This window comes from Nonomuraea sp. NPDC050536 (genome assembly GCF_044457685.1).
Lineage (GTDB): Bacteria > Actinomycetota > Actinomycetes > Streptosporangiales > Streptosporangiaceae > Nonomuraea.
In genome coordinates, this window is record NZ_JBITHD010000002.1 from 502,646 (window position 1) to 560,087 (window position 57,442).

Annotated in this window: 48 protein-coding genes (2 of these 48 cut by a window edge); 21 read left to right on the forward strand and 27 right to left on the reverse strand. The window is 70.0% G+C overall.

The annotated features are described in order from the left end of the window. Positions 1-455, forward strand: partial view of a PIG-L deacetylase family protein gene (locus ACIBHX_RS09300; protein WP_397065803.1) — the 3' portion only. Its footprint begins 265 nt before the window's first position; 455 of the gene's 720 nt are visible here — the last part of the coding sequence; its start codon lies off the left edge, out of view; the stop codon is at positions 453-455. 158 nt (positions 456-613) lie between these two features. Here ACIBHX_RS09300 and ACIBHX_RS09305 read toward each other — a convergent pair whose 3' ends face one another. From ACIBHX_RS09305 to ACIBHX_RS09325, 5 genes are all read right to left on the reverse strand, one after another. Next, positions 614-1,042, reverse strand: a complete 429-nt coding sequence (locus ACIBHX_RS09305; protein ID WP_397065805.1) for a PIN domain nuclease — start codon at positions 1,040-1,042, stop codon at positions 614-616. Then, complete coding sequence (locus tag ACIBHX_RS09310; RefSeq protein WP_397065807.1) at positions 1,036-1,236, reverse strand: type II toxin-antitoxin system VapB family antitoxin; 201 nt, start codon at positions 1,234-1,236, stop codon at positions 1,036-1,038. The genes ACIBHX_RS09305 and ACIBHX_RS09310 overlap by 7 nt, the downstream gene beginning before the upstream one ends. A 202-nt stretch (positions 1,237-1,438) precedes the next feature. Then, positions 1,439-2,125 carry a CPBP family intramembrane glutamic endopeptidase gene (locus tag ACIBHX_RS09315; RefSeq protein WP_397065809.1) on the reverse strand — a complete coding sequence of 229 codons (687 nt, stop codon included), beginning with the start codon at positions 2,123-2,125 and terminating at the stop codon, positions 1,439-1,441. 9 nt (positions 2,126-2,134) lie between these two features. Next, positions 2,135-2,392, reverse strand: coding sequence for a WhiB family transcriptional regulator (locus ACIBHX_RS09320; RefSeq protein ID WP_397065811.1), 258 nt, complete (start codon positions 2,390-2,392; stop codon positions 2,135-2,137). A gap of 56 nt (positions 2,393-2,448) precedes the next feature. Then, on the reverse strand, positions 2,449-3,912 hold the full coding sequence (locus ACIBHX_RS09325) for a glutamate--cysteine ligase (protein ID WP_397065813.1): 1,464 nt from the start codon (positions 3,910-3,912) through the stop codon (positions 2,449-2,451). Between the two features lie 114 nt (positions 3,913-4,026). Between ACIBHX_RS09325 and ACIBHX_RS09330 the strand changes: the two genes are divergently transcribed. Beyond that, positions 4,027-6,036: an alpha/beta fold hydrolase gene (locus ACIBHX_RS09330; RefSeq protein WP_397065815.1), complete on the forward strand. Its 2,010-nt coding sequence runs from the start codon at positions 4,027-4,029 to the stop codon at positions 6,034-6,036. On the opposite strand, the gene ACIBHX_RS09335 is transcribed toward ACIBHX_RS09330, so the two are convergent. Beyond that, entirely contained in the window at positions 6,037-6,669 is a 633-nt protein-coding gene (locus ACIBHX_RS09335; RefSeq protein WP_397065817.1) for a response regulator, read from the reverse strand. After that, positions 6,666-7,877, reverse strand: coding sequence for a PspC domain-containing protein (locus tag ACIBHX_RS09340; protein WP_397065819.1), 1,212 nt, complete (start codon positions 7,875-7,877; stop codon positions 6,666-6,668). Before ACIBHX_RS09340 ends, ACIBHX_RS09335 begins: the two co-directional genes overlap by 4 nt. Before the next feature lie 112 nt (positions 7,878-7,989). Between ACIBHX_RS09340 and ACIBHX_RS09345 the strand changes: the two genes are divergently transcribed. The 8 genes from ACIBHX_RS09345 to ACIBHX_RS09380 all read left to right on the forward strand — a co-directional run bounded on the left by ACIBHX_RS09345 (position 7,990) and on the right by ACIBHX_RS09380 (position 18,228). Continuing rightward, complete coding sequence (locus ACIBHX_RS09345) at positions 7,990-9,687, forward strand: PspC domain-containing protein (RefSeq protein WP_397065821.1); 1,698 nt, start codon at positions 7,990-7,992, stop codon at positions 9,685-9,687. Beyond that, positions 9,677-9,880 carry a hypothetical protein gene (locus ACIBHX_RS09350; RefSeq protein ID WP_397065822.1) on the forward strand — a complete coding sequence of 68 codons (204 nt, stop codon included), beginning with the start codon at positions 9,677-9,679 and terminating at the stop codon, positions 9,878-9,880. Before ACIBHX_RS09345 ends, ACIBHX_RS09350 begins: the two co-directional genes overlap by 11 nt. A gap of 71 nt (positions 9,881-9,951) precedes the next feature. Next, a complete protein-coding gene (locus ACIBHX_RS09355; RefSeq protein ID WP_397065824.1) occupies positions 9,952-10,434 on the forward strand; it encodes a (2Fe-2S)-binding protein in 483 nt (160 codons plus the stop codon). Further along, entirely contained in the window at positions 10,431-12,761 is a 2,331-nt protein-coding gene (locus tag ACIBHX_RS09360; protein WP_397065826.1) for a xanthine dehydrogenase family protein molybdopterin-binding subunit, read from the forward strand. Before ACIBHX_RS09355 ends, ACIBHX_RS09360 begins: the two co-directional genes overlap by 4 nt. Then, a complete protein-coding gene (locus tag ACIBHX_RS09365; protein ID WP_397065828.1) occupies positions 12,758-13,612 on the forward strand; it encodes an FAD binding domain-containing protein in 855 nt (284 codons plus the stop codon). Before ACIBHX_RS09360 ends, ACIBHX_RS09365 begins: the two co-directional genes overlap by 4 nt. Positions 13,613-13,690: 78 nt before the next feature. Further along, on the forward strand, positions 13,691-14,389 hold the full coding sequence (locus tag ACIBHX_RS09370; protein WP_397065830.1) for an SRPBCC family protein: 699 nt from the start codon (positions 13,691-13,693) through the stop codon (positions 14,387-14,389). 93 nt (positions 14,390-14,482) lie between these two features. Then, positions 14,483-17,155, forward strand: coding sequence for a CDP-glycerol glycerophosphotransferase family protein (locus tag ACIBHX_RS09375; RefSeq protein ID WP_397065832.1), 2,673 nt, complete (start codon positions 14,483-14,485; stop codon positions 17,153-17,155). Then, complete coding sequence (locus tag ACIBHX_RS09380) at positions 17,152-18,228, forward strand: glycosyltransferase (RefSeq protein WP_397065833.1); 1,077 nt, start codon at positions 17,152-17,154, stop codon at positions 18,226-18,228. The genes ACIBHX_RS09375 and ACIBHX_RS09380 overlap by 4 nt, the downstream gene beginning before the upstream one ends. A 33-nt stretch (positions 18,229-18,261) precedes the next feature. Here ACIBHX_RS09380 and ACIBHX_RS09385 read toward each other — a convergent pair whose 3' ends face one another. The 7 genes from ACIBHX_RS09385 to ACIBHX_RS09415 form a co-directional block, all read right to left on the reverse strand. Next, complete coding sequence (locus tag ACIBHX_RS09385; RefSeq protein WP_397065835.1) at positions 18,262-19,305, reverse strand: sulfotransferase family protein; 1,044 nt, start codon at positions 19,303-19,305, stop codon at positions 18,262-18,264. Between the two features lie 13 nt (positions 19,306-19,318). After that, complete coding sequence (locus tag ACIBHX_RS09390; protein WP_397065837.1) at positions 19,319-20,104, reverse strand: CDP-alcohol phosphatidyltransferase family protein; 786 nt, start codon at positions 20,102-20,104, stop codon at positions 19,319-19,321. A gap of 16 nt (positions 20,105-20,120) precedes the next feature. Then, positions 20,121-21,164: a sulfotransferase family protein gene (locus ACIBHX_RS09395; protein WP_397065839.1), complete on the reverse strand. Its 1,044-nt coding sequence runs from the start codon at positions 21,162-21,164 to the stop codon at positions 20,121-20,123. A 121-nt stretch (positions 21,165-21,285) separates the two neighbouring features. After that, the gene (locus ACIBHX_RS09400; RefSeq protein ID WP_397065841.1) at positions 21,286-22,428 is read right to left on the reverse strand and encodes a phosphonoacetaldehyde reductase; all 1,143 of its coding nucleotides are present in this window, start codon (positions 22,426-22,428) and stop codon (positions 21,286-21,288) included. Then, the gene (aepY, locus tag ACIBHX_RS09405; RefSeq protein ID WP_397065843.1) at positions 22,425-23,546 is read right to left on the reverse strand and encodes a phosphonopyruvate decarboxylase; all 1,122 of its coding nucleotides are present in this window, start codon (positions 23,544-23,546) and stop codon (positions 22,425-22,427) included. The genes ACIBHX_RS09400 and aepY overlap by 4 nt, the downstream gene beginning before the upstream one ends. 2 nt (positions 23,547-23,548) lie before the next feature. Beyond that, positions 23,549-24,823, reverse strand: a complete 1,275-nt coding sequence (gene aepX / locus ACIBHX_RS09410) for a phosphoenolpyruvate mutase (RefSeq protein ID WP_397065845.1) — start codon at positions 24,821-24,823, stop codon at positions 23,549-23,551. A 50-nt stretch (positions 24,824-24,873) separates the two neighbouring features. Continuing rightward, positions 24,874-26,892 carry a tetratricopeptide repeat protein gene (locus ACIBHX_RS09415; RefSeq protein ID WP_397065847.1) on the reverse strand — a complete coding sequence of 673 codons (2,019 nt, stop codon included), beginning with the start codon at positions 26,890-26,892 and terminating at the stop codon, positions 24,874-24,876. Between the two features lie 339 nt (positions 26,893-27,231). Here ACIBHX_RS09415 and ACIBHX_RS09420 point away from each other — a divergent pair, with 339 nt between their 5' ends. Beyond that, positions 27,232-29,175 (forward strand): tetratricopeptide repeat protein, encoded by a 1,944-nt coding sequence (locus ACIBHX_RS09420; RefSeq protein WP_397065849.1) that lies wholly within the window; start codon positions 27,232-27,234, stop codon positions 29,173-29,175. A 47-nt stretch (positions 29,176-29,222) separates the two neighbouring features. On the opposite strand, the gene ACIBHX_RS09425 is transcribed toward ACIBHX_RS09420, so the two are convergent. Beyond that, complete coding sequence (locus ACIBHX_RS09425) at positions 29,223-32,465, reverse strand: CDP-glycerol glycerophosphotransferase family protein (RefSeq protein WP_397065851.1); 3,243 nt, start codon at positions 32,463-32,465, stop codon at positions 29,223-29,225. A 221-nt stretch (positions 32,466-32,686) separates the two neighbouring features. Here ACIBHX_RS09425 and ACIBHX_RS09430 point away from each other — a divergent pair, with 221 nt between their 5' ends. Both ACIBHX_RS09430 and ACIBHX_RS09435 read left to right on the forward strand, forming a co-directional pair. Continuing rightward, entirely contained in the window at positions 32,687-33,343 is a 657-nt protein-coding gene (locus tag ACIBHX_RS09430) for a polysaccharide deacetylase family protein (protein WP_397065853.1), read from the forward strand. 99 nt (positions 33,344-33,442) lie between these two features. Further along, positions 33,443-34,810: a hypothetical protein gene (locus ACIBHX_RS09435; RefSeq protein WP_397065855.1), complete on the forward strand. Its 1,368-nt coding sequence runs from the start codon at positions 33,443-33,445 to the stop codon at positions 34,808-34,810. On the opposite strand, the gene ACIBHX_RS09440 is transcribed toward ACIBHX_RS09435, so the two are convergent. Continuing rightward, positions 34,807-35,154, reverse strand: coding sequence for a winged helix-turn-helix transcriptional regulator (locus ACIBHX_RS09440; RefSeq protein ID WP_397065857.1), 348 nt, complete (start codon positions 35,152-35,154; stop codon positions 34,807-34,809). The two genes, ACIBHX_RS09435 and ACIBHX_RS09440, sit on opposite strands and share 4 nt — an antisense overlap. On the opposite strand from ACIBHX_RS09440, the gene ACIBHX_RS09445 reads away from it, so the two are divergent. After that, on the forward strand, positions 35,141-35,434 hold the full coding sequence (locus ACIBHX_RS09445) for a hypothetical protein (protein ID WP_397065858.1): 294 nt from the start codon (positions 35,141-35,143) through the stop codon (positions 35,432-35,434). The two genes, ACIBHX_RS09440 and ACIBHX_RS09445, sit on opposite strands and share 14 nt — an antisense overlap. Before the next feature lie 49 nt (positions 35,435-35,483). Here the strand turns inward: ACIBHX_RS09445 and guaA are convergent, their stop codons facing one another. The 5 genes from guaA to ACIBHX_RS09470 form a co-directional block, all read right to left on the reverse strand. Next, complete coding sequence (gene guaA, locus ACIBHX_RS09450) at positions 35,484-37,031, reverse strand: glutamine-hydrolyzing GMP synthase (RefSeq protein WP_397065860.1); 1,548 nt, start codon at positions 37,029-37,031, stop codon at positions 35,484-35,486. 52 nt (positions 37,032-37,083) lie between these two features. Next, a complete protein-coding gene (locus tag ACIBHX_RS09455; protein WP_397065862.1) occupies positions 37,084-37,911 on the reverse strand; it encodes an SDR family NAD(P)-dependent oxidoreductase in 828 nt (275 codons plus the stop codon). Between the two features lie 46 nt (positions 37,912-37,957). Then, positions 37,958-39,451 carry a DUF885 family protein gene (locus ACIBHX_RS09460; protein WP_397065864.1) on the reverse strand — a complete coding sequence of 498 codons (1,494 nt, stop codon included), beginning with the start codon at positions 39,449-39,451 and terminating at the stop codon, positions 37,958-37,960. Between the two features lie 10 nt (positions 39,452-39,461). After that, entirely contained in the window at positions 39,462-40,694 is a 1,233-nt protein-coding gene (locus tag ACIBHX_RS09465) for an MFS transporter (protein ID WP_397065866.1), read from the reverse strand. A gap of 99 nt (positions 40,695-40,793) precedes the next feature. After that, a complete protein-coding gene (locus ACIBHX_RS09470) occupies positions 40,794-41,789 on the reverse strand; it encodes a LacI family DNA-binding transcriptional regulator (RefSeq protein ID WP_397065867.1) in 996 nt (331 codons plus the stop codon). 43 nt (positions 41,790-41,832) lie between these two features. Between ACIBHX_RS09470 and ACIBHX_RS09475 the strand changes: the two genes are divergently transcribed. Beyond that, entirely contained in the window at positions 41,833-42,531 is a 699-nt protein-coding gene (locus ACIBHX_RS09475) for an alpha/beta fold hydrolase (protein ID WP_397065869.1), read from the forward strand. 93 nt (positions 42,532-42,624) lie between these two features. On the opposite strand, the gene ACIBHX_RS09480 is transcribed toward ACIBHX_RS09475, so the two are convergent. Next, complete coding sequence (locus tag ACIBHX_RS09480; protein ID WP_397065871.1) at positions 42,625-44,013, reverse strand: pyridoxal phosphate-dependent decarboxylase family protein; 1,389 nt, start codon at positions 44,011-44,013, stop codon at positions 42,625-42,627. A 58-nt stretch (positions 44,014-44,071) separates the two neighbouring features. Between ACIBHX_RS09480 and ACIBHX_RS09485 the strand changes: the two genes are divergently transcribed. After that, on the forward strand, positions 44,072-44,551 hold the full coding sequence (locus ACIBHX_RS09485) for an Lrp/AsnC family transcriptional regulator (protein WP_397065873.1): 480 nt from the start codon (positions 44,072-44,074) through the stop codon (positions 44,549-44,551). Between the two features lie 11 nt (positions 44,552-44,562). Beyond that, positions 44,563-45,303, forward strand: a complete 741-nt coding sequence (locus ACIBHX_RS09490; protein ID WP_397065875.1) for an N-acetyltransferase — start codon at positions 44,563-44,565, stop codon at positions 45,301-45,303. Between the two features lie 137 nt (positions 45,304-45,440). Here ACIBHX_RS09490 and ACIBHX_RS09495 read toward each other — a convergent pair whose 3' ends face one another. The 4 genes from ACIBHX_RS09495 to ACIBHX_RS09510 all read right to left on the reverse strand — a co-directional run bounded on the left by ACIBHX_RS09495 (position 45,441) and on the right by ACIBHX_RS09510 (position 49,398). Beyond that, positions 45,441-46,172 (reverse strand): dienelactone hydrolase family protein, encoded by a 732-nt coding sequence (locus tag ACIBHX_RS09495; protein WP_397065877.1) that lies wholly within the window; start codon positions 46,170-46,172, stop codon positions 45,441-45,443. A gap of 263 nt (positions 46,173-46,435) precedes the next feature. Beyond that, a complete protein-coding gene (locus tag ACIBHX_RS09500) occupies positions 46,436-47,038 on the reverse strand; it encodes a class I SAM-dependent methyltransferase (protein WP_397065879.1) in 603 nt (200 codons plus the stop codon). Between the two features lie 84 nt (positions 47,039-47,122). Next, the gene (locus ACIBHX_RS09505) at positions 47,123-47,866 is read right to left on the reverse strand and encodes an MBL fold metallo-hydrolase (RefSeq protein ID WP_397065881.1); all 744 of its coding nucleotides are present in this window, start codon (positions 47,864-47,866) and stop codon (positions 47,123-47,125) included. Positions 47,867-47,904: 38 nt separating this feature from the next. Continuing rightward, a complete protein-coding gene (locus ACIBHX_RS09510; protein WP_397065883.1) occupies positions 47,905-49,398 on the reverse strand; it encodes a succinic semialdehyde dehydrogenase in 1,494 nt (497 codons plus the stop codon). Between the two features lie 75 nt (positions 49,399-49,473). Here ACIBHX_RS09510 and ACIBHX_RS09515 point away from each other — a divergent pair, with 75 nt between their 5' ends. From ACIBHX_RS09515 to ACIBHX_RS09530, 4 genes are all read left to right on the forward strand, one after another. Next, positions 49,474-51,549 carry a protein kinase gene (locus tag ACIBHX_RS09515; protein WP_397065885.1) on the forward strand — a complete coding sequence of 692 codons (2,076 nt, stop codon included), beginning with the start codon at positions 49,474-49,476 and terminating at the stop codon, positions 51,547-51,549. Between the two features lie 18 nt (positions 51,550-51,567). After that, complete coding sequence (locus tag ACIBHX_RS09520; protein WP_397065887.1) at positions 51,568-53,562, forward strand: beta-propeller domain-containing protein; 1,995 nt, start codon at positions 51,568-51,570, stop codon at positions 53,560-53,562. Between the two features lie 135 nt (positions 53,563-53,697). Further along, positions 53,698-54,882: an AAA family ATPase gene (locus tag ACIBHX_RS09525; RefSeq protein WP_397065888.1), complete on the forward strand. Its 1,185-nt coding sequence runs from the start codon at positions 53,698-53,700 to the stop codon at positions 54,880-54,882. A gap of 95 nt (positions 54,883-54,977) precedes the next feature. Next, complete coding sequence (locus tag ACIBHX_RS09530; RefSeq protein WP_397065889.1) at positions 54,978-56,765, forward strand: S8 family serine peptidase; 1,788 nt, start codon at positions 54,978-54,980, stop codon at positions 56,763-56,765. Positions 56,766-56,773: 8 nt separating this feature from the next. Here ACIBHX_RS09530 and ACIBHX_RS09535 read toward each other — a convergent pair whose 3' ends face one another. Next, positions 56,774-57,442, reverse strand: the 3' portion of a protein-coding gene (locus tag ACIBHX_RS09535; protein ID WP_397065890.1) for a glycerol-3-phosphate dehydrogenase/oxidase. 1,068 nt of this gene lie beyond the right edge of the window; 669 of the gene's 1,737 nt are visible here — the last part of the coding sequence; its start codon lies beyond the right edge, outside the window; it ends in the stop codon at positions 56,774-56,776.

Genomic DNA, 57,442 nt, shown 5'->3' on the forward strand with positions numbered 1-57,442 from the left:
GCGTGGAGACCACGCTGGACCTGCGGCGCGACATCGCCCGCGTGATCCGCCAGGTACGCCCCGACCTGGTCATCACCCACCACCCCGACCGCAACTACCAGTTCGTCGCCCCCAGCCACCCCGACCACCGCGCGGTCGGCGGCGCGGCCCTGGACGCCGTCTACCCCGACGCCAGGAACCCCTACGCCTTCCCCGAACTCCTCAAGGACGAGGGTCTGGAGGCCTGGACCGTGCGCGAGGTCTGGCTGACGGGCGGCATGTCACCCAACCACTGGGTCGACGTCACCGACGTCATCGAGCGCAAGCTCGCCGCCCTGCAGTCGCACGTCAGCCAGGTGGCCCACGTGGAGGGCTTCACCGAGTTCGTCAAAAGCCGCTTCGCCTCCTGGGCCGAGCGCGCCGGCTTCCCCGAGGGCCACTACGCCGAGGGCTTCCAGGTCGTCCCCACGGCGTAACCCTTCTTGATCCTGTACGGCGGGCCGCCGCCACCGGCCGCCCGCCGTACTTCGGCTGAGGACCCGCGCCCGGCGCTTCCGGCGAGTCGATGACGCTCACCCACCGCCACGGCGCTTCGTCATCCAGGCACCACGGTCCCCCTGGCCCGCCGGACGACCTAGGGCACGGATCCCGGAGGGACCACCCACAGCGATGGCTGCCCCGTGACCTCGGAGATGACGTCGAAGTCCCGGTCGTAGTGCAGCACCGTGGCCCCGTGCACCTCGGCACACGCCGCGATCATCAGATCCGCCGCACAGACGCCCCGATGATGCGACTTACGGACAAGCATCGCCTGAACGTCCAAGGCCCGAGCCTCCACCTCCGGGTCGAGGGGTAGATAGCGGAAGTCCTCGCGCAAGTGGTACGCATCGCGCTCGTAGCCCTTCAGGTCGCGCGCGCTATAGAGGACCTCCAGATTCGTGACGACGCAGGTGGCGAGAACCTTGTCGAGCATGAGCGGCTCCAGCGCACGACCCACCGCGGGATGCGGCATCCGCGCCAGAGCGCTCTTGTCGATCAGGTAGATGACCCCCGTTGCTACCACGCTCGCTTCATGAGCTCCGGATCCAGCAGGTCCGTATTGTCCCGCGAGGTCCAGTACTCGAACGCTTCTCGACGCTTCGCCCTTTCGGCTACCTCCTGCAGGGCCTGGTTGACGGTCTCCTTCATCGTCGAGGTCCCCAACTCCTGCTGGGCCGTATCCAACAGCCCCTTGTCGATGTCGATCACTGTGCGCATGGCACACCACCTCCGTACCTCCAGAGTATATCAACTTTTGTGATCTTGATATACGCCTATAGAAGCGCAGACGAGAACGTAGAACCGACGTCAAGGGCGCCGCATGGCACGTTCACGGCCGAGGTGGAGGATCGTCACTCCGGGTTGGAGGATCTTCACGACAAGAAGTACTCACGGGGTTCGCCCCGCGACGGCGTCGGCCCTAATCCTTGGGCGGGGCGGCCAGGCGGGCGTAGAGGTAGCCGAGGGAGTTGGTCGAGATGTGGAGGAGGGTGGGGGCGAGCAGCCCGGCCCGGCGGCGGAGCTCGCAGAACAGGACGCCGGCGGCGGCCGTGGAGACGACGCTGCCCGCCACGACGCGGGCCGTGTCGAGGTGGCTGGGGGATTCACCGGCCGTGAGGGCGCCGAGGGCGGGGTTGGCCCGGGCCATGTCGATGGCGGGCAGGATGTGCCAGAGCCCGAAGAGGGCCGAGGAGACGGCGGTGGCGGCGGCCGTGCCACGGGTGCGGCGGAGCATGCCGTACAGCGCTCCGCGGAAGCCCACCTCCTCCAGCAGGACCGTGCCGACGGGCACCTGCAACAGGGCCTCCTCCAGGGCGCGGGCGCGTGACAGGGACAGCGCGCGCTCGTCGTGGAAGAGCGGGCGGGTGCGCGGGATGGCGATGCCCGCGGTGTAGCCGGCGGCCACGGCGGCGGCCAGCGCTCCCCCGGCGGCGGCGCCGCGGCGGCCGTGCTCGAAGCCCAGCTCCTGCCACGACACTCCGGTACGGCGTGCCATCGCCACCAGCGCGGCCGTCGCCACGGCGGAGGTCAGCGGCGCCAGCCGAGGGGCGACCCGGTTGTTCATGACGTTGGCCGCGACCAGCACGGCGAGCGAGCGCAGGAACACCCCTGCAGGCTATGCGGTCGCCTGGGTGCGCCACCCTGTGGGGAAGCGGGTGCGGCGGCGTTCCTCGGGGGTGAGGCCGCCCCAGATGCCTTCCGACTCCCCCGCCCGCAGCGCGTAGGAGCGGCATTCCTCGAGCACCTGGCAGGAGGCGCAGATCGCCTTGGCCCGCTCCTCCTGCGCCGGAGTGGGCGCGAGCGGGAAGAACAGTTCGGGATCGCTGGACCTGCAGGCGCCCTGCCGCAACCAGCGGATCTCTCCCAGTGGCATGAACCACACGCTAGACGCGGGACGGCAGGCCGCGCATCATCCTCTCGGCTGACATGTCAGTTGTCCCAGGTATGTACGGGCTCGTTGGAGTGCATCCGCTCGATGTAGTCCAGCGTCATCGCGCGCAGCGCCTCGTGCCGGTCTCCACCATGCGCGTGCACGCGGTCCGCCTGCCAGGTCGCCCCGGTTCGTCCGGTGAGGCAGCGGCCCTCGATGACGCCGAGCAGCCGGTCGGCGACGGCTCTGTCAACGCCCCACGAGCTGAGTCCCTCGGCGGCGAGGGGCAGCAGGCGGCGCAGTACGAGCTCGGCCGCGGGCACCTCGCCCACGCCCGGCCAGTAGAGGCGGGCGTCGAGGCCGTGCCTGGCGGCGTTGTTGAGGTTCTCCTCGGCGGCCGCGAACGACATCCGGCTCCAGAGGGGCCGCTCGGCGTTGGGCAGCACGCGCATCAGCCCGTAGTAGAAGGCGGCGTTGGCCGAGATATCGAGCACGGACGGCCCGGCGGGCAGCACCCGGTTCTCCACGCGCAGGTGCGGCTTGCCGTCCACGACCGCGTACACGGGCCGGTTCCAGCGGTAGACGGTGCCGTTGTGCAGGGTCAGCTCGTGCAGTTCGGGGATGCGGCCCCCGTCCAGTACGGCGCGCGGGTCCTCGTCCTCGGTGAGCGGCAGCAGCGCGGGGAAGTAGCGGACGTTCTCCTCGAAGAGGTCGAAGACGCTGGTGATCCAGCGTTCACCGAACCATACGCGCGGCCGGACGCCCTGTTCCTTGAGCTCCTGCGGCCGCGTGTCGGTGGCCTGCTCGAAGAGCGAGATCCTGGTCTCGCGGTGCAGTTCCTTGCCGAACAGGTACGGCGAGTTGGCCGCCAGCGCCACCTGCGGCCCCGCGATGGCCTGGGCGGCGTTCCAGTGCGAGGCGAACGCCTCGGGGCTGATCTGCAGGTGCAGTTGGACGCTGGTGCAGGCGGCCTCGGGGGTGATGCTGTCGGCGTGCGTGTCGAGGCGTTCGACGCCCTCGATGCACAGGTGCAGGTCCTCTCCCCTGGCGGCGAAGATCTGCTCGTTGAGCAGGCGGTAGCGCGGGTTGGCCGAGAGCGTGCCCTCGCCGATGTCGTCCTCGCGCAGCGTCGGCAGGATGCCGATGAGCACCAGGTGGCCGCCCTGGGAGCGGGCGCGCGACTCGGCGTGGTTGAGCCGGGCGCGCACGTCGTTCTCCAGCCTGAGGGCGCCGTCACCGCGCAGGTCCTGGGGCTGGACGTTGATCTCGATGTTGAACTGGCCCAGCTCGGTCGCCCAGTCGGGCTGCGCGATCGCGGCGAGCACCTCGGCGTTGCGCATGGCGGCCTCGCCGCGCTCGTCGACGATGTTGAGCTCGATCTCCAGCCCGGCGCGCGGCGTGTCGAACTCGAAGCGGGACTCGCGAAGCATCTGGGCGAAGACGTCCAGACATCGCCGCACCTTCTCGCGGTACTTGCGGCGATCTTCCCTGCTGAACACGACGGCTGGCACGTCCCTGCCCATACCTCGAAATGTCGCACGACATGGCGACCAAGGACAGCCCTTGACGCAGGCGTATACCTGATCCCAAAATCGGCGCGATGTTCGTATTACTGTAAACGTTTACGGGAGTGCCATATGCGGTCATGGACAGGCGTGCTCGCCGTACTCTTCCTGCTGCTCCTCGCCCTGCCCGGCCAGGCGACGGTCACCAGGAAGGGCACGCTCAGCACCGCACAGGCCCCCTCGCAGGCGCTCGGCGAGCCGATCCGCTACAACCTCTACCTCCCGTACGGCTACGCCGACGGCGACGCCCGTTACCCGGTCCTCTACCTGCTCCACGGCCGTGGCGACTCGATGGAGGCGTGGACCAGGATCAAGGACTCGCTGGACGGGATGATCGCGACCAAGCAGATCCCGCCGCTGATCGCGGTCATGCCGGACGCCCCGTGGAGCGAGCGCGGCAGCTGGTACGTGGATTCCGCCTACACGACGGGCCGCCCGGTCGAGACCGCCCTCACCCGCGACCTCGTCCAGCACGTGGACGCCACCTACCGCACCGCGCCGATCAGGAACGCCCGGCTGGTGGGCGGCTACTCGATGGGCGGCGCCGGAGCGCTGCGGTACGCGCTGGCGCACCAGGACCTGTTCTCCGCCGCGATCGTGCTCAGCCCGGCGGTCTACACGCCGCTGCCGCCCGCCGACTCCTCCACCCGCGACTACGGCGCCTTCGGACAGGGCGACAGCAGGTTCTCCGACGAGGTCTACCAGCGCCTGAACTACCCGAACCTGCTCAAGCAGATCAACCCCGACCTCCCGGTGAGCCTGTTCGTGGCCGTGGGTGACGACGAGTACGCCAACCCCGACCCCGCCGACGCCCACCACGACCTGGACTTCGAGTCCGCCACGCTCTACAACGCGGCCAGGCGCGTGCCGGGCGTCGCGGCGCAGCTGCGGATCCTGGACGGCGGGCACGACTGGTCGGTGTGGAGCCCGGCGTTCGAGCAGGCGATGACCGCGCTCGGCCCGACGCTCAGCACCGTCCCGCCCACCGGGCTCGGCGGCACGAAGTACGCGGCGACCTGGGCGGGCGGCGTGACCGCCACGGGCGCGGCCGGCATGGCCGCGAGCGGGTCCGTCAACGGCCAGCCGTACAAGGGGAAGCTGGACGCGGTCGTGGTCGCCCAGAACTGGACCGCCCAGCTCGGCACCGCGTCGGACGAGCGGCTGTACGGCGTGGCCGCGCTGCCCGACGGCGGCGTGCTGGCCGCCGGGTACACCAAGGGCGACCTGGACGGCAAGCACCCGGGCAACACCACGGACGACGCGTTCGTGGCGAACCTGGACGCGAACGGCAGGACCCGCTGGATCACCCAGTTCGGGACCCAGGGCACGGCCGACCGCGGCTACGCCCTGGCGGCGGCCGCGGACGGCGGCGCCTACGTGGCCGGCTACACCAAGGGCGGCCTCGACGGGACGAACGCCGGCGACAAGGACGCCATCCTGGCCAGGCTGGATCCCGCGGGGAACGTGCTGTGGACCCGCCAGCTCGGCGGCACGGGCGAGGACAAGGCGTACGGCGTGGCGGCCGACGACACCGGCGTGTACGTGACCGGCACCGCGTCGGCGGCGCTACCGGGCACCACGGCGCTGGGCGGGCTCGACGGCTGGGTCGCGGCCTACGACCAGAACGGCGAAAGGCGCTGGGTGACCCCGGTGGGCGGCGACGCGGACGACCGGCTGAACGGCGTCGCGGTCACCTCCGCGGGCCAGGTGGTCGTCACCGGCGCGAGCGGCGGCGACCTGATCGCCAGGGCCTTCACCGCGCAGGGCCGGCAGGCCTGGACCGCCACGGTCGCCACCCCGGCCGCCGACGAGGGCGTGGCGGTGGCGCCGCTGCCCGGCGGCGAGGTGGAGATCGTCGGCTACACGCGCGGCCGGATCGGCGTGGCGGCGGGCGGGGCCGACATCCTGACGGTGCGGCTCGACCGCCGCGGCAGGCAGCTGAGCGTGGCACAGCTCGGCTCGGCCCGCGACGACGGCGTGGACCCGTTCGGCGAGCCGAACCTCTACGCGGCCGCGGACCCGGCGGGGAAGGTCACGATCTCCGGCATCACCGACGGCGGGGTGTTCGTGACGACCCCGTGATCACACCAGGCGGCGGGCGGTGGCCCAGCGGGACAGCTCGTGCCTGTTGGACAGCTGCAGCTTGCGCAGCACCGAGGACACGTGCGTCTCGACCGTCTTGACCGAGATGAACAGCTCCTTGGCGATCTCCTTGTAGGCGTAGCCGCGGGCGATCAGCCGCAGCACCTCCCGCTCGCGCTGCGTCAGCGAGTCGAGCTCGGGGTCGATCGACGGCGCCTCGGAGGAGGCGAAGGCGTCCAGCACGAACCCGGCCAGCCGCGGCGAGAAGACGGCGTCGCCGTCGGCGACCCGCCGGATCGCGTCCGTCAGCTCCTTGCCGCTGATGTTCTTGGTGACGTAGCCGCGGGCGCCGCCCCGGATCACGCCGATCACGTCCTCGGCGGCGTCGGAGACCGACAGCGCGAGGAAGCGCACCTGGGAGCCGCTGCCCAGGACGCGGCGCAGCACCTCCTGGCCGCCGCCGCCCGGCATGTGCACGTCGAGCAGGACCACGTCGGGCTGCAGCTCCGCGATCGCCTTCACCGCGGACTCGACGTCCTCGGCCTCCCCGATGACCTGGATCGACTCGCCCAGCTCGGCGCGCACCCCGGAGCGGAACAGCCGGTGATCGTCGACGATCAGAACCCGCGTCATTGCTTCTCCACCTTCATCGTCAACATCACCTCCGTGCCCTCACCGGGCTCGGTGCGCACCCTGGCCGTGCCGCCGTGTCGTTCCATCCTTCCGATGATGGACTCTCTGATGCCCATCCTGTCCAGCGGCACCGCTTCCAGATCGAAGCCCTTGCCCCGGTCCTTCACGAAGATAGTGGCCTCCTGGCCCTCCACCTCCGCGTAGACGGAGATGGACGGACTTCCAGAGTATTTGGCGGCGTTGACCATGGCCTGCCGGGCGGCCTTGAGCATGGCGCCCAGCTTGCCCTGCGGGTCGAGCTCCAGGTCGCCCACGCAGACGACCTCGATGGGCACGCTGTGCGCGTCCTCCTCCTCGGCGGCGATCCTGCGTACGGCTGCCGCGAGCGTGGCGTCGGCGTCCTGGGCGGGCTGGTAGAGCCAGTTGCGCAGGTCGCGCTCCTGGGCGCGGGCCAGCCTGGTGACCTCGCGCGAGTCGTGCGCGACGCGCTGGATCAGGGTGAGCGTGTGCAGCACCGAGTCGTGCACCATCGCCGCGACCTCGGCGCGCTCCTCCTGCCTGATGCGCTCGCGCCGCTCGAACTGCAGCTCCTTCCACAGCCCCGCCAGCCACGGCGTGGCGATCACGGCCAGTCCGCCGACCACCACCACGGTGAACAGCAGGCCGGGGCGGGCCTTCAGCAGCTCGCCCTGCGTGGCCAGGAAGCCGACGGCGCCGATCACCACGAGCAGCACACCGGCCATGGTCCTGATGCGGTTCTTGCGGATGCTCTTGGTGGCCCCGCTCACCCAGCTCTTGCGCCGTTCCGGGTCGGCCTGTTGCCATAGGATCAGCGCGCCGATCCCGCCCACGGCGAACGGCAGCATGCCGATCCCGCCCTGTGAGGCGCCGGTCAGCCAGCCGAAGGCGGCCAGCGCCACGCCGATCGCGCTGAAGGCCGCCAGCTGGCTCCAGTCGCGTCCTGGCGGTTGGTTTCCTTCGTACGGCTGCCGCGGCGTGATCATCCAGAGCACCGCGTAGGCCACGATGCCGACCCCGTCCACGACGCTGAGCAGCACGAACGTCAGCCGGACCACGACGGGGTCCAGCTTGAGCTGCGCCGCGAGCCCCTGGGCCACGCCGCCGAGCAGGCGGCCCTCCATGGGGCGCATCATGCGGCGGTAGGGCGCGTCGGCGCCGGGCTCTGCGAGTGTGTTCTGGTCAGCCATAGCACTCACATCGTCACATGTCCCCGATGACCTGGGCATCAGGGAACAACCCCCGGGTCGGGTCAGGGGTCTCCCGGATGCGACCTCCCGCAGGGTGGGACACGATGGTGTCATGACCGAAGCACCACCGAAACAACCCAGCACGCTGTGCCGCAGCAGCGAGGGCAGGTTCCTCATGGGAGTCTGCGCCGGACTGGGCAGGCACACGGGCATCGACCCCGTGGTGTTCCGCGTGGGCTTCGCGATCCTGCTCTTCGGATCGGGCATCGGCCTGTTCCTCTACATAGCCGCGTTCCTGCTGATGAAGGAGCCCCGAGGCGGGCCCGGCATCGTCGAGCAGTGGACGCGGCGCGACTTCGACGCCGACACCGTGATGGCGCTGCTGACCGCGGTGCTGGCGTTCGGGCTCGTGATCAACCTGGCCACCGTGTGGCTGGGCACGGGCACGCTGGTGGTGGGGCTGCTCCTGGTGGTCTCACTGCTGGCCGCGCACACCCACGGGGTCGACCTGCTGGCGCTGGCCCGGTCGATGCCGGAGCGGCTGAGCCGCCGGCAGTCCGCCGAGCCCGCGTCGGCGCCGCCCGCGCCGCCGACGCCCTCGTTCACCGCGCCGACGGGACCCGTCATGGGCGCGCCCGACGAGCGGATGTCGGACGCCGTCAGGGCCCAGCGCCTGGCACAGGCCGCCGAGGCGATCGAACGGGCCAAGGCCGCCAGGGCCGCCGAGGTCGAGCGCACCCTGCGCGGCGAATCCCCGCAGGTACCCACCGAGCAACCACCCACCCACCAGCCCTCCGCCGAGCAGGAGCCGGTCACGGCCCATGCCGCGGAGGCGTGGCCCGCGGAGACCGTGCCCGTCACGGAGCAGATCCCCGTCGAGCCCGCGAAAGCCGCCGAGCGCGCCGAAGACGTGCAGCACGCGGAAGGCTGGGAGGCCGGGAGGGACGTGCCCGTGGAGGACGTGTCGCGGACGCGGGTGGACGAGCCGCTGCCGAAGACGCGGGTCAACCAGACCCCGCCGCCGCTCTACGCCGCGGAGGCACCGCCGTCCGGCAGGAGCGCGGGACTCCCCTACGGCGAGCCCTTCTCGCCACACGGCCCCTATCAGCCGCTCGACCCGCGCAGGCGGGCCGGCTACACCTCGCCCTACGACCCGGCCCTGTACGGCAGGCCCGTCCCGCCGCCCAAGCCGCGGCGCGCCAGGTCGTTCATCGGGGCGATCACATTCTTGTTGGCCCTCATCGTGGGAGGGATCGTCGTGGCGGTCCAAGCCAAATCGGCCTCGGGCGTTCAGCCGACCCTCGTCGGCGGCGCGGTGCTCATCACCATCGGCGCCGGACTCCTGGTCGCCGCCTGGTGGGGCAGGGGCGCGGGCCTGGTCGCCACGGGCACCACGGTCGCGCTGGTCATCGGGATCGGCCTGATGTTCGGCGGGTTGCCGCGGACGGTGGGCGACTCGATGTGGACGCCGCGGAGCATGGCGGAGACGAGCCGGCTCTTCGACGTGGGGGTGGGCGACGGCAGGCTCGACCTGACGGAGCTCGCGGTCGGTCCAGGGGCGTTGGCCACCGTCAACGCGTCGGTGTCGATCGGCGAGCTCACCGTGATCGTCCCGCCCGACATGCGGGTGGAGGTGCACGCCTCCAACCGGGTCGGCGACATCAAGGTGGACCAGTCGCTGCGCGGCGGCGTGAAGGTGAAGTTCGACAAGACGCTCGAGCCCGAGACGACGCCGAAGGGCGCGGTCTCCACGATCGTGCTGAACCTCAAGGGCGGCGTCGGAGACATGGAGGTGCGCCGTGGCGCGTGAGGTCGACAGGCCGCGCCGGCTTCACCGCACCGACTGGATGGCGTTGCTGAGCGGAACTCTCTTCGTCGTGCTCGGGATCCTGATCGTGACGCGTTCGATCACGGATCCGCTGGTCCTGGTCTCGTTGGTGGTGGTCGGGCTGGGATTCTCTGGGCTGGTCGCGATCGTGGCGAGGGCGATTCGGGGTAAGTAGCCCTTGACCGGGCTAAACACCGGCGTAGCTTGGCACTTGTCCGCATTTCCCCCTGCTCTGAGGGAGGACGTATGCCCCGGATCGCCGTCACCGTCGACGGAGTCAAGTACGAGGAGGATGTTGAGCCGCGGCTTCTCCTCGTTCACCTGCTGAGAGAGCGCCTGGGTAAGACCGGCACTCCCGTCGGCTGCGACACCAGCAACTGCGGCGCCTGCACTGTGATGCTCGACGGCAAGAGTGTCAAGAGCTGCTCGGTGCTGGCCGTACAGGCTGACGGCTGCGACGTCGTCACCATCGAGGGCCTGGGCGTCAACGGGTCGATGCACCCGATGCAGCGGGCCTTCCACGAGGAACACGCCCTGCAGTGCGGATACTGCACGCCGGGCATGGTCATGGCCTCGATCGACCTGCTCCGCGAGAACCCCGACCCCTCCGAGGAGGACATCAGGGAGGGTCTGGAGGGCAATCTCTGCAGGTGCACCGGCTACTGCAACATCGTTCGCGCGGTACGGCGGGGCGCGCAGGAAATGAACCAGGCGGTGAGCTCGTCATGACCACCGACGTCGGGCCCGAGGTCGGCCGGGCCAGAAAGCGCAAGGAGGACGCCAGGCTCCTCACCGGACGTACGCAGTGGACGGACAACCTGCAGCAGCCGGGGATGCTGCAGGTCATGTTCCTGCGCAGCCCGATGGCGCACGCCAGGATCACCAGGGTCGACGTGTCCGGCGCGCGCGAGCAGCCCGGGGTGGTGGCCGCCTTCAGCGGCCAGGACTTCGCCGGAGAGCAGGGCAGCCTGCCGTGCGCCTGGCCCGTGAGCGAGGACGTGGTCATCCCCGAGCACCCGCCGATGGCGGTCTCGGAGGTGCGCTACGTCGGCGAGGCCGTGGCCTGCGTGGTGGCCACCGACCGTTACCGCGCGGCGGACGCGCTGGAGGCCATCGAGGTCGACTACGAGCCGCTGCCGCCGGTCCTGGACATGAACGACGCGCTCACCGAGAGCAGCCCGAAGGTCCACGAGGCGGGCAACCAGGCGTTCACCACCAAGATCACCTCTGGTGACATCGAGGCCGCCTTCAGGGACGCGCCGGTGGTCGTCGACAGGACCTTCATCCAGCAGCGTCTCATCCCGACCGCGATGGAGCCGCGGGCGATCGTCGCCTCGACCGACGGCGACTCCTTCACGGTCTGGTCGTCGACGCAGATCCCGCACGTGCTGCGGGTCATGCTGGCGGTCGTGACCGGCATCCCCGAGCACAAGATCCGCGTCATCGCTCCCGACGTCGGGGGCGGCTTCGGCTCGAAGCTGCAGGTCACCGCGGAGGAGGTGCTCTGCCTGCTGCTGACCAGGAGGCTGGGCAAGCCGGTCAAGTGGACGGAGTCGCGCTCCGAGGGCAACCTGACCGTGCACCACGGCCGCGACCAGATCCAGCACGTCAGGCTGGCCGCCGAGGCCGACGGGCGCATCCGCGGCCTGCAGGTGGACCTGCTGGCCGACATGGGCGCCTACCTGATGCTGGTCACGCCGGGCGTGCCGCTGCTCGGCGCGCAGATGTTCAACGCCATCTACAAGATGGACGCCTACGAGTTCGCCTGCACGGGCGTGTTCACCACGAAGATGCCGACCGACGCCTACCGGGGCGCGGGCAGGCCGGAGGCCACGTTCGCCATCGAGCGGATCATGGACGAGCTGGCCGCCGAGCTCAAGCTCGACCCGCTGGAGGTCAGGCGGCGTAACTGGATCAAGCACGAGGAGTTCCCGTACACCACGATCTCCGGTCTCACCTACGACTCGGGCAACTACGAGGCGGCCACGGACCGGGCGATGGCGCTGTTCGGCTACGACAAGCTGCGGGCCGAGCAGGCCGACCGGCGCGACAGGGGCGACCCCGTCCAGCTGGGCATCGGCGTCAGCACCTTCACCGAGATGTGCGGGCTGGCCCCGTCCAGGTGGCTGGGCATGGCCAACTACGGCGCCGGCGGCTGGGAGCACGGCTCGGTGCGCATGCTGCCCACCGGCAAGGTCGAGGTCATCACCGGCACCTCGCCGCACGGGCAGGGCCACGTGACGTCCTGGAGCCAGATCGTGGCCGACGCGCTCGGCGTGCCGTTCGACGACATCACCGTGCTGCACGGCGACACCGCGATCGCGCACAAGGGCATGGACACCTACGGCTCGCGCTCGCTGGTCATCGGCGGCATCGCCGTGCTCAAGGCCTGCGACAAGGTCAAGGACAAGGCGCGCAAGCTGGCCGCGCACATGCTCGAGTGCTCGCCCGACGACCTGGAGTTCGAGGCGGGCGCGTTCAAGGTGCGGGGCACCGACTCGCAGAAGACCATCCAGGAGCTGGCCTACGCGGCCTTCACCGCGCACGACCTGCCCGACGGGGCGGAGGCGCGGCTGGACTCCGAGGCCACGTTCGACCCGGAGAACTACTCCTTCCCGCACGGGACGCACCTGTGCGCGATCGAGGTGGACACCGAGACGGGCATGACCAAGATCCGCTCGTACGTGGCGGTCGACGACATCGGCAAGGTGGTCAACCCGCTGATCGTCGAGGGCCAGGTGCACGGCGGCATCGCGCAGGGCATCGCGCAGGCGCTGTTCGAGGAGGCCGTCTACGACGTGGAGGGCAACCTGCTCACCACGACGATGGCCGACTACCTGGTGCCGTCGGCGGCGGACCTGCCGACCTTCACCACCGACAGGACGGAGACGCCCGCCACCAGCAACCCGCTGGGCGTCAAGGGCGTCGGCGAGGCGGGCACGATCGCCTCGACTCCGGCCGTCGTCAACGCCGTCGTGGACGCGCTGCGCCCGCGCGGCATCCACGACATCCAGATGCCCTGCACGCCTGAGAGGATCTGGAGGGCTCTCCAATGATTCCCGCACAGTTCGAGTACCTGCGCGCCGGCTCCCTCGGCGAGGCCTGCCAGGCGCTGGCCGCCGACGAGGACGCCAAGGTCCTGGCGGGCGGGCAGTCGCTGCTGCCGCTGCTGCGCCTGCGGCTGGCCTACCCCACGACGCTGGTCGACGTGGGCCGCCTGCCCGATCTGTCGGGCGTGCACGACCGCGGCGACCACGTCTTCATCGGGGCGATGGCCACCCACGACGAGGTGGTGCACTCCGGCGTGGTCAACGCCGACTGCCCGCTGGTGTCGCTGGCCGCCGCGACGGTCGCCGACCCGGCTGTACGGCACCGCGGCACGTTCGGCGGCTCCCTGGCCCACGCGGACCCGGCGGGCGACCTGCCCGCGGTGGTCCTGGCGCTGGACGGGGTGTTCGTGGCCCGGTCGGCGGAGGGCGAGCGGGAGATCCCGGCGGCCGACTTCTTCGTCGACTACCTGGAGTCCTCGCTGCGGCCCGGCGAGGTCCTGGTCGGGGTGAAGATCCCCAAGCTCGGCCCGGGCTGGGGATACCACTACGAGAAGTTCCACAGGACCGCGCAGTCCTGGGCCATCGTCGGAGTGGCCGCGGCCGTCAAGCGCTCCAACGGCGCCATCCAGGAGGCCAGGATCGGCCTGACCAACATGGGCCCGGCTCCGGTGCGCGCCCGCGCGGTGGAGACGGCCCTGCAGGGTGTGGAGCTGGGTGACCAGATCCGGCAGGCATGCGAGGAGGCGGACGCCGACACCTCGCCGCCGTCCGACCTGCACGCGCAGCCCGACTACCGCAGGCACCTGGCCAAGGTGCTGACGCATCGCGCGATCCGCACCGCCGCCGGGACGCCCTGACGGTCCCAGGGGGCACCCCTTCCGGGGTGCCCCCGAGCGACGTAGTGTCGCAATCAGCGCGGGAGAAGGAGCGGATCGATGGCGATGCGGTTCGAGCATGAGTTCACGGTTCCCGTCCCGATCGAGCAGGCCTGGGCGGTGCTGCTCGACGTCGAACGGGTGGCGCCGTGCCTGCCGGGGGCGACGCTCGACACCTTCGAGGGCGAAGAGTTCACCGGCAGGATGAAGGTCAAGGTCGGTCCGATCACGGTGACCTACCGTGGTACGGCCACCTTCGAGGACGTCGACAAGGACGCCCACACACTCACGATCAAGGCGTCCGGCAAGGAGGCCCGCGGCTCCGGCACCGCCGCCGCCACGGTCAAGGCCACGCTGACGCCGGCCGCGGACTCGACGACCGCGGTCAAGGTCGAAACGGAGTTCAACGTCACGGGTAGACCCGCGCAGTTCGGCCGTGGGGTGATGGCCGAGGTGGGCTCGAAGCTGATCGACAGGTTCGCGGCCAACCTCGCGGAGCTGTTCACCGAGCCGGCCGCCGAGCTGCAGGCCGTACCCGAAGGGCGGGAGGAAACTGTCGAGGAGCGGCATCTGACCGCGGTGCCCGACGAGGACGCGCGGCCGTCGGGTACGCTGCGGACTTCGCGCACGCCCGACGAGGAGGCGCTCGACCTGCTGGAGATCGCCGGTGCGCCGTTGCTGAAGCGGGTGGCGCCGATCGTCGGAGCGGTCGCGGTGGTCCTTCTCATAGCGTGGTTGATTCGTCGCATTCTGCGGTGATTTTCAGCAAAAAGACCATCAAGTCCGGACACATCACCCCAACCAGGGGGAATGCCTCATCCCGAGTCGGTTCGACTTCTCGGGGGAGATGGCATGCCGGACTGCACCGTTGTCGTGATCACCTACAACGACGCCGAACGCCTTCCCAGGGCCGTGAAATCGGTGCTGAACCAGTCGCTGCGTGACCTCGAGGTGGTCATCGCCGACGACTCCAGCACCGACGACACCCCGCGCGTGGCCGCCGAGCTGGTGCGTTCCGACCTCCGGGTGCGGTACCTGCGGCGCAGGTCCAACTCCGGGGGGTGCGGAGCGCCGCGCAACGACGGGCTGGACGCGGCGGTCTCGCCGTACATCATGTTCCTCGACAGCGACGACCAGCTGCCCACGCATGCCTGCAAGAGCCTGGTGGACGAGATCAGGCGGACCGGGGCGGACTTCGTGTCGGGGCAGATCTCGCGGCTGTACGAGGCCACTGGGCGGCAGGAGCGCTACTACCCGTCGCTGTTCGCGCGGCGGCGGGTCGTGGAAGGGATCAGGCACGAGCCGGAGCTGTTCCTGGACAGCTTCAGCACCAACAAGCTCTACGACGTGCGCTTCCTGCGCGAGCACGTGCTGCGGTTCCCTGAGAACCTGCACTACGAGGACCACGTCTTCGCCGCCGAGCTGTACGCGGTCGCGCGCCGCTTCGCGATCGTGCCGTGGGTGATCTACCTCTGGCACCGCGCCGCCGAGGAGTCCTCGATCTCGCTGAGCATCGACCAGATGGAAAACGTCCGGCACCGCGTGCTGGCGGCCCGGCTGAGCGACAAGATCCTCCTCGACCACGGTATGGCCGACCTGGTGCCCGCGCGCCAGGGACGTTTCCTGCGCCAGGACCTGCGCGTGTACCTCAACCCGCTGCCCCGCCGCAACCGGGTGTGGGTCAAGGAGTTCGCCTCGGTCGTCGGGCCCTATCTGAAGGAGATCCCGCAGGAGATCTACGACCGGATCGATCCGATGATGCGCGTGTGCTGCCGGCTGATCATCGAGGACCGCGTCGACGACCTGATGGTGGCCGCCCGCTCGCTGTGCGGCACCAAGGCCCCGCCACGCGCCGCGCTGCGGCAGGACGGGCGTACCTACTGGGGCACCACGCTGGAACCCGCCATGGACATCACCGCGCTGCGCCTGGCCGAGCTGCCCTTCAGCGCGACCAGGCTGCGGCACGAGGTCGGCGAGATCACCTCCGACGGCGCCGAGGTGACGATGACCGTGCACACCTACGACCCGTTCGGGGTGCTGCCGCTGGATCGGCAGGCGTTCCTGGAGCTGGGCGACCAGCGGATCCCGATCGAGCCGCAGCCGTCGGGCGAGGGCGGGTACGTCAGCGAGATCACCTTCGCCCCGGCGGCCATGGGCGCCCCGCGCATCGGCTTCACCCGGGAGCGCGACGGGCACACCACCGCCGACCCGCTGCTGGTGGACCCGAACATGAAACCCGTCGAGCTGCCCGGCTGCACGTTGACGGCCGAGGGGAACGCGGCGTACCTGCGGGTGCACGGGGCCGCGGTCACGCCCCGCCTGGCGCAGCGGGTCAAGCGGGCCGTGCTGCGCAGGGTCAGCACGCCGGCGACGAAGCTGCGGGTCTACAAACTGCTGATCAAGCTGGTCCCGCCGCGCAAGGACCTGGCGCTGTTCGAGTCCGACTGCGGCAAGGGGTACACCGGCAGCCCGCGCGCCATCTACGAGGAGCTGCGCCGCCAGGACCTGCCCATTGAAGCGGTCTGGTCGGTGGCCAAGCACCGCGCCAACTTCCCCGGCGACGTCCCACTGGTGCGGCGCGGCAGCTGGCGCTACATCTGGACGATGGCCAGGGCCGGGTTCTGGGTCGACAGCCACGGCTTCCCGCTGGACTACCCCAAGCCGCGGGGCACCCGCTACCTGCAGACCTGGCACGGGCAGGGCATCAAGTCGATCGGCTTCGACGCCCCGGACCTGCGGGCCGACTTCGACCAGCCGCGCGAGCAGTGGCGGGCCGCCGTCGCCCGCTGGGACGCGCTCGTGTCGCCCAGCGCCGAGTTCTCCCGCGTGTTCGTGCCGAACCTGGGCCACACCGGCGCCGTCATCAGGTACGGCACGCCCCGGTGCGACGCGCTGATCAGGGGCACACTGCCCGACGGCGTCCGGGAGCGGCTGGAGATCCCGCCCGGCCGCAAGGTCCTGCTCTACGCCCCCACATACCGCGATAGGGCGAAAAATACTGGTAAATCAGTACGGGTGAACCTGGACCTGCTGGCCGAGGAACTGGCCGACGAGTGGGTGCTGATCCTGCGCACGCACCCGGTCGAGCGCTTCCGCGTCCCGGAGCGGGTCCGCCACTTCGTCCGCCCGGCGGGCTCGTATCCGGAGATCAACGATCTCATCCTGGTGTCCGACGCGCTGCTGACGGACTACTCCTCCGTGATGTGCGACTACGCGGTCACCGGCAAGCCGATGCTGTTCTTCGTCGACGACTGGGACGACTACCGGCTCGGCGAACGCGGCGTCTACCACGACCTGCCCTCCATCGCCCCCGGTCCCTGCCTGACCAGAACCGAGGACCTGGTCGCCTGCCTGCGCGACCTGCCCGCCGTCCATCGAAGGTACGCCGGCAGGTACGCCGCCTTCCGCCAGTTGTGGTGCGCCGACGAGCGCGGCAACGCCTCGGCGCGGATCGTGCGGGAGTTCTTCGCCCTGCCGGCGACCATGCCCGCCCCCGACCGCTCGGTCCTGTGGGGTGCCCGATGAACGCTCCCGTGAGCGTGGTCTTCGCGTGCATGGACGCCGACACCCTCGGCGGCATCCAGCAGGTCACCCACACACTGGCGCAGGGACTGGCTGGCCGCGGGCACGACGTGCACGTGGTCGGCCTGCACCGGGCGACCGCCCCGTTCCGCTACGTCCAGGAGCCGCGCTACCGGCACCACGTGATCAGCAGGTCACCGATGGGCGCGCAGGGCACGGTGGCCCGCCGGCTCGCCGACCGGCGGCTGGCCAGGCTGTTCGGCTCGATGAAGTCCGGGTTCGCGGTGCTGACCTCGCCGGGCGTGGTGACCAGGCTGAGGCCGGTGCTGCCGGGGTCGTTGCGGCCGATCGGGCAGTACCACGGCTCCTACGAGCACGCCCGCGGCTGCTGGCACCTCGGCTCGATCAGGACGCACTACCCGGACCTGGAGCAGGCCGTCTTCCTCAGCGACGACGACGCCTGGCAGTTCTCCGAGCACGCGCTGCTGCCCAACACCCGGGCGCTGCCGAACCCGCTGGCCGTCTGGCCCGAGCAGGTGTCGCCGCTGTCCACGCCGCGGGTCCTGGGCGTCGGCCGGCTGCACGGCGTCAAGCGGTTCGACCGGCTGATCAGCGCCTTCGCCAGGACCGGGGCGCCCCCTCCGTGGCAGCTGCACCTGATCGGCGACGGGCCCGAGCTGGAACGGCTGCGCGAGCACGCGATCCGCGAGGGCGTGGGCGACCGGGTGGTCTTCCGCGGCCGCGTTCCGGCAGCCGAGATGCCGGCCGAGTACCTGAGCGCGGCGGTACTGGCGATCAGCAGCGAGCACGAGGGGCTGCCCATCGTGCTGCTCGAGGCGGCCGCGCACGGGGTGCCCGCGGTGGCCTTCGACGTCTCGGGCGGGCTCCGCTCGGTCGGCCCGCAACTGGTCCCGCCGGGCGACGTGGACGCCTTCGCGCTGGAGCTGGCGCTGCTGATGGACTCCATGCGGGAGCGGCGGCGCCTCGGCGCCGCCGCCCGGGAAACAGCCGAGGCCTTCCGCCTCGAACTCGTGCTGGACCGCTGGGAGTCCCTGTTCGCTCACGTCATGCGCTGAGCTTGGGCACTGCCGCGGCCCTGTCGGCTCACGTCATGCGCTGAGTCGCTCCAGGGGGGCGGTGCGCTGCCGTGGCACGCCCGCCAGCGCCTGCTGGCCGGCGGTGATCCGGGCGGCCACCGGGCCCGTCTCTCGCAGCCGCTCGAGGCGGTCGCGCATGGCCCTGCGTATCCGGCCGGCCCTGCGCTTGTGCGCGGTGCGCTGGTAGGCGGCCAGGTGGTCCATGCGGGCCTTCGGGGCGCCGGTGAGCTCGTAGCCCAGCGACTGGAGCCGGTCGCCCAGTACCTGCTCACAGAGCGCGATCTCCCACGCCTCCAGCCGGGACGACCAGCTGCCCACGCGCGAGCGGGTGACGTCGCCGTGGGTGTTGCTGTGCCAGACCTTGCGCGCCGGCACCGCCATGCCGGCCGCCTGGCGCGGCGAGACCATGGCCGGCTCGAAGTCCTCCTCCAGGAAGTGGCAGAGCCTGGCCAACTCGCTCGCCGGGTCGGCCGTCAGCTCCTCATAGCGCAGCTCGTAGTAGGTGCCGGCCGGCATGGAACCGCGCAGCCTGTCCCCGGCGTCGATCGACTCGGCCCAGGTGGCGACCGCGTGGTAGGAGTCCAGTGTGTACCAGGGCATCTCCTTCAGCGAGGCCACGCAGTCGCGTCCGTCCCTGATCAGGTGGACGAACTGGGCGTCGGGGAAGAGCCGGAGCAGGATGTCGACCTGCTTGACGTAGCTGGGTCGCTTGTCGCCCCAGCGCGGCGCGCAGAACCGGTCCGCGTACATGCGGAACGCGGTGCCGATCACCGAGCCCAGGGAGCCCGGGCCCTGGACGGCCTGCCGTACGAACTCATGCTCGTCGATCTTGAGCTCGTGGAACTTCGTGCTCCAGTCGGTGGCGATCCAGCGGGCCAGCGCCCCGCGCGCGGCAGGCTCGCGCAGGTCGCCGAAGGAGCGGCGGCCCTCGTAGGCGGGCACCACGAACCGAGTCTCCGGCGGCACCGCCAGGCGCGGGTGGGAGTGCAGCATGAGCTGCAGCATCGTGGTCCCCGAACGCGGGCAGCCGACGACGAACACGGGCCGGTCAGACATTCCATCCCCCGAATCAGACGAGAACGTGCTCGCGGCTCTGCTGGGTGACCGCACTGTGCCTGCGCGTGAAGAGCCAGAGCCGGTAGATCAGGAAGAGCTCGTTGGCCAGCAGCAGCACGCTGGCCACGGCCGAGACCGGCACCAGCGCCGGCACGCCGATCAGCGGCGCCACCACGAACACCGACGCGTGGAACTCGATCCCGCTGAACACGTGCGACCGCACCCGGCGCCGGGCCAGGAACCTGTTGACCCGCTTCATGAAGCTCGGTGGCCTCCCCGGCGAGCGCGGCGCCGGCACCATGTCTGCCCTGGCGTCTGCCCTGGCCTGCTTGGCCTCCCTGACCACCTCGCGCACGCGCTTCATCTGCGGCGCGTTCACGTAGCGGAAGAGGTCGAGTACGGCTACCGCCGCGCCGACCACGATGTAGGTGACGTCGCCGGTGGCCGCGTACTGACCGTAGGCCAGACCGGCGGCGCAGAACACCACCCGCACCCGGTCGCCCACGTAGTCCAGCCAGAGACCGAAGGGCGTCCCCGTGCCCTTCAGCCGAGCGATCTTCCCGTCCACACAGTCGATCATGAAGCTCAGGTAGAACAGGAGCGCCCCCGCGGCAAGCTCCTGTGCTGCCAGGCAGGCCGCGCTCCCCAGTCCGAGCGCCAGCGAGATCACCGTGAGCGCGTTGGGGGTCAACCGGGTCCGGTTGGCCACCACCAGCGCCACGGGACAGGCGATCGGATCGACGAGATAGACCGTCCACCACGAGTCGCGCGATTTCCGCGTCTCGTGCACATCTGCCATCGAGTACCTGGTCACCTCAGCCCACCCAGACCTCGGCGGACTTCCCGCGCAGCGGCGCCAGCCCGGCGGCGGCCCGCTGGCCGTCGGTCAGGAGGGCGGGCACGGGACCCGGCTCGCGCAGCCGGTTCCACCGGTCGTTCATGACCTTGCTGCGGCGGTTCTTGGAGCGCTTGCGAAGCGTGGCGCGGAAGGCGGCCAGGTGCTGCGCGGCCGCCTGCGGCGCGTCGCTGAGCTCGTAGCCGCGCGCCCTGAGCCGGTCGCCGAGCGCGCTCTCGCACAGCGCGATCTCCCAAGGCTGCAGCCTGGTGGTCCAGGTACCGACGCGGGACCGGGTGACCTCGCCGTGCGTGTTGGTGTGCCACACCTTGTGCTTCGGTACCGCGACCTTCGCCGCCTGTTCCGGCGAGACCGAAGCCGGGTCGAACTCCTCGCCGAGGAAGTGACACAGCTTCTTCATCTCGGTCACCGGGTCGTCGGTCAGGTCCTCGTAGTGCAGCTCGTAGTAGGTGTCGTCGGGCAGCGACCTGCGCAGTTCCGCACCGGCGTCCATGGCCTCGGCCCAGGCCGAGACGGCGTGGAAGGTGTCCAGGTTGTACCAGGGCATCTCCTTCAGCGAGGCCACGCAGTCGCGGCCGTCCCTGATCAGGTGGACGAACTGGGCGTCGGGAAAGAGCCGGCGCAGCAGCGGCGTCTTACGTACGTAGCTGGGCCGCTTGTCGCCCCAGCGGCTCTTGCCGAAGCGGTCGGCGTACATCCGGAACGCGGTCCCGATCACGGACCCGAGAGAGCCCGGGCTCAGCGCCGCCTGCCGGATGAACTCGGCGCGGTCGAGGCCCAGCTCCCTGAACTTGGTGGTCTTGTCATCGGCAATCCACTCGGCGAGCGCCTCGCGGTTGCGCGGATCGCGCATGTCCCCGAACCTGCGGCGCTTGTAGTAGGCCGGCTCGACGAACCTGGTCTCCGGCGCCACCGCGATCCGCGGGTGGGAGTGCAGCATGAGCTGCAGCATCGTGGTACCGGAACGCGGACAGCCGATGACGAACACGGGCCGATCGTTCATGTGGTTCTACCCCCCCGTGGGCTGGTGCCTAGAAATTAAGAATGGCCACCTTGGGTACGTCAGCGACTACTGTCTGCTACACCTAGAGCATGTCCATGCCGCTTCTTGACCCAGCTGTGTGTTAGAAAGCGCGTCGCATGAGGTCCGTGAGTTCCTCGGTGGTGAACCGGACCGGATTGTTGCTCATGCGCTGCGCGTTGGCCGCCGAGGCGAGCCGCCTCAGCTGGTCGGGTGTATCGACGCCGATCTCGGCCAGCCGCATCGGCAGCCCGAGCCGGTCGCCCAACTCCGTCCACCGCCGTCCGGCCTGGCCGTGGCTGGTGGCCCCGAGCGAGTCGACGATCGTGGACAGTGCCGCGGTGTGCGCGCCGATCGTCACTCCAGGCTGCAGGCGCCCCTCGTCCGCCTCGCCGTGGGCGCCGATGAACGCGCCGAGCGTGAGGGCCACCGCGTGCCCGTGGCTCACGCCGTATCTCTTGGTGATTCCGTAGGACAGGGCATGGGCCGCCGTGGTCCTGGAGATGTCGATGGCCCGCCCCGCCAGGTGACTGCCGATCGCCATGGCCCGTGCCGCTCCTGCGGAGGGCGCGCGGACGAAGTCCTCGATGGCGGGCATGAGGACCCGCAGCGCCCGCCGGGCGTAGCGGCGGCTGTCGTCGGTGGCTCCTGACGCCCACAGACTCTCGATGGCCTGCGCGACCGCGTCGAGGCCGGAGGCGGCCCGCTGGTAGGCGGTGCCGCTCACCGTGAGGTCCGGGTCGAGCAGCACGGCGTCGGGGCGCATGGCCTCGCCGCCCACCGAGTACTTCTCCGAGCCGATGTAGACGACCGCGAAGTGGGTGGCCTCGCTGCCGGAGCCGCTGGTGGTGGGCGCGAGCACGAGCCGACGGTCTCTGACGGGCGCCGGCCGGCCCTCGCGGATGGCGTGGGCGAGCTTGTCGGCGTCCGTGACGCCGGGGAAGGCGCACAGCAGCTTGGCCATGTCCAGCGTGGACCCGCCCCCGACGCCCACGATGACGTCGGGATCCAGGTCGGCCGCGATGGCCAGGCCCTCGATCAGGTCCGCCGCGTCGGGATTGGGGCTGAACCCGCTCCACCGGCGTACCTGGGCGACCTGGGTGAGCGGGGCGAGCACGCGGTCGGCGCCGGACGCCTCGAAGGAGTGTCCGCCGCACACCAGCAGCACCCGCCGCGCCCCCCACGACCGCACGAGCTCCGGGAGCCGCTGGATGGCCCCGGAACCGTAGCGGACGGCGCCGCTCACCCCTGCCCACCTCGCAGGGCCGCCATGAACGCCTGCTTGTTCTGCTCCGGCGTCCTGGTCGGCCTGCCGAGGTCGGGGCGGTTGCCCGGGCGGACCCGCAGCTCGAGCAGCGCGGGCCCCCCTGACTCGCGCAGGCCGGAGACCAGGTCCGGGATCTCGGCCACGTCGTCGGTCGACACGGCCTGCCGGTATCCCAGCGCCATGGCCGCGGCCACCACGTCGACCCTGCCGATCGAGGTCGGCTGCCCGCCGACGCTGTCGTGGACCCCATTGTTGAACACCACGTGGAAGTAGCGGCCCGGCGCCTGGTCGGCGATCACCGCGAGGCTGCCCAGGTGCATCAGCAGGGCCCCGTCCCCGTCGAAGCACCACACCTCGCGCTCTGGGTCGCTCAGGGCCACGCCCAGGGCGATCGAGGAGGCGTGCCCCATGCCGCCGACGGTCAGGAAGTCCTGGCCGTGGCCGCCCTGCCGCTCCCGGTACTCGAACAGCTCCCGGCTGAGCATCCCGGTGGTGGACACGACGGCCGCCGTGGGGCCTACCGCCGCCGCCAGGGCCGTCAGCGCCTCCTCGCGGGAGGCCTGCGCGCCGCGGTCCTGGGCGGCCGGCCGTACGGCCTTGGCGAAGGTGTCCTTCTCCACCAGCAGCACGTACGGGCCGTCGCAGGCCAGCGCCTCCTTCAGCGACTGGGCGGCCTCGGCGGCGTCCTTGGGCAGCACGGCCCACGGCACCTGGATGGAGTCCAGCAGGTCGGCCATCACCCTGCCCTGCTTGACGTGCTGCGGCTCGTCCTTGACGCCTGGCCGGCCGCGCCAGCCGACCAGGACGACCATGGGGATGCGGTAGACGTCGGGATCGGCCAGCGACAGCAGCGGGTTGACCAGGTTGCCGAAGCCGGAGTTCTGCAGGTACACCAGCGCCGGGCTCGCCGTGCGCAGGTGGTGCCCGATCGCGATGCCCACCGCGGCGCCCTCGTTGGCGGCGATCACGTGCTCGCCGCGGCCCACGGTGGTGTCGAGCGTCGTGCACAGCTCCTTGAGCAGGCTGTCGGGCACGCCGGTGAACAGGGAGATGCCCTGCTCACGGCAGGTCTGGACGAACCAGGAGGGATCGAGCATCGTCAGTTCTCCGGAATGATCGACAGGGTTTCCTTGACCGAGGCGAGCAGCGGTTCGGCCTCCAGCGCCCTGCCGTGCTCCAGGATGGTGTGGGCGACCTTGGTCATCTGCGGGTAGGCGCCGCGGAGCAGGTGGTTGGCGTAGATGACCATGTTGACGCCGTGGTCGACCAGCTCGGCCTCGGTGACCTGCGGGTAGCTGGTCGGCACCACGACGAGCGGCACCCGCGTGGGCAGCTTGTCGAAGTAGCGGCAGAACTCGAAGATCTCGTCCGGCTTGCTGTTACGGCTGTGGATCATGATGCCGTCGGCGCCGGCGTCGATGTAGGTCTCCGCCCGCCTCACCGCGTCGTCCATGCCCTTGTCGAGGATGAGGCTCTCGATGCGGGCGATCACCATGAAGTCGTCGGTGATCTGCGCCTGCTTGCCGATCTTGATCCGCTGGGCGAAGTCGGCCGGCTCGGACTGCGTCTGTGCCACGTCGGTGCCGAAGAGCGAGTTGCGCTTCAGCCCCTCCTTGTCCTCGATGATGACCGCGGAGACGCCGAGCCGCTCCAGCGAGCGGACGGTGAAGCCGAAGTGCTCCGGCTTGCCGCCGGTGTCGCCGTCGAAGACCAGCGGCTTGGTGGTCACCTCGAACAGCTCGTTGACGGTCTGCAGCCGGGAGGAGATGTCCACCGCCTCGATGTCCGGCTTGCCGCGGAACGTGGAGTCGGTCAGCGAGGAGGACCACATGCCGTCGAACTCGCGCGGGCCGCCGTCGGCCACCACGCTCGCGTGCTCGACGATCAGCCCGCTGAGCCCGCTGTGCACCTCCAGGACGCGCACCAGGTCCTTGCTGTCCAGCAGCCTGCGCAGCCGCGACAGCCGCACGTCGGGGGTGGTGCCGATCTGCTTGATCGATCCGTGCAGCTGGGTGGAGGAGATGCCCTGGGTGTAGGGCACCTCGATCAGCCGGCCGCCCCAGCTCGCCAGCGCGTCGATGACCCGCTGGCGGGTCTCCTTCTGTACGCCGCTGCGCCAGTCGTCGCCGTGGACGACGAAGTCGGGCCTGAGCGCCTGGAGGTTGGGCACGTAGTCGAGCGTCTCCTGGGCCACCACGCGGGCCACGCCCTTGAGGTTCTCGACGACGGCGCGACGCTGGTCGTAGGTCATGTGCGGCAGGCGCTTGTAGCCGGCGATCGCCGCGTCGGTGAGCAGGCCGACGGTGACGTCGCCGAGCTCGGCCGCCTTCTGCAGGATGTTGATGTGTCCCGGATGGATGAGGTCCGCGCTCATCCCGACGTATACCGTCGTTTCTTGCTCCATATTTCCCCCCAGATTAATGGTCAGTCGTTGATGAAGCCGGTTTCCGCGGGCTGTTGAATTCCCACGAAACGGCCGGCTCCGGGGAATTCCCGGGCCACCGCCTCGGCCTCTCGCGCGAATTCGGCCAGTTCCGCCGGACGTAGCCAGGAACGGCGCATGTACTTCACGTCCTCCGGCTTTCTGTAGTAGCGGAATCCGGGCTGCGGGGTGCGCCACGTCTCCCCGTAGTTCTCCACCAGGAACGCCTCCACGTCGTTCGGCACGTAAACCTGGTGACCCAGGAATTCCGTTTGCCGTACCGGCTCGAAATCCGCCCGTGTCAGCCGGTGCCTGATGAAGCCCCAGGCCGCCCCGTCGCGGAACCAGATCGGGTTCACGTCGAGCCAGATGCCGTGCATCCGGACCTTGAAGAGCCGGCCGCCCGCAGCGGCGCCGATGTCGCAGCCGGCGCGCAGCAGCGTGAGGGCGTCCCGCCGCAGCTCGGCCTTGAGCCGCGCCGGGTTCCTGGAGTTGGCCAGGTAGGCGACGTCGAAGTCGTCGTCGCCCGCGATGAACGCGCCGTCGCGATGGCAGCCGAGCAGCGTGCCGTACAGCAGGAAGAGCTGCTTGCCGAGCAGATCCTCCAGCAGGTCGCGCATCTCGCCGTAGGCCTTGACGTAGACCAGCTGGCGGTCGTTGAGCTCGGCTTCAGGAAGGGCGAGCGTGCCCTTCTTGCTCAGGGTCCTGCCCTCGGCCAGCAGCCCGTCGAGCCGTCCCACGCCACCGGGGTTGGTCAGGACGAGCGCGCGGGCGCCGCCCCCGGCCACCAGATGGCGACCTCCGGCGAGCATGGTCAGCGAGGCCGACTCCGGGAAGTCCGCCAGCGCCGAGTGCGTGATCTCGTAGGAGAAGCCCGGCCGCCAGTTGCGTGTGTTGACCTCGATCTTCCTGACCCGCGTGCCGTCGACGTGGAGTTCCACCTCGTCGCCGGTGTCGGGGAGCAGGAAGCCGTGCAGGCGCAGCCCGGTGCCGGTGACGAGGGCCTCGAAGTAGCCGGCAGGTGCGGCCTGGGTGGTCTCGTCCCCGGGCGTGACCGAGCGCAACAGTCTCGGATCGTCGCCGGCCTCGGAAACGTATCGTTCCCTGAAGCGCCAGTCGGACTCGACGGTGTTGCGCCAGGCCCGCTTCACGGTAGCCAGCTCGTCCAGTGCCTGCCGGTAGGCGCGGGCCGCCTCCCCGTTCTGGCCGAAGCGTTCGTACAGGCGGCCGAGCCGGTAGGAGATGCGCGGGCTGCCCACCTTCTCCTGCGCCGCCGCCTCGAGCGCGGCGACCGCCTCCGCGAACAGGCCCGGATCGGCCTGCGTGGCTACCGTCTCGACCCCCAGCCCCGACCCGGGCCGCGCTTGGGCGGCGATCGCCTCCACGTGCAGGCCCTGGTCGGGCCGGGTGACGGCCGCGGGCGAGGTGACGCAGCGGAACGGCACGCGGTACCGCAGAACCAGGGAGCGGGCCAGCTGGAGGAGGACCTCGCTGTCCGGGTCCTGGATCCGGCGCAGTGTCTCGGCCGCCGACTGCCAGTCGCCCACCTTGTCGTAGGCGTCGGCCAGCCGGCGCACCAGCCTGGGGTCGTCCCCGAAGGCCGCCTGCCCGCGCAGGTAGACGGCTATCGCGGCGAACGGGTCGTCGCCGGACTCGAGCACCTGCCCCAGCGCCAGATGCAGCCGCGGGCTGGTGGGCTTGAGCGAGATGAGCGCCTCGTAGCACTCGACGGCCTCGGCCCACTTGGCCTGCCGTACCCGCAGTTTGGCCAGCCTGGTCAGCCACGGATAGCTGTCCGGCCGCAGGGCGACGGCCGCCGCGTAGGCGGACTCCGCCTCGGGCACCCGTCCCTGACGCAGCAGGATCCGGCCGAGCCTGAGGTGGCACGCGGCGTCCTCGGGCCGCAGGAGTGTCGCCCTGCGGTAGAAGAACTCCGCCTCCCGGTAGCGCCCGCGCTGTTCGGCCAGGCGGCCGAGCCGCATGCGCAGCGCGGCCTCGTCGGCTCCGAATCCCGCCCGCACACGGCATATCCACCCGTACCCATGCCGCCGGACGAGAGGGCCGAGGCCCCGTCCGATATCGCGGCGAATCCGGCCGATGCGAAATCGCGGCAACGCGTCCCCCTCCCGATCGATTGCCACGCAAACGTAGGAGTGGTCGACTCGACCGGCCATTGACTCGACCGGAGCTTTACCAATGATCACCCGCCAGTTGTCTGGGCGATATCCACCCATACGCTGACTAGCCGGCTATTTTCCCTTCGTTCTTGACGGCAATAATCGCGGCAAATCCAAGAGCCCACCAAAGGATGTGGTTAGTGTTTGCCCAAGTCAGAACTGCCGAATCCGAGGGTGAACCTAGTGAAAGTCCTCAATCCCAAAGCGCTTGTCGACACCATTTCCAAACGCGGCCGGCGAACGCGCCGCGCGCTGACCGCACGGCGACGCGCGATGGAGGTCAGGCGCAACCCCGAGGACGCACGGCGATGGGCCAAACTCGGGCGGGCGCTCGAACGGAGGAAGGACTGGCAGGCCGCCGGTGACGCCTACTCGGCCGCGCTGCGGCTCCGTCCCGACTCGGCCATCTACCACGGCAAGTTGGCGCGGGTCGCCAAAGTCCAGGGCGCCTGGCAGGACGTCATCGCCCACCTCCGCCGCGCCCTGGAGCTCCAACCGGGCAAGTACGTGTGGGTACGCGCCCTGGGCCGCTGCCTCGCACAGGGCGGCGAACTGGCCGAGGCGATCGACATCCGCGACCTCGACCGGCTCGAGGTCTCCCTGGCACGGGCCAAGGATCGGACGCGCGTACTCAAGGTGATCGCCAAGGTGGCCGAGTCACTGGGCCAGTGGCAGCGTGCCTCCGAGGCGCTCCAGGAGATGATCGACAGGGCACCGCACGAGCACGAATGGCGCTACCGGCTGGCGCACAGCCTCGAAAGGCTCTACTCGGTACCGTTCACCTTCGGCGCCGACGGAGTGGCGAGCAACAGCCACGCGCCCGAGGACGCCTTCGACCAGGCTGTCAGGCACTTCTCTTACCTGGTCGAGCACCACCCTCGGCGAGTGCACGCCGTACACCGGCTGGGCGGGCTGCATGAGGCGCACGGCGACCTGGAGGCGGCGGCGGAGGTCTATCGGCTGGCCGTGCAACGCCTTGAGGAGATCGACGCCACCTGGACCCACATGGCGCTGCAGAACTGGCGCTTCCGCCTCGCCTACGTGACCCGCCAGTCCGACGACGTCCGGATCGGGCGAACGGTCACTCCCGACCTGGATACGGTCGCCCCGCTCACGACGACGTGCGCCGGCTTCTTCGAGGCCCACATCACCGCCACGGGCCTGCGCATCTCTGGTTACCTGGCCCCGGGGACCAAGGAGAGCGTCGCCATCCACGTCGGCGGTCGCGTGCTCAAGCGGATCACCGTCGACGCCGGGCCCTGGCTGCCCACCTTCTCCTACGAGCTCACCCATGAGGTGATGGGCCAGTTCGACGAGCGGACCGAGCTGGAGCTGACCGTGGAGGGGCGGCACCTTGTCACCACCGCCAACGCCACCACCGTGCGGGTTCATGTGCCGGGCGGCAACGGCAAGCTGCCCGAACTCCTGGCGGAGGGGCGGGTGCCGACCAAGTGGGGCGGCTGGCCGCCCAGCGAGAGCGAGCAGGTGGCGCGCCTGCTCGTCTACGTCCGCGCCAAGGAGATCCTTGAGCGACACTTCGGCAAGCACCTGTTCCTGTTCTACGGCACGCTGCTCGGCCACCACCGCGACCAGGGCTTCATCCCCGGGGACGACGACTTCGACTGCGCCTACCTCGCCGACTCGACCCACCCGAAGGATCTGAAGGTCGAGTTGCAGGAGACCTCGCTGCGGCTGATGGAGCTCGGGCTCGACATCTGCTTCGCCGGCAACGGCCGCATGATCAAGGTGGGGCTCAACGGGATGTGGATCGATGTCATTCCCGTGTGGTTCCACCGCGGCAGGGCCTGGTCATTCGACGCCCACGAGCTGCAGAAAGAGGCCTTCGAGCCCGTGGTGCCCGCGACCTTCATGGACCGCGAGGTCTACGTGCCCCGCGACACGGAGGCGTTCCTGGTGGACAACTACGGACCGGGCTGGCGGACACCCAGGTCAGACTTCCGCTACTACCAGGACAAGAACGACAGGAAGGTGCTGGCCACGACCTGGCTGACACCGAGCGAGGTGAGGGAGTTCGCCGAGCGGGCCGAGCGGGTGCGTGCGGGCAGCCCGTCCGCGGGCCGGTTCGCGGGTCTGGAGATCCCTGGCGGCGAGCCGGGATTCCGCTAGACACACGACTTCGGCCTGTCCGCCGACGTGACGGACAGGCCTGGAAGTCACTTGGCGAAAAGGCGGGCCGCGAGCCTCGCGGTGGCCTGGCCGTCGTCCTTTCGGAACGCGGCGTAGCGGGCGCTGTACTCGAGCTTGACCGCGTCGAGGTCCGAAAGCGCGTCGACGATCTCTTCCGTGGTCCGCAGCACGGGACCTGGCGGGTCGAAGTCGCGCTCCTCATCGAGGTCGTAGGCGTAGAACAGCACCGGGCGCGCGGTGTTGAGGAAGGTCGCGGCGACCGAGGAGTAGTCGGTGACGAGCACGTCCGCCGCGGCGAGCAGCCGGTTGACGTCCGGGTAGTTCGCGACGTCGACGACGAAGTCATCGTTCATCCCGAGCAGGTCGTCGATGGCCTCAGGATGCCGCCGCACCAGGAGCACGTACTCCTCGCGCAGGGTGTCGGTGAACTTGGCGGGTTCCAGACGCAGGGCGAACCTGTACCGACCCGAGCCGTAATGCTCGAAGGGCCTGCGGGTCGGCGCGTAGAGCAGGATGTGCTTGCCTGCGGGGATGTTCAGCTCCCGCCGGACGGCCGCGGCGATCTCCGCCAGGTCCCCGTTGACCAGCAGGTCGCTTTCTGGGCGGCCGATCGTGGGGTCGTCCCCGGTGTGCGTCACCGTCTGGCCCTTGCGACAGACGAACCAGTCCGGCAGATCGACGTCGGTCACGATGTGGCGGCTCGTGGCCAGGGCTTCGTACCACCCGCGGCTCATCAGCTCGACGCTGCGGACCCCCTCGGGCAGGGGGGCCTGCCCGTCGCTGGTCACCCAGACGTGCTCGACCGCGTGCTCGCCCGCCGAGAGCAGCTCGTACAGCGCCCGTGGCGCGCCGGAGTACTTCTTCCCGCCGAAGCTGCTGTAGAGAATCGCCTCGCGCAGCGGCCGATCCCGAAGGCGGGGATAGCGAACCTCTCGCAGGGTGCGCTGGTTGAACGCGCCCCGCTCGTCGTCGCCGAGGCGGGGCAGGACCTGAAGCACCAACCGGTCCAGGCTCAGGGCGGCGACGTGGAAGCCGTCCCTCGAGCCCAGCTCGGCCAGGGCCTGGCCGGCATGGGGGAAGTCCACATCGCCGCAGTCTCGGGTCCGCAGGATGAAGCGCCACGTCCCCGGCCGGAGCGGGAGCACGGTCCCGGCCACCGGAACACGCGTCGGATCGAGCCGAGCGCTCCAGGTGCCGTCGGGCCCGGCCTCGATCGGCACGAGCCGCTCTTCCCGTCGCCTGTTGTGCCGGACCACCATCCCGTACGGTTGCCCGCCCGAACCCGAGATCTCCAGGGTCCCGCCGGCTCCCCAGCGGACGCGCTCCATCGTCGGCAGAGCCGGGCGAAGCGTGGCCGTCGCCTTTCCGCTGTGATCGACGGCGATGTCCAACCGCTGACCGTCAGCGAACAGGCTGACAGTTCCCATCCCAAAGTCCGCCGGGAGGCTACGGTCCGCCTGACCGGGGAGGACGAGGTTGAAGTACAGGCGATTCTGAGGGGCGGACACCGGAGCCGCCGTCGCGGGCCCCACCTCTGCCAGCACCTGGGACATCGGCAGCCGAGCCGTGAAGGTAGCGAAGCCCTTGGGACCGCGCGCGGTCGCCAGCGGCACAGACACCTCGGCCACCTGGGATATCCTGCGCAACTGCAGCCGAGCGCCCTCGGTCGGCTTTCCGCGCACGAGTCCGGACAGGACCACGTCTTCGCCATCGGCCCGGCAGCCGGTCAACATCGCCTCGGTCTTCTTGACCCGCAGTATGAGGGCGCCGTCCTCGATGATCGGAATGATCCGGGCGTCGGCGTCCACGTCGATGGGACGCAGGTCACGCGCGATCAGGATCGAACCGGCAGCGAGCAGGCCCTTGCACAGCCCGCGTGGGGTCATCGCCGTCATGGTCAACCGCCAGACGCCGTAGAGCCAGCGACCTTCTTTCTTCAGCATCCCGAGGTCGAGCCGGGCGTCGTATCCGGCGTAGCCGGCACTCCACTCCGCATGCTCGGGCTGCGACGCCGCAGCCTGCGGGCTGGGGGTGGCCTGGAAAGGCACGCGGTGCTTCGTGCCAGACTTGTCATGGGTCGCCCAGATGGCGCGGTTCGCGGCCGTGAGCCGGCCTTCGGCGGGCAGTCCGGCCAGGTGGCCGAACCCGATGATCCGCACCTGGTCGCCGTCGAGCTCCACACTGCTCACGGCGCCGTGCACGTCGCCCTGCTCGCCTGGAGGCCGGAAATGTGCGCGCAGAATCGACGGCCTGCCCCTGTCCGGAGCGGGGGGTGCCACCGCCTGAAGGTCTTCCATCAGCCCTGACAGATCACCCCGCTTGGTGAGCAGGATCCGCTGACGCAGATCCGGCGGAAGGCCGTCGATCACCTCCTCAGGAGCACGCTCCAGGTAGTCGGCGGCCTTGTCCATGAACTGTCCACGCACCTCCGGCGAGGTTGCGGCCAGATACCTGTACATGATGACGAACTTGTGGCCGATGTCCTCGGCGTAGAAAAGGCCGAGCAGGTCCGGCCGTTCCCGGCTCAGGAAGTCGATCGAGAGGAGTGAGGTCTCGATCCGGTCGGTGAAGAAATGCGCCTCCGTGTTCTGCTGACTGATGGACCGCCCGGTACCTACCTCGCGCATCCGCCAGTAACAGGTCGGAATCCTGACCACGTCCACGGAATGGGCGAGCGCATGCGCCCGGACGCTTACCGGACCGTCTTCGAACGTGAGCCCTTCCGGAAACTCCAGACCTGCCGCGTCCCAGAAGCGGCGCCGATAGAATTTGTTCCCCGCGAGAAAGTCGCGCATGAGCGCAGGGGTTTTCTCCACTGTTGTGCTGAGGATGCTCTTCGCGTGTGAGTCGCTCTGCATGGGCACGTCGAAAGTGCCCCTGCTGTCGAGTCGGACGACCCGGCCCGACAGGAAATCCGAGCCGGTCTGCTCCAGCGTCCGAATCACGGATGTGAATGCGTAGTGCGGGCTGATGTCATCGGAGTCGAAAAACGTCAGGTAGTCGCCCGTCGCGTGACGGATCCCGACGTTGCGCGCCTTGCTCAGGCCACCGTTCTCCTGGCTTATCAGGAGAAAACGCTCATCCCTGGCGGCGAACTCCTTCGCGATCAGGGCGCTGCCGTCTGTCGACCCGTCGTTGACCATGACCACTTCGATATTGGTGTGGGTCTGCGCGGCCAGGGACTCGAGCGCCACCCGCAAATAGCGCTCAACATTGTAAATCGGAACAATTGCCGACACTAGCGGCATACGCTTGTCCGTGACTTCCATAGAGAAGCATGTTAGCCAGCTTGATGACTCCATGACTAAGCAACACTCGATGCGTTTACCTTGGCCTGGACAATCACACACCTTCCCACCATCCGTGGCCTACGTAAGAATACCGACAAAGCTTTGCGATACCTGGAGAACGGAGTAACCAGACTTGCTGCCCACCCCGCCGTACTGTGACCAGTGTGTTGATAAAGAACTTGCTAGCGATTTCGCTGGCGATGAGCACACAAGTCGCATTCGCGGCCGTCCCCGCCCCGGCCTCGGCTGCCGTCAACTGCCGCCACATCAAGTGCCTGGCGCTCACCTTCGACGACGGGCCCGGGCCTTACACCAGCAAGCTGCTCGACATCCTCAAGAAGCGGGACGTAAAAGCCACCTTCTTTCTCGAGGGCCAGCATGTCGTGACATATGCGGATGTCGCCCGTCGGGAGTACTCCGAGGGGCACGCGATCGGGAACCACTCCTACACGCACCCCCACCTACCGACCCTGTCCGACGCGAAGATCATCGAAGAGCTGGTGACAACGCAGGACGCCATCGAGAAGGCCATCGGGATACGCCCGAAGCTCTACCGCCCGCCGTACGGGGACACCGACAAGCGGGTGCTGGGCCTGGCCGGTCAGCAAGGCCTGGCGGAGATCCTGTGGTCACGCTCCTCGCAGGACTGGAGGACGCGCGACGCCATGAAGATCATCCGCGAGGTGATGCGGGACGCCAAGCGCAACGGCGTGATCCTGATGCACGACGTGTATCCGGAGACGATCGAGGCCATGCCGTACATCCTCAGGATGCTCAAGCGGCGCGGCTTCCACCTGGTCACGCTGCCGACCCTGTTCGGCGACAGGCAGCCACAGGCCGGCACGAGCTACCCGTAGGTCGGGTAGCGTGTCCCGAGCCGTCTAGGCCGGGATTTGGGAGCCATGGACAACGAACCCACGGAAAGTGCCAGTAAAACTCCAAAGATCGCGACATTCGTGGCGATTCAGGTTGTGTTACTGCTGTGGTGGGCGGCTCTCTATCCCGGACTGTTCAGCCGTGATTCCGTTCTCTACCTGAGCCACACCGTGGCCGGCCCGTGGATCAGCGACCACTCCGTGCTCTACGACTCGTTGCTCTGGCTCAGCTTCAAGATCACGGGCGATATCGGGCTGGTCACGCTGGTGCAGACCACGGCCATGGCCGCGGCCATCACGGTGCTCGCCGAGGCGCTGAAAGCGATGGGGGCTCCCAAGCGCTGGACGACCGGGCTCGCCGTGCTGCTGCCCGTCCTGCCTCCCGTGGGCGCCTTCTCGGTCGCGCTCTGGAAGGACGTGCCGTTCTCCATCTGCGCCCTGCTCATCGCCGCGGTCTGCGCGCGGATCGCCGCCGACGGGAGTGTGACCCGCTGGCGGCTGGTCGCGCTCGGGCTGCTGTTCACCGCGCTTGGCCTGTTCAGGGCCAACGGGTTCCTGGTCGTGGCGCTCGCGGTGATCGTCCTGCTCGTGGTGCTCAGGGAGCAGCGGGTACGGCTGGCGGTGGTCGGCGTGGCCGCGGCAGCGATCCCGCTGGTGCTCAACAACGTGGTCTTCCCGCACGTCGGGATCGCCGCTCCGACGAAGACGTACGTCTACCACACCGCCTTCGGCGACATCGCCGTGGCCTTCGCCGAGCACCCGGAGCTGTTCGACGACCGGGACACGGCGCTGATGGCCAGCGTGGCGCCGCTGAACAGGTGGACCAAAGGTGGCACCTGCTACACGATCAACCCGCTGATCTGGCGTGCGAACTTCAGCTGGCAGCAGGCGGACGCGCACGCGAACGAGCTGCTCGACCTGTGGCGGCGGCTGCTGATCAAGGACCCGGGCGAGGTCATCAAGGCCAGGCTCTGCCGCGGCGCCATCGCCTGGAAACTGTTCGAGGACGACTCGGCCATGGGCGGCGACACCTACCGCTTCTCCCTCCAGCCGAACGCCGACAACTACGTCGGCCCCGGCAAGGTCACCGACTTCCCCGGCCGCGCCGTCGTCTACGCGCTGCGGCCGCTGTCCAGCGGCCTGCACCAGGTGGTCTCCGGCTGGCTCGCCCTGTCGCTGGCCAAGAGCGTCGACTGGCTGGCCTGGCGGGGCGCGCTGTGGTGCTATCTGACCTACCTCGCCGTGGCGCTGGCGGCGTGGTCCCTGCGCAACCGGTACGCGGTTGGGGTGGCGGCGATCGTCGCGGGGCAGCAGCTGGCGATCCTGGCCAACATCTCCGCCCAGGACTTCCGCTACATGGCCTCGCCGATCTTCATCGGCTTCCTGCTGCTGCCGCTGCTGGCCGCCAGTGCCCGGCGGCTCGGTACGGCGGGCCGTACCGAATCCTAGACGGCGGCCTCCTGGCGGGCGTCATAGCGCCGGCGTGACGTGGCCACACAGGCACTGTGCTTGCGCGACCAGTTGGTCAGCGTCAGCATCGCCTCGTAGAGCTCCAGGGCCATGGGCGTGGCCTGGTATTCCACCTTGGGCGGCACCGTCGGATAGACCGTGCGCTCCAGCAGTCCGTCACGCTCCAGATTGCGCAGCGTCAGCGTGAGCATGCGGCGGCTGACGCCCTCGATGGTCCGCTCCAGCTCAGTGAAACGGACCGGCCGCCGGGCGGTGATCAGGATGATCTGGATCGCCCACTTGCCCGCGATCCTGTCGAGGATCTCCCGCGTGGCCGCCGTCACGGTCGCCGCCACCTCGGCCGCCTCCCCCGCCGAATCGGGGCTGGCTTCGGGTCTGTTCAACGTCACGCAGCAGGTCGGCATCTCGATCGGCATTGCCGCCCAGATCGCCCTGGCCACCTCAGTGGCCGGCGGGACCTCCCCCGAGGCCCTGGTCTCCGGCTACCACGTCTCCTACCTGGTGGCGATCGGCCTCATCGGCCTGGCCCTGGTCACCGCCCTCGCCCTGCTCCCCCGCCGGACCCCGGCCGCCGTCGCGGCCGAGGAGGCGCAAGCGGCCTGAGGAACGCGAAGGCGCGCCCCGAACCCGGGGCGCGCCTTCGCGTTTTCCGCTACTCCCACTCGATGGTGCCGGGAGGCTTGCTGGTGACGTCGAGCACCACGCGGTTGACCTCGCGGACCTCGTTGGTGATGCGCGTCGAGATGCGCGACAGCACGTCGTACGGCACGCGGGCCCAGTCGGCCGTCATCGCGTCCTCCGAGGTGACCGGGCGCAGCACCACCGGGTGACCGTAGGTGCGCCCGTCGCCCTGGACGCCCACCGAGCGGACATCGGCCAGCAGCACCACCGGGCACTGCCAGATGTCGCGGTCGAGGCCGGCCCTGGACAGCTCCTCGCGGGCGATGGCGTCGGCCTCGCGCAGCAGGTCCAGCCGCTCTCTGGTGACCGAGCCGACGATGCGGATGCCCAGGCCGGGGCCGGGGAACGGCTGGCGCCAGACCATGGCCGGCGGCAGGCCGAGCTCCTCTCCCGCGCGCCGCACCTCGTCCTTGAACAGCGTGCGCAGCGGCTCCACGAGGGAGAACTGCAGGTCGTCAGGCAGGCCGCCGACGTTGTGGTGCGACTTGATGTTGGCCGTGCCCGTGCCGCCGCCCGACTCCACCACGTCGGGGTAGAGCGTGCCCTGGACCAGGAAGTCGACCGGCCCGTCGGCCAGGATGGCGCGCTGCTCGTCCTCGAAGACGCGGATGAACTCGCGGCCGATGATCTTCCGCTTCTCCTCGGGGTCGGTCACGCCGTCCAGCGCCTTCAGGAAGCGGTCGGCGGCGTCCACCACGCGCAGCTTGACGCCGGTGGCGGCGACGAAGTCGCGCTCGACCTGCTCGGGCTCGCCCTTGCGCAGCAGCCCGTGGTCGACGAAGACACAGGTCAGCCGGTCACCGATGGCGCGCTGCACGATCGCGGCGGCCACCGCGGAGTCGACGCCGCCCGACAGCGCGCAGATGGCGCGGCCGTCGCCGACCTGGCGGCGCACCGCCTCCACCGAGTCCTCGACGATGTTGAGCATCGTCCAGGTCGGGCGGCAGCCCGCGGCGTCGAGGAAGTGCTTGAGCACCGTCTGGCCGTGCTCGGAGTGCAGCACCTCGGGATGGAACTGCACGCCGTACAGCCCGCGGCCGGGGTGCTCGAAGGCGGCGACCGGTGTCTCGGACGTCGAGGCGGTCACCGTGAAGCCCTCGGGCGCTCCGGAGACGCTGTCGCCGTGGGACATCCAGACCCGTTGCGTGGCGGGCAGCCCGGAGAACAGCACGCCCTCGCGGCTGACGTCGAGCGTGGTGCCGCCGTACTCGGCGACGCCGGTGCGCGAGACGCGGCCGCCCAGCGACTGGGCCATGGCCTGGAAGCCGTAACAGATGCCGAACGTTGGCACGCCGGTCTCGAACAGCCCGGCGGGCACGGCGGGAGCCCCTTCGGCGTAGACCGAAGAGGGACCACCGGAAAGGATGATGGCCTTGGGCTTCTTGGCGACGATCTCCTCGACCGGCATCGTCGAGGGGACGATCTCGGAATAGACGTGGCACTCGCGCACCCGCCTGGCGATGAGCTGCGCGTACTGCGCGCCGAAGTCGACCACAAGGACCGTGTCGAACTCTGACACCGAGAGAACCCCCAAAGGTGAATGCGGTGTTCTCAGTGTATCGGGCCTGCGGTTATTCGTACTCGGGCAGTGGCGGTAGTCCGCCGGAGAGCAGGGCCTCGACCTGATGCCGCAGCCCACCGGCGTATCCGGGGTGCGTCAGCACCAGGAACCGCTCCTCGTGGACGGCCTGGACGACCAGGTCGGCCACGTGCGCCGGGTCGATGCCCTTGGTCAGCACGGCGTCGATGATGTCCTGCGCATCCAGGTCGTCCCGGGTGCGGGCGATGGCCAGGTCGGCCGGCCGTACACGCTCGGAGCGGTTGATGCGGGTGCGCACCCCGCCGGGACACAGCGCGGTGACGCGCAGCTTCGAACCGGTGAGCGCCAGATCCTGGGCCAGCGAGAGCGACGCGGCGAAGGCCGCGAACTTGCTGACCGTGTAGCCGGCCATATACGGCGCCGCGAACAGGCCTGCCACCGACACCGTGTTGACGATGTGTCCCTCGGTGTCCTGCTCGATCATGCGGGGCACGAAGTGGTGGATGCCGTGCAGCACACCCCACAGGTTGACGCCGAGCGTCCAGGCGAAGTCCTCGGGGGTGCGGGTCCACATGTGGCCGCCCTGGAAGACGCCGGCGTTGTTGCACAGCACGTGCACGGCGCCGAGTTCGCCGAACGCCCGGTTGGCCAGGTGCTGGACCGCCGTGCCGTCCGAGACGTCGGTGATCTGGGTGAGCACCTTCGGGCCCGCCATGGACGCCGTCTCGGCGAGCCCGCCGGGATCGACGTCCGCGAGCATCAGCGCCATGCCTTCCTGGGCGAAGCGGAGGGCGAGCGCCCGGCCGATGCCGCTCGCCGCTCCCGTGACAACCGCGACCTTGCCGGAGAGTTCCCGCACCGTCGACCTCCCTAGCGCTCGCTCGGCAGGAGCCCTACGGACGACGCTACAGGACGTTGCCCAACAGGCCCAGAGGCGGCGAGCCGAGATCGAACATGGCCTTGTGGAAGCGCTGCAGGGTGAACTCCGCGCCCCACGCGGCCTTGGCCTTGTCGCGCAGGTCGAGGATGACCAGCTTGCCCCAGGTGTAGCGGCCGTAGGTGGGGTCGAAGGTGGCGCGGCGCGCCTCGGACAGCGCAGCGGGACCTGCCAGGTGCGTGTCGGCCTCGAAGCGCCTGGCGCCGTCGGCCACCGTCATCTGGCCGGTGTGCACGCCGATGGCGCAGGCCAGCCGGGTCACCCTGATGAGCGCCTCCACCCACACGCCGATCTCGAAGCGCGGGTTGTCAGCCTTGAAGCCCTCCTCCACGCACAGCTCCTCGGCGTAGTGCGCCCAGCCCTCGACGAAGGCCAGCGACTGCAGCAGCCTGCGCACATCGGTGGGCGCCTGGCGCAGCGCCAGGCCGTGGGAGAAGTGGCCGGGGGCCACCTCGTGCACGTTGATCGCCGGGAGCGTGGTGTCGCTGAAGACCTCCAGCCACTCCTCCTGCTCGTGCGGCGGCCAGGAAGCGTCGGGCGGGGTGATGTGGTACCAGGAGGGACCGACGGGCTCGCCGGGGGCGTTCCAGCTCATCATCGCCATCGCCCAGCGGCGCGACTCAGGTGCCAGGCCCACCAGGCACTCGCCGTCGTGGTAGGGGACCAGGTCCTTCTCGCGGGTGAAGGCGATGGCCTCGGCGGTGCCGCGCCTGGCGGCCTCGATCACGCCGTCGGCGTCGGGGTGCTGCTTGACCAGGTCACGGACCACGTCGAGCGGCGGGCGGTCCTTCTCGCCCAGTTTCGCGCAGGCCTCGGCGAGCAGGGCGGTCAGCCGGTCGCGCTCGGCGTCGGCGCGCTCGGCCAGCCTGCCCAGATCGACCTCGGCGCCCTCGGTGGTGCTCATCAGCCGGGCCAGGGCATCGCCGCCCAGCGCGGCGTCGGGGTCGCCGACCGCGGCCGCCCGCTCCACGTGCGCGACCAGCAGGCCGTGCGCCTCCAGCGCCGCCTCGTCGGTGACGCCCGCGGCCAGGCCTCTGACCGCGCCGATCAGCGCCTCGGCCACCGGGGCGCTGACCTGGTCGAGCGAGGCGATCGCGCCCCTGACGGCCTCCGGCCAGAGCGCGGTGTGCGCGGCCTTGGCGGCAGCGCGCTCCTGCTCGGGACCGTAGTCGCGGTCGTAGCAGGCCAGGTCGAGGTTGGACAGGTGGGCCAGCGGGTTCTTGCGGTGCAGCTCGAGCTCGCCGTACTGGGTGCGCAGCCCCTGCTCGAAGACCTCGAGGTGGGCCGCGTCGTGGGGGTCGGCCGGCGGTGCGCCCTCGCCCAGTCGTGCCAGGCCGGAGCGCACCCCCTCGGGCGACAGGTCCTGGATCTTTCCGTCGTACTCGTGCCTGCCGCCCGTCTCCCGCGCATCCGCCACGGTCAGGTCCGTGATCGCGCGCAGTCTGGGGTCGAGTTCCGTCATGGGGCCGACGCTAGCGCACGCCCTTGATCTTGAGCACTCCCGTCGCGCCGATCAGGCAGACCACGATCCCCACCACGAACAGCGCCGGGTAGCCGCCCACCGTGACCACGAAGGCGGCGATCGTCGGCGCGAGGATCTGCGGACCGGCGTTGGCGATGTTGATCACGCCCATGTCCTTGCCAACGTCCGCGGCGTCGGGCAGCACCTTGGTCACCAGCGCCATGTCGACCGCCAGGTAGATCCCGAAGGCGATGCCGTGCAGCACGTTGTAGAGGATCATGCCTTCGAAGGTCGGCATGACCAGCGGGATGCCCAGGAACAGCGCCGACAGGAGCCCGGCGATCAGGGCGAAGAACCGGAACCTGCCGATCCGGTCTGACAGCGGCCCGACCACCAGCACGGCTACCAGTGTGACCACCTGCCCGATGAGCATGAGCAGGCCCATCTTGGGGATGACCTCGGACTTGGGGATCTTGATGTAGTCCTCGAGCAGGAAGAGGTTGAAGGTGAAGATGATGAAATATCCCAGCATCACGCCGAAGCGGGACACGAACGCCCACCGGAAGTCGCCGTTCCGCAGCGGCCGGACGAAGCCCCCCAGGAACTCCCCCATCCGGAAAGGCTGAACGACCTGCTCGACCGACGACCGGTCGGGGCTGGCGAAGACGATCAGCGCCGCCGCCACCAGCAGCACCGCGATCACCACGAAGTACGCGCCGCCGTTGGCCAGCCCGGGGAACGCGATGAACATCAGCGAGGCCGCGATCGTCGCCACCGGCGTGCCGAGCCCGCTCAGCGCCGAGAACGTGCCGTAGCGCTCCGGCGGGACCCGGTCGGGCAGGATCGCGGTGGTGGCGGCCTGGTATCCGTTCATGATGGTCTGCACGCCCGCCCAGCTGATCCCCAGCATGAGCACGGATCCGGCGCCGGCCTGGGCGAGCAGCGCCAGCGCCCCGATCAGCGCGCAGCCGAGGATCCACGGCGCGCGGCGGCCGAAGCGCGAGCGGGTCCTGTCGGAGAGCTGGCCGAAGATCGGGTTGGCGATCGTGGCCATGAGCGGGCCGATGGAGTTGGCCAGCCCGAGGGCGGTGACGTCGTTCACGCCGGTGATCCGTTGCACGTGGACGGGGAGGACGAACGCGCCCACCCCCATCCACAGGAACATGACCGCCACGTTGGCGAGGGGAAGCGTCAGGTACAGCGGCCTCAGCCGATACCCGCCGGCGACCTGAACTTGGGTCATAGAACGGACCTTTCCAGAGCGTGGTGATACGTATCACCGACGATTGCTCTGGACTGTAGGTCGCACGGAAGTCACTGACAAGGGACCGCGTCCAAGTTGTTACGCGCTGTCCCTGACCACCAGCCGGGGGTTCATCAAGGTCATGACCGACCCGGGCACCGACTCGCGCTCGCCCTTGACCATCTCGTCGATGATCGCCACCATCTCGGCGGGCGAGGCGGACGCGTCGAAGTGGACGGTCGTCAGCCGCGGGCGCATCAGCCTGGCCAGCGGCAGGTCATCGGCGCCGACCACCGCCACGTCCTCGGGAACGCGGACCCCGGCGTCCTGCAGCGCGCTGATCAGCAGCATCGCGTACTCGTCGTTGTAGGCGAAGATCCCGTCGGGCAGGTCGGGCCCCGCGGCGATCCTGCCCGCCTCCTCCTCGGAGAAGGCCAGGTCGATGCGCCGGGCGGCGGGGAAGATCGCTCGCACGCCGCTCAGCCGGCGCTCGCCCATCCGGTCGAGGCCCGCCTCTCTCGGCACGATCGCGGCCAGCCGGGTGCGCCCGCGGTCCACCAGGTGGCGGGCCGCCCAGACGCCGGTCGCCTCGTGCGGCATCACCACCGCGGGCGCGAACGGAGAGGCCTCGTCGGAGAAGGCGATCACGGTCTTGGTGCCGGAGGAGCGCAGCAGGTCCACCGACTTGCGGGTGAGCCTGCCTGCGTCGACGATGACCGCGGCCGGGCGCAGCGTCAGCCAGGACCTGGCCGCGGCCACGCCGGTCAGGCGGCGCTCGCCGTACTGGACGAGGGTGTAGCCGCGGGCGCGGAACTCCTCCTCCATGTCGTCGAGCAGGGCCTGGACGAGCGGGCCTATCCTGGCCTCGGCCAGCGGGAGCAGCACGATGCCGCTGCGGCCGGTGCGCAGCGTGCGGGCGCTGGCGTCCGGCACGTAGCCCAGGCGGGCGGCGGCGTCGCGGACGCGCTGCCGGGTCTCCTCGCTGACGCGGGCGTGCGGGTTGTCGTTGAGCACGTAGGAGACCGTCGCCTGTGACACGCCCGCGGCCCTGGCGACGTCGACGCTGGTCACCGGTCTGCTACTTGTCTCGCTCATCGGCTGGATGCTATCAACTGCTTATACGTATAAGGAGATCCAGATGAAGCTGCACACCCGCGAGTGGGGTGACGGGGACCGGCTGGCGGTGCTCATCCATGGCATCATCGCCGACTCCCGGTGCTGGTGGCGGGTCGGTCCCGCGCTGGCCACCCTCGGGTACCGGGTCATCGCCGTCGACCTTCCCGGTCACGGGGAGAGCCCTCGGGCGGAGACGTACACGCCCGAGTTGCTCGCCTCGTCGGTCGTGGAATCCGTACCGGCCAGTCCCGAGCTGGCGATCGGGCACTCGCTGGGCGGGCTCACGCTGGGGCTCGCGGTTGAGCGGCTCAGGCCGGCGCGGGCGATCTACTCCGATCCCGCCTTCCGGTTGCCGCTGCTGCCCGACGGTACGGCGGTGACGGAGCAGATGGCCGCTGCCAAGGATCTGACGGCGGAGCAGATCGCGGCCGTCCAGCCCGGGTTCTCGCCGGAGGAGGTGGCGCTGGAGGTCGAGATGACCAAGCTCTGGGATCCTGCCACGGCACTCTCGCTGAGCTCGGTCTCGGGCAAGGACTTCACGCCGCCGCTCGCGGTGCCGTCGCTGGTGCAGGTGGCGGATCCCAGCTTCCTGGTCCCGCCCGAATACCAGCAGGAGCTGCGCGGCATGGGTTTCGAGGTCCGCGTCGTCGCGGGCGCGGGCCACACGATCCACCGCCACCTCTTCGACCCCTTCATAACCGGCCTCGACGGCTGGCTCTGACGGATTGGGGTTGTACGGCAGGCCGGGTTGGCGCCGCCCGCCGTACTTCGGCTGAGGGCCCGCGGGCGGCGAGTCGGTGACGGTGGCGCGCCGTTACGACTGCGCTGTGGGCGTGGCGATCCGCTCGATCTCGTCCAGGAGCGCCACCAGGGTGTCGTCGTCGGTGTTGGGTGACATCACGGTGACCCGCAGATGGCGTACGCCGTTGAACTCCGTCGAGGTCAGGTGGAAGGTGCCGTCGGCCATCATGCGCTCGCGGAGAGCGGCCTGGTCGGCCTGGCCGTACCGGAAGCACACGATGTTGCTCTCGGGCTCGTAGGGCAGCTCGAAGCCCGGGCGCTGCCGTGCCAGCTGCCAGAAGCGGTGCGCGGTGGCGTAGCGGGTGGCGACGTGCTCGCCGAGGCCGTGCTCGCCGCGCCAGGCCAGGTTCATGAAGATCTTCAGGCCCAGCTCGGCCTTGGTGCACTCGACCGTGCGGCCGATCAGGTCGAAGCCCTGGTCGCCGTAGAAGAGGTAGCTGGCGTCCTGCTGGAAGGCGGCGTCGATGTCGGCCTCGCGGCGCACCAGCACGGCGGCGGCCAGCGCGGAGGTACGCAGCATCTTGTGCGCGTCCCAGATCACGGAGTCGGCCAGCTCGATGCCGTCGAGCAGGTGCCGGTGCTCGGGGCTGAGCAGCGCGGAGGCGCCGTGCGCGCCGTCGACGTGGAACCAGACGCCGTTCGCGCGGCACCACTCGCCGATCCCCCGCAGATCGTCGTAGAGACCGGTCCCGGTGGCGCAGGCCCCGGCCACCAGGCACATCACCCGCCGCCCGGCACCCAGCTCGCCATCGGAGATGCTGGGGAGTCTGGCCACATCGATGCGCCCGAGGTCGTCGGTGGGCAGGGCGACCATGGCCCGCCGGCCGAGGCCGAGGATCGCGGCGGCGCGTGACACCGAGTAGTGCGCCGACGGAGGCGCCAGGATCACCAGGTCGTCCGGCACGCCGTCCTCCCATGCCTCAGGGGCGACGCGGGCGCGGGCGGCCAGCAGCGCCGTGAGGTTGGCCAGCGAACCGCCGTGGGTGAGAACGCCGCCACCTTCGGGGAACCCGACCTTCTCCAGCATCCACCGCAGCACCTCGAACTCCACCGTCGCCGAGGCCGCACCCATCTCGTAGACGGCCATCGGGTTGTTGATGGCGCCGTGGATGAAATCGGCGAGGGCGGCGGGGAAGTCCGGTACCGCGCTCTGGTGTGCCAGGTAGGCGGGATGGTGCAGCCTGGTCCCCTCGTCGAGGAAGGTCCGCAGGAACTCGCGGTACGTCTCGGGCGTCATCCCGCCCTTCCTGATCAGCTCGCCGAGTCCCAGCTTCTCGGCCAGCTCGCGCGGCGGCGTGCGCCGGATGACCCGCGCGGTGCCCCGCTGGCTCTCCTCCACGTACGCCGCCAGTTCGTCAACGGTTGCCCCTGCCGCCTCGGCAAACTCCGCAATGTCCCACATGGCTTGAAATATGCGGCCGTAGCTCGATGTATGGCTAGATGCACCGAATAATAGGAAGATGATCGCGCATAACGCCGAACTGGATTCGATCGATCTCGCGATTCTGGCCGAGCTGCAGCACGACGCCCGCCTGCCCAACAAGGATCTCGCCGACCGGCTCGGCGTCGCGCCCTCCACTGCCCTGGAACGCGTGCGCTCGCTGCGCCGCCGCGGCATCATCACCGGCTTCCGCGCCGGGGTCGACACGGCCAAGCTGGGCCGCCCGCTCCAGGCGCTGCTCGCGCTGCGGGTGCGGCCGCACACCAGCCAGTTGGTGGACCCGCTGCGGGCCTTCGTGCTCGGGCTACCCGAGACGATCACGCTGTTCCACGTGGCGGGCACCGAGGACTTCCTGGTACACGTGGCCGTGGCCGACGCCGATCACCTGCACCGGCTGGCGCTGGAGAAGTTCCTGATCCGGCCGGAGATCGTGCACCTGCAGACGACGTTGATCTTCAAGACGGAGCATCAGCCCATCCAGCGGCCATCCGAAATGTGACAATGATCCACATGGCCCTCCGGATCACTTCGCTTGCTGAGCGTCCAGAATTCGCCGCCACGTTATGGGACATGCCGCACGCCTGGCCGCCGTTCATGTTCCAGGACCCGATGGCGGACCTCTTCTATCCGGTCGCCGCGACCGAGTACGCCGACTACGTGCTCGTGGCCGACGACTCCGACGAGCCGGGGCGGCTGGCGGCGCGAGGCTGCATGATCCCCTACGCGGTGCGCGGGGACGAACTGCCCGACGGGGGCTGGGACGAGATCATCCGCAACGGCCACCTGGCGCGGGCCTCCGGCGACACGCTTGACGGCATCTCGGCGTTGGAGATCACGATCAGGGAGGACCTGCTCGGCACCGGGATCTCCCACCGGATGATCGCCGCCATGCGGGACCAGGCGGTGCGGCTCGGCTTCCGCGAGCTGGTGGCGCCGGTCCGGCCCAACCAGAAGCACCTGGAACCGCACGTGCCGATGGCGGACTACGCCTTCCGCACCCGGGATGACGGCCTGCCGTACGATGCCTGGCTCCGCGCCCACGTCCGGGCGGGCGCCGAGATCACGAAGGTGGCGCCGCGGTCGATGGTCATCGCGGGGACCTTGGCGGAATGGCGCGACTGGACCAGCCTCCCCTTCGACACGCCCGGCCCCATCGACGTCCCACGCGCCCTCACCCCCGTCCACTGCACCCCGTCCCACGACCACGCCGTCTACGTCGAACCCAACATCTGGGTCACCCACCGCCTCTAACTTCCCCCAGAGAGCTCCCCTGCCCGCACGGCTCTGCTTGAACGGCTTTCCCCCACCGTGGCCCCGGTCGCGGGCTGATGCGGACGCGCCGGCCGGGAATGGATCTCGGTCGGCGCGTCGCGGACTACAGACGGGTATCAGCGCAGGTGCCGGGTGAAGAACCGCAGGGCGCTGTCCGTCTCGAAGCGCGGCAGGTCTCCGTGGTTGCCGGGGTTGGCATGCAGCGTCTTCTCGGCTGAACCGAAGGCGTCGTACAACGCCAGGCTCTGCGCCCGCGGCACCAGCTGATCGTCCCACTGGACCAGGAACCGCACCGGCACGGTGATCCGCGCGGCGGTCTCGGCCAGCGCGGTCGCCCCGAGCAGGCCCAGCACCGCGGCGCGGACGCGGGGTTCCGCGGCGATGAACGGGACACCGAGCCCGCAGCCCATCGACATACCCCAATAACCCACCGGACCGTCGCCGACGTGGTCGAGCTGCTGGACCGCGGTCAGGACCGCCTGCCATTCCGCGACGGCCCGCCCGGCCAGGTGATTGTGCATGGCGGCGACCAGCGCAGCCGGATCCTCGCCGGCGGCCATACCGGCCCGCATCTCGGTCGCGATCCTGCCGAACTCCTCATCCTCCGGCCGCTCGCCGTGGTTGGGCGCGTCGATCGCGGCGACCGCGAAACCGCCCTCGGCGGCGAAGCGGCGCGCGCCGTCCAGGACGCCGGGGGCCTGCTTGTGCTGCCGTCCGCCGTGTCCCATCAGGATCAGGGGACGAGTGCCGAGGGCGTCTTCCGGCGTCCACAACACACCGGGGATCTCGCCGAGGGTGAAGAGCTGTTCGGTGACGCCGTCCGACGACGTCTGGGAGGTGAAGCGCATAGCGTTTCGGGCCTTTCGGGATGCCTTCTGCGGGCGCTCCCTAGACCATGCGAGGGAGGGAGCCCCGACCTGTCACAGCGTTGATCGGTCTCACCTCCTCGAGTGCGCAGCGATGCACGGCGCCGCCGAACGTATCACAAAGGCGCCAGGCCGCAGTCGCGGTACATCCGGATCAAGCACGGCACCGACCTGAGCGGGCTCGCCCGCCTGACCTGGTCAGTGGCCGCCGTGCGGGCGCGAGGCCATGCGCCGGCCAGTCCGGCTCAGTGCTGCGGTTTGCGCCAGGTGATGCTGTAGCGCAGCAGGAGGTGGCGGCGGTACTGGGAGCCGGGCAGGATCTCGGCGGCCAACGCTCGCATCTGCGGGTACGTCACCGGCGGCGGCCACACGATGGGGGACGGATGCTCCCAGCGGCCCTTCATCGCGCGGTGGAAGGTACTGACGGCGACGCCGGCGAGATCGCGCGGCAGGTCGTTGGGCATGGTGCTGCGGGCGAGGCCGACGATGGCCAGGACGCCGCCGGGCCGCAGCAGGTCGCGCATGCGGGCCAACCCCTTGGCGGCGTCCACGTGGTGCAGGGTGGCCACGGATCCGATGACGTCGAACGAGGCGGGCTCGAAGGGGTGGGTGAGGAAGTCGCCGAGGATGTAGTCGACGTCGTCCGGGTGCTCGCGGGCCTGGTCGATGCTGAGCGCGTCGAGGTCGATGCCGGTGACGCGCGGCACGGTCCGCCGGAGTTCGCGGGCCAGCATGCCCTCGCCGCAGCCGACGTCGAGGGCACGCTGGGCGCCATCAGGGATCGCGCGCAGGATCCGGGGGTGGTAATGGATGTTGTGATTCCATCGCCTGCCGTTCTTCACTGTCATGTGATCATCCTGCTGGACGCCCGGCTCGTCCGTCGGCCCAAGCGTGCGCCCTCAGGTAAGAGAGCGAGGCCGCGAGATGGGCGGCTACGGGAGGGTGAGCGGCTTGCCGGGGATCGGGAAGTGGATCTCGGCGGGCAGGGAGGTCAGGGCAGGTTCGAGGGTGTCGCGGCCCTGGGTGAAGTGGGCCCAGTGCTCGAAGTGGAGGGGCACCACGTGGCGGGCGCCCAGGATGGCGGCGGCCTCGGCGGCGTCCGCGCTGGTGAGCGTGAGCGGCGCGTCCGGGATGAGGGGCGTCCGGGCGGCCCCGGCGAAGAGCAGGGCGACGTCCACCGACGGGAAGCGGGCCGCGATGGACTTGACCACGTCCAGGGAGGCGTTGTCGCCGCTGACGTAGACCGTCGGAAGGTCGGGCCCCTGGATGACGAACCCGGTCACCTCGCCCGTGAGGTGCTCCGTCCCGTCGGGCCCGTGCTGGGCCGGCACGCCGGTGATCGTAAGAGGGCCGAGCGGGTGGGACGTCCAGTTCGGCAGCGCCTGGACGGGCGGCCCGATGCGGTCGGCGGCCGACCGGGTCGACAGCGCCAGGGAAACCGTGGCCAGGAAGGCACGCCCCGCCGTGTCCAGGTTGTCGGGATGCTGGTCGTGCGACAGCAGCACGGCGTCCACGGGACCCACCTCGGAAGGACCGAAGGCGGGCCCGGCCGTCTTGCGCAGCGCCCTGGAACCGATCGGGTACTCACCCGGCGCGTCGAACGTGGGGTCGAGCAGCAGCCGCACCCCGCCCATCTCCACCAGCGCCGTCGGTCCACCCACGTAGCGAATCTCCATGACCGGTATGGACACCGGGCGGGGTGAAAACATTCCGGCTACTTGAGCCGCAGCCGCCGCATCGTCTTCAGAGTCGTGGCCAGCACGCCGGCCCATGCCTCGTTGGACATCCCGAACGGCGCCTCGAACCCGAGCCACGACGCCTGCGTGGCCACGGTCTGCACCTCCGTGTACCGCAGCAGCCCTTCGGGGCCGTGGCGCCGCCCCAGGCCGGAGGCCTTCATGCCGCCCATCGGGGCGTCGTAGGAGGCGTAGGCCGAGCCGTACCCCTCGTTGATGTTGACCGTGCCGGCCTTGAGCCGGCCGGCGAAGGCGCGCCCGCGCGGCGGCGAGGAGGTCCAGACGGAGGCGTTGAGCCCGTAGATCGTGTCGTTGGCCAGCGCGAGCGCCTCCTCCTCCGAGGAGTACGGGTAGAGGGCCACGACGGGGCCGAACGTCTCGTTGCGGCAGAGCGTCATGTCCTCCGTGACGCCGGTGAGCACGGTCGGCTCGTAGAAGAGCGGGCCGAGGTCGGGCCGGGGCTTGCCGCCGGTGAGGACCGTGGCGCCGCGGCTGACCGCGTCGTCCACGTGCGCCGTGACGGTGTCGAGCTGGCGCTGGGAGGTCAGCGAGCCCATCTGGACGGACCAGTCGCGGCCCGCACCCAGCTTGAGGTTCCGGACTTGCCTCACGAACCGCTCAGAGAAGGCATCGAATAGCGCGACAGGAACGTAGAGCCGTTCGATCGACAGGCACAGCTGCCCCGCGTTGGTGAAGCACGCCCGGATCGCGCCCTGCACGGCCAGGTCCAGGTCGGCGTCGTCCAGCACCACCATCGGGTTCTTGCCGCCCAGCTCCAGCGAGCAGCCGATGAGCCTCTTGGCCGCCTCCTCGGCGATCTTCCTGCCGCCCCGCGTCGAGCCGGTGAAGGCCACGTAGTCGGCCCCGTCCAGCAGCGCGTCACCGATGTCGGCGGGCTCGCCCAGCACGACCTGCCAGATCTCGCGCGGCATGCCCAGCTCGGCCAGCAGGTCGATGGTCCACAGCGTGGACATGGCCGTCTGCGTGTCCGGCTTGTGCACCAGCGCGTTGCCGGCCAGCAGGGCGGGCACGGCGTCGGTCACGCCGAGCGAGAGCGGGTAGTTCCACGGCGAGATCAGCGCCACCACGCCCTTGGGCTGGCGCAGCTCGCTGACGCGGGTGGCCAGCGGGAAGATGCCGCTGCGGCCGTGCGGTGCGAGCAGGCCGGGGGCGCGGCGGGCGTAGTACAGGCTGCAGCCGGCGACGTCGAGCACCTCCTCGAAGGCGTGCTTGCGTGCCTTGCCCGTCTCGTCCTGGAGGATGTCGAGGATCTCGTCGCGCCGGTCCAGGATCGCGTCGTGCAGCCGCAGGAACGGCCGCGCCCGTTCGGCCGCCGGTCGCGCCGCCCATTCGGCCTGTGCCGCCCTGGCCTTGACGTAGGCCTCGCGCACGTCGTCGGCGGCGGAGATGGGCAGCTCGGCGATGCGGTCACCGGTGAAGGGAGCGGTGATCTCCTGCGTCTTGACGGGCATGACGGAATGATATTCCGCCTAGCTACCCACGGGTAGTTTTTGTGGATGTCCTAGCTAAGCGCCACAATTCCCCTCATGCCAACCTTTGCCCCGCTGAGGCCAGGAGACCCCGAGACGCTCGGAGGCCACGTGCTCCTGGGCCGCCTCGGCGAGGGCGGACAGGGCGTGGTCTTCCTCGCCAGGGACCCGTCGGGCACCCACGTGGCGGTGAAGTTACTGCAGGCCGACGACCAGGTCAGCATCGGGCGCTTCCTGCGCGAGGCGCAGGTGGCGGAGCAGGTGGCGCCGTTCTGTACGGCGGCGGTGCTCGGCACGGGTGTGGAGGCCGACCGCCCGTTCATCGTCAGCGAGTACATCGAGGGCTCCTCGCTGCACCGCGTCGTGCAGGAGCAGGGACCGCGCTCCGGCTCGACGCTGCACCGCCTGGCGATCGGGACGGCGACCGCGCTGGCCGCGATCCACCAGGCGGGGATCGTGCACCGCGACTTCAAGCCCGCCAACGTGATCATCGGCGCGGACGGGCCGCGGGTCATCGACTTCGGCATCGCGCGCTCGCTGAACGCCACCTCCACGCTCAGCAACATGCCGGTCGGCACGCCCTCCTACATGGCCCCCGAGCAGGTGCTCGGCCATCAGGTCGGCCCCGCGGCCGACCTGTTCTCCTGGGCCAGCACGATGGTCTATTCGGCCTCGGGCCGCGCGCCGTTCGGCAGCGACACGATGCCCGCGGTGATCAACCGGGTCCTCAACCACCCGCCCGACCTGGGCGTGCTGGACGGCCCGCTGCGCGACGTGGTGGCCTCCTGCCTGAGCAAGGACCCGGCCCAGCGCCCGACGGCCGAGCAGGTGATCATGCGCCTGCTGCAGCACCCCATCTCCAGCTCCGGCTCCGGCATGCTCGCCCAGGGCGCCGCGGCGGCCCAGATGGCCCCGCCACCCAGCCGCCCCCAGGCCGGCCACCCCTACGCGGCCGCCCCGGCCATGCCCCCGCACACCCAGCCGCCGCACCAGGGCTGGCCGCAGCCGCATCCCCAGTACGGCCAGCCGACCACCCACCCGGTCCGCCCCAAGAGCCGGGCCCCGATCATCATCGGCATCACCGTGGCCGTGGCCCTCGCCCTGGTGGCCGGGGTGGCCCTGGCGGTCCCGTGGAAGCGGATCACGGCGGCCGGCCGTACCACCGCGAGCCCGTCGCCCACCGTCGAGAAGCGGGTGGCGGAGCCGCGCCCGACCGGGGTTCCCACCGACGGCATCAAGCGGGTACCGCTGGCGGGCGGCCCGATCACGCTGTACGAGCACCCGGCCGACCCGATCACGCTGACGTCGTACGAGATCTACAGCAAGAAGGCCGACGACTGGATCGACTATGCCCGCGGGTCGCTGCGCGGGACCTTCCAGAAGTACGCCGGCAACTGGGAGTCCCTCGTCTCCCCCGACGGCCGCTACCTGGCCGGCCGGGGCAGGAACTACACCTCCGACAACTACGACTCGATCATCATCACCGACCGCCGGTCCGGCGGCCGTACCACGATCAAGACCGTGAAGAGCCCGCTGATCAGCAGCATCCGCTCCTGGTCGAAGGACGGCTCGCGGATCCTGCTCAACATCGAGAAGGAGGACCACAACAACTGGACCTACCTGGGCTTCGTCATCGTGGACACCAAGGCGGGCACGGCCAAGGTGATCAAGGTGGCCGACGACTCGATCCGCGACACGGCCTTCGGCTGGGACGGCCGCGAGCAGGGCGCGGTCAACGTGGTCGGCAAGGACAAGGGCCTGCGCTTCTTCGACGGATCGGGCAGGGCCACCCGCACGGCGACGGGCGTGGGCGAGCTGTCCTCGGGCACCGACGGCATCTTCTCCCCCTCCGGCAAGGTGTTCGTCACCAACTGCCCGGGCGGCGGCGACGGCGACCACTGCCTGTGGGACGCCGAGACGGGTGAGCGGGTGCGCAGGTTCTCCTCCGACTGCGACAAGGTGCTCGGCTGGTACGACGAGACGCACCTGTTCTGCTGGGAGCAGGACAACGGGTCCGACGACGAGATCCAGGTCGTGGACTTCCAGGGCAGGCTGGTACGCAAGCTGCTCGATCTTCCCGACAAGTTCGACTTCAGCCCGGTTTTCACGACGAACACTGAACCGCACGGCTGAGTGATCCGTGGTGAGGGCATGAAGCCGTTGATCCGTAAGGCCCTGACCGTCGCCGCCCTGGCGACGGCCACCGCCGCCTGCACCTCTGCTCCGAGCGGCACCCCGGCCAAGCTCGATCTGAGCAAGAACGTGCGCCTGGTGTCCTACAGCAGCTGCGACGACATGCTCGCCGGGCTGCGTGAGCACGCCGCGGACAACGTGGGCCCCTGGGGCTTCGGCGGGCCGATCATGCCGTACATGGCGCGCGAGGACACCGCGGCGGTCCCGCAGGCCAAGACCGCCGACGCCCCCGACCACTCCACCACCAACGTGCACGAGGCGGGCGTGGACGAGCCCGACCTGGTCAAGACCGATGGCAACCGGGTCATCACCGTCACCGACGGCACGCTGCGCGTCATCGACACGGCCACCAAGAAGGTCACCGCCACGCTCAAGCTGACCGAGAAGGGCCAGCCCGTCTACCAGCCCGCCAACCTGCTCGTTTCTGGCGACCGCGCCCTGGTGCTGTTCGAGGGCGGCAACATCATGTACAAGACGTTCGCCCCGGTCGGCGACACACGCTACGTGCTGGTCGACCTGTCGGGCGAGCCGAAGGTGCTGGGCACGATCAAGCCCAAGGGCGGGCAGTTCATCGACGCCCGCATGGTCGGCTCGACGGTCCGGCTGGTGACGCGCAGCCAGCCCGACATCACCTTCCCCACGCCCAAGGACAACGCCACCGACGACGAGCGCACGAAGCAGAACCAGGACGTGGTACGGCGGGCGCCCCTGGACGCGTGGCTCCCCAAGGTCGAGATCACCGACGCCTCCGGCGCGGTCAGGAAGGACGCGGTCAAGTGCGAGCGGGTCAGCCACCCGGCCGACTACACCGGCACCTCGCTGCTGACCGTGCACACCATCGACCTGGCGCAGGGCATCACGGCCGCGGGTACCGACCCGATCAGCCTGGCCGCCGACGGCGACACGGTGTACGGCACCCCCAACAGCCTCTACGTGGCCAGCAACCCGCGCTGGTGGGGCCGCATCGTCGAACCGATGGCCGTCGACGACTCCTCGACCTCGGCGCCCGCCGCCGAGCCCACCCCCACGGAACCCTCGGTCACCGCCACCGCTCCTGAGGCCACGGCGACCCTCACGGCCACGCCGGAGCCGTCGACGCCGAAGGCGCCCCCGGAGGAGACCGAGGTCCACAGGTTCGACATCACCCAGCCGGGCGCCCCCTCCTACGTGGCCTCCGGCAAGGTGCCGGGCCGGCTGCTGAACCAGTACTCCCTGTCGGAGTTCGACGGCAACCTGCGCATCGCCACCACCCAGTCCCAGGACCAGAAGAACAGCTCGAGCGCCGTCTACGTCCTCAAGTCGGACAGCATGGCCAAGATCGGCGAGGTCGGCGGCCTGGGCGAGGGCGAGCGGATCTACTCGGTGCGCTTCATCGGCCCGGTCGGCTACTGCGTCACCTTCAAGCAGATGGACCCGCTCTACACCCTGGACCTGCGTGACCCGGCCGCGCCCAAGGTCACGGGCGAGCTGAAGATCACCGGATACTCGGCCTACCTGCACCCGGCCGGCGACGGGCGGCTGATCGGCATCGGCCAGGAGGCCAGCGACAAGGGCAGGCCGCTGGGCACGCAGGTCTCGCTCTTCGACGTGAGCGACCCGGCCGGCCCCAAGCGGCTGTCGCAGATGTTCCAGAAGGAATCGGGCTCGGGCGCCGAATGGGACCCGCACGCGTTCCTGTACTGGCCCAAGACCGGTCTGGCGGTCATCCCGCTCAGCACGTACAGCGAGCAGCAGCAACAGGACGGCGCCGTGGCGTTGAAGATCGACGACTCCGGGATCTCCAAGCTGGGTATGATCACCCACCCGGTCCACAAGCAGGACGGCTACAGCTACCAGCCGGGCATCCAGCGTTCCATGGTCATCGGTGACTCGGTGTGGACGGTCTCCTACGACGGAGTCCAGGTGAACGACATCAACAACCTCGCCACGCAGGCCTGGATCCCGCTCCACTGAACCGCTTCTCCCCCCAGGAAGGGCGTCGACCGCTGAGGGTGTCGGCGCCCTTCCCCTTTATTGACGCGTATCGACAAACCCCGACAATTAGTGAAAAATCCACTGACATCTTGAAGTCGGGCCGGGCGGTGCGGCATGCCTTTCGTGGGACGGGAACGCGAACTCCGGCAGCTGGCGGGCACGCTCAACCATCCGCCGGTCGTCGTCCTCGTCGAGGGTGAGGCCGGAGTCGGCAAGACCCGGCTCCTGCACGAGCTGACCGGACCCCCGCTGATGATCGGCAGCTGCCATCCGATGCGCTTCCCCTACGGCCCGATTGTCGAGGCCTTGCGCGATGCGAACCCGCCGGGCGGCCTCAATCCCGTCACCGGTGCGTTACGCCCGCTCCTGCCCGAGTACGCCCATCTGCTGCCGCCCGCCCCGGATCCGCTCCAGGATCCGCTGGCCGAGCGGCATCGTCTGTTCAGGGCCGTGCTGTCGCTGCTCGAGGCGCTGCGGCCGATCACGCTCGTGGTCGAGGACCTGCACTGGATCGACGCCGACACCCGGTTGCTGCTGCCGTTCCTGGCCCGTTGCCTGCCCGAGGCGGTCAACCTGGTGCTCACCTACCGCCCCGAGGACGTCTGCTTCCCCGTCGCGGCGCTGCTGGCCCAGCTCCCGCCGCACGTCAACCACGCCGAGCTGGCGCTGCCACCGCTGGACGCCGAGGAGACCGCGCTGCTGGCCAAGCACCTGCTCCGTGATCCGGCCGACCTGTGGCCGATGACCAGGGGCGTGCCGTTCGCGATCGTCGAGCTGGCCAGGATGCTCGCCGCGGGCAAGGCGGCGGGCACGCCGCCCGCGCTCCGCGACGCCGTACTGCTCAAGCTGGACGAGCTGCCCGTCGCCGCGCGGCGGCTGGTGCAGGCCGCGGCCGTGATCGAGGAGCCGGCGTGCGAGCGGTCGCTGGCCGCGGTCGCGGGCGTGCCCGCCGAGCAGGCCGAGCGCGGGCTGGCCGAGGCGGTCCGCCGCGGGCTGCTGACCCGGTGCCCGGACGGGCTGTACGGCCTGCGGCAGCCGCTGGCCAGGGAGGCGGTCTACGACTCGATCACCCCCACGGTACGGCGCAGGCTGCACCGCAGGATCGACACTCCGGCGCAGCCGCAGGGCACGCTGTCGCCGCGGGAGGAGCAGGTGCGCAGGCTGGCGGCGACCGGGCTGACGAACAGGGAGATCGCCGAGAGCCTGTTCCTGTCGCCGCGGACGGTCGAGGTGCACGTGGCCAACGCGCTGCGCAAGCTGGGGCTGACCTCGCGACGGCAGCTGAGAGGGACTACGTAGTCGCAATACGTGGCGTCTACGTATGGCCCGGACCCTGATGATGGCTCATGTTTCAGGTGTTCCCATCCGCCACCCATGGAAGGGCTCACGCTGCCATGCGACGACGCACCCCCATGCTCGCGTTACTCGTCAGCGCTCTGGCGTTACTCACGACGCCACTCACAGCCCCAGCGTCCGCGGCCTTCGCCCAGGCCGAAACCCAGACCTACATCGTCCAGCTCAAGCCGATCCTCAGGGAGACGCCCAGGTCGATCGCCGGCGACCAGGTCTCCCGGTCGGGCGGGCAGCTGGTCGGCGTCTACGAGCACGCCTTCAAGGGCTACACGGCCGAGCTGACCCCGCAGGCGGCCGAGGCGCTCAAGTCGGACCCGAACGTGCTCACCGTCGAGGCCGACGCCGAGGTGACCGCGTTCGACCAGACCGTCGGCACCGGAGTCCGACGGGCGTTCGCGCCGGACAACCCGAACCTGGACATCGACGGCACCGACGACGTGCGCATCGACACCGACGTCGCGGTGATCGACACCGGTGTCGACTACACGCACCCTGACCTCAACGTGGTCGAGCGGACCGACTGCCAGACAGGTTCCTGCGCGGACAATTCCGGCACTGACGACAACGGTCACGGCTCCCACGTCGCGGGCATCATCGGCGCGCTCGACAACAGCATCGGCGCCGTCGGCATCGCGCCCGGCGCCCGCATCCACGCGGTCAAGGTGCTCAACTCGGCCGGATCCGGCACGCTGTCGGCGATCGCCGCCGGGATCGACTGGGTGGTGGCCCACGCCTCCTCGATCAGGGTCATCAACATGAGCCTCGGCTGCGACGGCTGCACCAGCAGCGCGATCAGCACCGCGATCACCAACGCCACGAACAAGGGCGTCGTGGTCGTCGTGGCGGCCGGCAACAGCTCCAAGGACGCGGCCACGTTCTTCCCGGCCAACCACCCCGACGTGGTGACCGTGTCGGCGCTGACCGACATCGACGGCAAGGCGGGCGGCCTGGGCGGCAGCACGCTGCCGTGCCGCAGCGAGACCGACCAGGACGACACGCTGGCCTTCTACTCCAACTTCGGCAGCACGGTCGAGATCGCCGCGCCGGGCACCTGCATCTACTCGACGTGGATGAACGGCGGCTACAACACCATCAGCGGCACCTCGATGGCCAGCCCGCACGTCGCCGGGGCCGCGGGGATCCTCACCTCCGGGACCAACAAGCCTTCCGACAGGGCCGGGGCGCTGGCCGTACGGTCCAAGCTGATCGCGACGGGCAACTCCAACTGGACCGACGACAGCGGCGACGGCGTCAAGGAACCGCTGCTCGACGTGCACGACGCCACCCAGTACCCGCCGGGCTCCGGGCCGGGCAACAAGCCGCCGGTGGCCGCGTTCACCAACTCGTGCACCCTGCTGGCCTGCTCCTTCGACGCCTCAGGCTCCTCCGACCCCGACGGGACGATCGCGTCCTACGCGTGGGACTTCGGTGACGGCTCGACCGGATCCGGCAAGACCGTGTCGCACACCTACGGCGCGGCCGGCACCTACACGGTCAAGCTGACCGTGACCGACAACCAGGGCGCAAGCGCGTCGACCGCGAAGACCATCACCGTGGGCACGCCGACGAACCAGCCGCCGAAGGCCGCCTTCACGCAGACCTGCCAGGTGTTCTTCATCTGGCACTACTGCAGCTTCAACGGCTCGTCCTCCTCGGACCCCGATGGCACGATCACGGCCTACGCGTGGAACTTCGGTGACGGCTCGACCGGGACCGGGGCCACGGTGACCCACTTCTACAGCTCGGCGGGCAACAAGACCGTCAAGCTCACCGTCACCGACAACCAGGGCGCGACGGGCTCGGTCACCAAGACGGTGGCCGTACCCTAATCCGCGGCTCAGGAGTGCTCAGGACCTGCGACCGGGACGATCTCGGGGGCGCCCAGCCTGATGGCGTCGGCTTCATGGTCGGAGTCCTGCTCCTGGGACAGCCTCTCGGCCTCCACCCGCTTGCAGAAGTACTCGACCTCCCGCTTGACCTGCTCGCCGTCCCAGCCGAGGGGTACGGCGAGCAGCTCCGCGGCCTCCTGGGCCACCGCGAGGCCGCGGTGGAAGGTCTCCATCGAGATGTGCGTGCGCCGGGTCAGCACGTCGTTCAGGTGCCTGGCGCCCTCATGCGTGGCGGCGTAGACGATCTCGGCGCGCAGGTAGTCGTCCGCGCCGTTGAGGGGCCTGGCCAGCGACCTGTCGGACTCGATCAGCTCGAGCACCTCGTCGATGAGCGAGCCGTAGCGCTGCAGCAGGTGCTCGATCCTGGCCACGTGCAGCCCGCTGGTGTGCGCCAGGCGGTGCCGGGAGTTCCACAGCGCCTGGTAGCCCTCGGCGCCCACCAGCGGGATCCGGTCCGTGCACGACTGCGGCACCCGCTGGTCCAGCCCGTGCGCGACGGCGTCGACAGCGTCCTTGGCCATCACCCGGTAGGTGGTGTACTTCCCGCCCGCGATCATCACCAGGCCCGGCACGGGATGGGCGACGACGTGCTCGCGTGACAGCTTCGAGGTCTCGTC

What these genes read in the sequence shown, in the direction of transcription:
- ACIBHX_RS09510 (WP_397065883.1), bottom strand. Translation starts at nt 49,398, where the DNA reads ATGCCCGTCAAGACGCAGGAGATCACCGCTCCCTTCACCGGTGACCGC.
- ACIBHX_RS09330 (WP_397065815.1), top strand. Translation starts at nt 4,027, where the DNA reads ATGCGGTCATGGACAGGCGTGCTCGCCGTACTCTTCCTGCTGCTCCTC.
- ACIBHX_RS09365 (WP_397065828.1), top strand. Translation starts at nt 12,758, where the DNA reads ATGATTCCCGCACAGTTCGAGTACCTGCGCGCCGGCTCCCTCGGCGAG.
- ACIBHX_RS09355 (WP_397065824.1), top strand. Translation starts at nt 9,952, where the DNA reads ATGCCCCGGATCGCCGTCACCGTCGACGGAGTCAAGTACGAGGAGGAT.
- ACIBHX_RS09380 (WP_397065833.1), top strand. Translation starts at nt 17,152, where the DNA reads ATGAACGCTCCCGTGAGCGTGGTCTTCGCGTGCATGGACGCCGACACC.
- aepY (WP_397065843.1), bottom strand. Translation starts at nt 23,546, where the DNA reads ATGCTCGATCCCTCCTGGTTCGTCCAGACCTGCCGTGAGCAGGGCATC.
- ACIBHX_RS09500 (WP_397065879.1), bottom strand. Translation starts at nt 47,038, where the DNA reads ATGACAGTGAAGAACGGCAGGCGATGGAATCACAACATCCATTACCAC.
- ACIBHX_RS09525 (WP_397065888.1), top strand. Translation starts at nt 53,698, where the DNA reads ATGCCTTTCGTGGGACGGGAACGCGAACTCCGGCAGCTGGCGGGCACG.
- ACIBHX_RS09530 (WP_397065889.1), top strand. Translation starts at nt 54,978, where the DNA reads ATGCGACGACGCACCCCCATGCTCGCGTTACTCGTCAGCGCTCTGGCG.
- ACIBHX_RS09310 (WP_397065807.1), bottom strand. Translation starts at nt 1,236, where the DNA reads ATGCGCACAGTGATCGACATCGACAAGGGGCTGTTGGATACGGCCCAG.
- ACIBHX_RS09335 (WP_397065817.1), bottom strand. Translation starts at nt 6,669, where the DNA reads ATGACGCGGGTTCTGATCGTCGACGATCACCGGCTGTTCCGCTCCGGG.
- ACIBHX_RS09390 (WP_397065837.1), bottom strand. Translation starts at nt 20,104, where the DNA reads ATGGCAGATGTGCACGAGACGCGGAAATCGCGCGACTCGTGGTGGACG.
- ACIBHX_RS09325 (WP_397065813.1), bottom strand. Translation starts at nt 3,912, where the DNA reads ATGGGCAGGGACGTGCCAGCCGTCGTGTTCAGCAGGGAAGATCGCCGC.
- ACIBHX_RS09490 (WP_397065875.1), top strand. Translation starts at nt 44,563, where the DNA reads ATGGCCCTCCGGATCACTTCGCTTGCTGAGCGTCCAGAATTCGCCGCC.
- ACIBHX_RS09475 (WP_397065869.1), top strand. Translation starts at nt 41,833, where the DNA reads ATGAAGCTGCACACCCGCGAGTGGGGTGACGGGGACCGGCTGGCGGTG.
- ACIBHX_RS09370 (WP_397065830.1), top strand. Translation starts at nt 13,691, where the DNA reads ATGGCGATGCGGTTCGAGCATGAGTTCACGGTTCCCGTCCCGATCGAG.
- ACIBHX_RS09425 (WP_397065851.1), bottom strand. Translation starts at nt 32,465, where the DNA reads ATGGAAGTCACGGACAAGCGTATGCCGCTAGTGTCGGCAATTGTTCCG.
- ACIBHX_RS09340 (WP_397065819.1), bottom strand. Translation starts at nt 7,877, where the DNA reads ATGGCTGACCAGAACACACTCGCAGAGCCCGGCGCCGACGCGCCCTAC.
- ACIBHX_RS09480 (WP_397065871.1), bottom strand. Translation starts at nt 44,013, where the DNA reads ATGTGGGACATTGCGGAGTTTGCCGAGGCGGCAGGGGCAACCGTTGAC.
- ACIBHX_RS09505 (WP_397065881.1), bottom strand. Translation starts at nt 47,866, where the DNA reads ATGGAGATTCGCTACGTGGGTGGACCGACGGCGCTGGTGGAGATGGGC.
- ACIBHX_RS09515 (WP_397065885.1), top strand. Translation starts at nt 49,474, where the DNA reads ATGCCAACCTTTGCCCCGCTGAGGCCAGGAGACCCCGAGACGCTCGGA.
- ACIBHX_RS09485 (WP_397065873.1), top strand. Translation starts at nt 44,072, where the DNA reads ATGATCGCGCATAACGCCGAACTGGATTCGATCGATCTCGCGATTCTG.
- ACIBHX_RS09375 (WP_397065832.1), top strand. Translation starts at nt 14,483, where the DNA reads ATGCCGGACTGCACCGTTGTCGTGATCACCTACAACGACGCCGAACGC.
- ACIBHX_RS09360 (WP_397065826.1), top strand. Translation starts at nt 10,431, where the DNA reads ATGACCACCGACGTCGGGCCCGAGGTCGGCCGGGCCAGAAAGCGCAAG.
- ACIBHX_RS09460 (WP_397065864.1), bottom strand. Translation starts at nt 39,451, where the DNA reads ATGACGGAACTCGACCCCAGACTGCGCGCGATCACGGACCTGACCGTG.
- aepX (WP_397065845.1), bottom strand. Translation starts at nt 24,823, where the DNA reads ATGAGCGCGGACCTCATCCATCCGGGACACATCAACATCCTGCAGAAG.
- ACIBHX_RS09470 (WP_397065867.1), bottom strand. Translation starts at nt 41,789, where the DNA reads ATGAGCGAGACAAGTAGCAGACCGGTGACCAGCGTCGACGTCGCCAGG.
- ACIBHX_RS09495 (WP_397065877.1), bottom strand. Translation starts at nt 46,172, where the DNA reads ATGCGCTTCACCTCCCAGACGTCGTCGGACGGCGTCACCGAACAGCTC.
- ACIBHX_RS09395 (WP_397065839.1), bottom strand. Translation starts at nt 21,164, where the DNA reads ATGAACGATCGGCCCGTGTTCGTCATCGGCTGTCCGCGTTCCGGTACC.
- ACIBHX_RS09430 (WP_397065853.1), top strand. Translation starts at nt 32,687, where the DNA reads ATGAGCACACAAGTCGCATTCGCGGCCGTCCCCGCCCCGGCCTCGGCT.
- ACIBHX_RS09385 (WP_397065835.1), bottom strand. Translation starts at nt 19,305, where the DNA reads ATGTCTGACCGGCCCGTGTTCGTCGTCGGCTGCCCGCGTTCGGGGACC.
- ACIBHX_RS09465 (WP_397065866.1), bottom strand. Translation starts at nt 40,694, where the DNA reads ATGACCCAAGTTCAGGTCGCCGGCGGGTATCGGCTGAGGCCGCTGTAC.
- ACIBHX_RS09345 (WP_397065821.1), top strand. Translation starts at nt 7,990, where the DNA reads ATGACCGAAGCACCACCGAAACAACCCAGCACGCTGTGCCGCAGCAGC.
- ACIBHX_RS09520 (WP_397065887.1), top strand. Translation starts at nt 51,568, where the DNA reads ATGAAGCCGTTGATCCGTAAGGCCCTGACCGTCGCCGCCCTGGCGACG.
- ACIBHX_RS09320 (WP_397065811.1), bottom strand. Translation starts at nt 2,392, where the DNA reads ATGCCACTGGGAGAGATCCGCTGGTTGCGGCAGGGCGCCTGCAGGTCC.